The sequence below is a fragment of the Enterococcus sp. LJL90 genome (assembly GCF_056924355.1).
Map to the genome: position 1 here is coordinate 113,366 of NZ_JBXPBQ010000008.1, position 57,671 is coordinate 171,036.

The 57,671-nt window shown below is 38.8% G+C and carries 54 protein-coding genes (2 of these 54 running past the window's edge); 13 read left to right on the forward strand and 41 right to left on the reverse strand.

What is annotated here, in order from left to right; genetic code table 11:
- The 10 genes from nagA to fumC all read right to left on the reverse strand — a co-directional run.
- A protein-coding gene (nagA, locus tag AC1Z3S_RS15845) for an N-acetylglucosamine-6-phosphate deacetylase (RefSeq protein WP_461741162.1) crosses the window boundary here: on the reverse strand, positions 1–249 show its 5' end (the start). It extends 903 nt beyond the left edge of the window; the window shows 249 of its 1,152 coding nt (coding positions 1–249); its start codon is at positions 247–249; the stop codon falls past the left edge of the window.
- Between the two features lie 34 nt (positions 250–283).
- On the reverse strand, positions 284–1,006 hold the full coding sequence (locus tag AC1Z3S_RS15850; RefSeq protein ID WP_461741163.1) for a GntR family transcriptional regulator: 723 nt from the start codon (positions 1,004–1,006) through the stop codon (positions 284–286).
- A gap of 201 nt (positions 1,007–1,207) precedes the next feature.
- Positions 1,208–2,251, reverse strand: coding sequence for a PTS system mannose/fructose/sorbose family transporter subunit IID (locus tag AC1Z3S_RS15855; RefSeq protein WP_461741164.1), 1,044 nt, complete (start codon positions 2,249–2,251; stop codon positions 1,208–1,210).
- On the reverse strand, positions 2,241–3,044 hold the full coding sequence (locus tag AC1Z3S_RS15860; RefSeq protein ID WP_461736402.1) for a PTS mannose/fructose/sorbose/N-acetylgalactosamine transporter subunit IIC: 804 nt from the start codon (positions 3,042–3,044) through the stop codon (positions 2,241–2,243). Before AC1Z3S_RS15860 ends, AC1Z3S_RS15855 begins: the two co-directional genes overlap by 11 nt.
- A gap of 27 nt (positions 3,045–3,071) precedes the next feature.
- Positions 3,072–3,554, reverse strand: a complete 483-nt coding sequence (gene agaB / locus AC1Z3S_RS15865; protein WP_265458436.1) for a PTS galactosamine transporter subunit IIB — start codon at positions 3,552–3,554, stop codon at positions 3,072–3,074.
- Between the two features lie 92 nt (positions 3,555–3,646).
- Entirely contained in the window at positions 3,647–3,925 is a 279-nt protein-coding gene (gene yajC / locus AC1Z3S_RS15870) for a preprotein translocase subunit YajC (protein WP_461741165.1), read from the reverse strand.
- 2 nt (positions 3,926–3,927) lie between these two features.
- A complete protein-coding gene (locus tag AC1Z3S_RS15875; RefSeq protein ID WP_461741166.1) occupies positions 3,928–4,359 on the reverse strand; it encodes a mannose/fructose/sorbose PTS transporter subunit IIA in 432 nt (143 codons plus the stop codon).
- A 422-nt stretch (positions 4,360–4,781) separates the two neighbouring features.
- On the reverse strand, positions 4,782–6,347 hold the full coding sequence (locus AC1Z3S_RS15880; RefSeq protein ID WP_461741167.1) for a glucosyltransferase domain-containing protein: 1,566 nt from the start codon (positions 6,345–6,347) through the stop codon (positions 4,782–4,784).
- A gap of 157 nt (positions 6,348–6,504) precedes the next feature.
- Entirely contained in the window at positions 6,505–8,511 is a 2,007-nt protein-coding gene (gene metG / locus AC1Z3S_RS15885) for a methionine--tRNA ligase (protein WP_461741168.1), read from the reverse strand.
- 120 nt (positions 8,512–8,631) lie between these two features.
- Positions 8,632–9,999, reverse strand: coding sequence for a class II fumarate hydratase (gene fumC, locus AC1Z3S_RS15890; protein ID WP_461741169.1), 1,368 nt, complete (start codon positions 9,997–9,999; stop codon positions 8,632–8,634).
- A gap of 141 nt (positions 10,000–10,140) precedes the next feature.
- Here fumC and AC1Z3S_RS15895 point away from each other — a divergent pair, with 141 nt between their 5' ends.
- Positions 10,141–10,422, forward strand: coding sequence for a hypothetical protein (locus tag AC1Z3S_RS15895; protein ID WP_461741170.1), 282 nt, complete (start codon positions 10,141–10,143; stop codon positions 10,420–10,422).
- An 82-nt stretch (positions 10,423–10,504) separates the two neighbouring features.
- Here AC1Z3S_RS15895 and murB read toward each other — a convergent pair whose 3' ends face one another.
- Positions 10,505–11,416, reverse strand: coding sequence for a UDP-N-acetylmuramate dehydrogenase (murB, locus tag AC1Z3S_RS15900; RefSeq protein WP_461741171.1), 912 nt, complete (start codon positions 11,414–11,416; stop codon positions 10,505–10,507).
- 83 nt (positions 11,417–11,499) lie between these two features.
- On the reverse strand, positions 11,500–12,414 hold the full coding sequence (locus AC1Z3S_RS15905; protein WP_461741172.1) for a Gfo/Idh/MocA family protein: 915 nt from the start codon (positions 12,412–12,414) through the stop codon (positions 11,500–11,502).
- A 92-nt stretch (positions 12,415–12,506) separates the two neighbouring features.
- Between AC1Z3S_RS15905 and AC1Z3S_RS15910 the strand changes: the two genes are divergently transcribed.
- Together AC1Z3S_RS15910 and AC1Z3S_RS15915 are read left to right on the forward strand one after the other, a co-directional pair.
- The gene (locus tag AC1Z3S_RS15910; protein WP_461741173.1) at positions 12,507–13,262 is read left to right on the forward strand and encodes an exodeoxyribonuclease III; all 756 of its coding nucleotides are present in this window, start codon (positions 12,507–12,509) and stop codon (positions 13,260–13,262) included.
- Positions 13,263–13,286: 24 nt separating this feature from the next.
- The gene (locus AC1Z3S_RS15915; RefSeq protein ID WP_461741174.1) at positions 13,287–13,823 is read left to right on the forward strand and encodes a 3'-5' exonuclease; all 537 of its coding nucleotides are present in this window, start codon (positions 13,287–13,289) and stop codon (positions 13,821–13,823) included.
- 102 nt (positions 13,824–13,925) lie between these two features.
- Here the strand turns inward: AC1Z3S_RS15915 and AC1Z3S_RS15920 are convergent, their stop codons facing one another.
- The 9 genes from AC1Z3S_RS15920 to AC1Z3S_RS15960 form a co-directional block, all read right to left on the reverse strand.
- Positions 13,926–14,648 (reverse strand): hypothetical protein, encoded by a 723-nt coding sequence (locus AC1Z3S_RS15920; RefSeq protein WP_461741175.1) that lies wholly within the window; start codon positions 14,646–14,648, stop codon positions 13,926–13,928.
- 9 nt (positions 14,649–14,657) lie between these two features.
- Entirely contained in the window at positions 14,658–15,707 is a 1,050-nt protein-coding gene (locus AC1Z3S_RS15925; protein WP_461741176.1) for an acyltransferase family protein, read from the reverse strand.
- A 277-nt stretch (positions 15,708–15,984) separates the two neighbouring features.
- The gene (locus AC1Z3S_RS15930; RefSeq protein WP_265458412.1) at positions 15,985–17,637 is read right to left on the reverse strand and encodes a CHAP domain-containing protein; all 1,653 of its coding nucleotides are present in this window, start codon (positions 17,635–17,637) and stop codon (positions 15,985–15,987) included.
- A gap of 402 nt (positions 17,638–18,039) precedes the next feature.
- A complete protein-coding gene (locus AC1Z3S_RS15935) occupies positions 18,040–19,611 on the reverse strand; it encodes a DUF2142 domain-containing protein (RefSeq protein ID WP_461741177.1) in 1,572 nt (523 codons plus the stop codon).
- A 49-nt stretch (positions 19,612–19,660) separates the two neighbouring features.
- The gene (rfbD, locus tag AC1Z3S_RS15940; RefSeq protein ID WP_461741178.1) at positions 19,661–20,506 is read right to left on the reverse strand and encodes a dTDP-4-dehydrorhamnose reductase; all 846 of its coding nucleotides are present in this window, start codon (positions 20,504–20,506) and stop codon (positions 19,661–19,663) included.
- Positions 20,507–20,617: 111 nt separating this feature from the next.
- Complete coding sequence (gene rfbB / locus AC1Z3S_RS15945; RefSeq protein WP_461741179.1) at positions 20,618–21,646, reverse strand: dTDP-glucose 4,6-dehydratase; 1,029 nt, start codon at positions 21,644–21,646, stop codon at positions 20,618–20,620.
- A 19-nt stretch (positions 21,647–21,665) separates the two neighbouring features.
- On the reverse strand, positions 21,666–22,247 hold the full coding sequence (gene rfbC / locus AC1Z3S_RS15950) for a dTDP-4-dehydrorhamnose 3,5-epimerase (RefSeq protein WP_461741180.1): 582 nt from the start codon (positions 22,245–22,247) through the stop codon (positions 21,666–21,668).
- A 2-nt stretch (positions 22,248–22,249) separates the two neighbouring features.
- On the reverse strand, positions 22,250–23,119 hold the full coding sequence (gene rfbA / locus AC1Z3S_RS15955; protein ID WP_461741181.1) for a glucose-1-phosphate thymidylyltransferase RfbA: 870 nt from the start codon (positions 23,117–23,119) through the stop codon (positions 22,250–22,252).
- Positions 23,120–23,248: 129 nt separating this feature from the next.
- Positions 23,249–24,373, reverse strand: a complete 1,125-nt coding sequence (locus tag AC1Z3S_RS15960) for a glycosyltransferase family 4 protein (protein WP_461741182.1) — start codon at positions 24,371–24,373, stop codon at positions 23,249–23,251.
- Between the two features lie 174 nt (positions 24,374–24,547).
- Here AC1Z3S_RS15960 and AC1Z3S_RS15965 point away from each other — a divergent pair, with 174 nt between their 5' ends.
- From AC1Z3S_RS15965 to AC1Z3S_RS15975, 3 genes are read left to right on the forward strand one after another with little or no spacing between them, the layout of a single operon-like run.
- A complete protein-coding gene (locus AC1Z3S_RS15965; RefSeq protein ID WP_461741183.1) occupies positions 24,548–25,339 on the forward strand; it encodes a glycosyltransferase family 2 protein in 792 nt (263 codons plus the stop codon).
- A 21-nt stretch (positions 25,340–25,360) separates the two neighbouring features.
- A complete protein-coding gene (locus AC1Z3S_RS15970) occupies positions 25,361–26,188 on the forward strand; it encodes a glycosyltransferase (RefSeq protein ID WP_461741184.1) in 828 nt (275 codons plus the stop codon).
- Positions 26,185–26,919: a glycosyltransferase family 2 protein gene (locus AC1Z3S_RS15975; RefSeq protein ID WP_461741185.1), complete on the forward strand. Its 735-nt coding sequence runs from the start codon at positions 26,185–26,187 to the stop codon at positions 26,917–26,919. Before AC1Z3S_RS15970 ends, AC1Z3S_RS15975 begins: the two co-directional genes overlap by 4 nt.
- Here AC1Z3S_RS15975 and AC1Z3S_RS15980 read toward each other — a convergent pair.
- From AC1Z3S_RS15980 to map, 10 genes are all read right to left on the reverse strand, one after another.
- A complete protein-coding gene (locus AC1Z3S_RS15980) occupies positions 26,906–28,180 on the reverse strand; it encodes a lipopolysaccharide biosynthesis protein (protein WP_461741186.1) in 1,275 nt (424 codons plus the stop codon). The two genes, AC1Z3S_RS15975 and AC1Z3S_RS15980, sit on opposite strands and share 14 nt — an antisense overlap.
- Positions 28,181–28,197: 17 nt before the next feature.
- Positions 28,198–28,980: a glycosyltransferase gene (locus AC1Z3S_RS15985; RefSeq protein ID WP_461741187.1), complete on the reverse strand. Its 783-nt coding sequence runs from the start codon at positions 28,978–28,980 to the stop codon at positions 28,198–28,200.
- Entirely contained in the window at positions 28,970–29,323 is a 354-nt protein-coding gene (locus AC1Z3S_RS15990; protein WP_461741188.1) for a DUF2304 domain-containing protein, read from the reverse strand. The genes AC1Z3S_RS15985 and AC1Z3S_RS15990 overlap by 11 nt, the downstream gene beginning before the upstream one ends.
- Entirely contained in the window at positions 29,323–30,039 is a 717-nt protein-coding gene (locus AC1Z3S_RS15995) for a glycosyltransferase family 2 protein (RefSeq protein ID WP_461736381.1), read from the reverse strand. The genes AC1Z3S_RS15990 and AC1Z3S_RS15995 overlap by 1 nt, the downstream gene beginning before the upstream one ends.
- A gap of 288 nt (positions 30,040–30,327) precedes the next feature.
- Positions 30,328–31,590, reverse strand: a complete 1,263-nt coding sequence (locus AC1Z3S_RS16000) for a glycosyltransferase family 4 protein (RefSeq protein ID WP_461741189.1) — start codon at positions 31,588–31,590, stop codon at positions 30,328–30,330.
- A gap of 138 nt (positions 31,591–31,728) precedes the next feature.
- Positions 31,729–33,786, reverse strand: a complete 2,058-nt coding sequence (locus tag AC1Z3S_RS16005; RefSeq protein WP_461741190.1) for a rhamnan synthesis F family protein — start codon at positions 33,784–33,786, stop codon at positions 31,729–31,731.
- Positions 33,787–33,788: 2 nt separating this feature from the next.
- Positions 33,789–35,045, reverse strand: a complete 1,257-nt coding sequence (locus AC1Z3S_RS16010; protein WP_461741191.1) for an ABC transporter ATP-binding protein — start codon at positions 35,043–35,045, stop codon at positions 33,789–33,791.
- 1 nt (position 35,046) lies between these two features.
- Entirely contained in the window at positions 35,047–35,844 is a 798-nt protein-coding gene (locus tag AC1Z3S_RS16015) for an ABC transporter permease (RefSeq protein WP_265458385.1), read from the reverse strand.
- A 229-nt stretch (positions 35,845–36,073) separates the two neighbouring features.
- Positions 36,074–37,081: a YihY/virulence factor BrkB family protein gene (locus AC1Z3S_RS16020; protein ID WP_461741192.1), complete on the reverse strand. Its 1,008-nt coding sequence runs from the start codon at positions 37,079–37,081 to the stop codon at positions 36,074–36,076.
- A gap of 22 nt (positions 37,082–37,103) precedes the next feature.
- Positions 37,104–37,868, reverse strand: coding sequence for a type I methionyl aminopeptidase (map, locus tag AC1Z3S_RS16025; protein ID WP_461741193.1), 765 nt, complete (start codon positions 37,866–37,868; stop codon positions 37,104–37,106).
- Positions 37,869–38,243: 375 nt separating this feature from the next.
- Here map and AC1Z3S_RS16030 point away from each other — a divergent pair, with 375 nt between their 5' ends.
- The 3 genes from AC1Z3S_RS16030 (at position 38,244) to AC1Z3S_RS16040 (ending at position 41,683) form a co-directional block, all read left to right on the forward strand.
- Positions 38,244–40,103 carry an LTA synthase family protein gene (locus AC1Z3S_RS16030; RefSeq protein WP_461741194.1) on the forward strand — a complete coding sequence of 620 codons (1,860 nt, stop codon included), beginning with the start codon at positions 38,244–38,246 and terminating at the stop codon, positions 40,101–40,103.
- 19 nt (positions 40,104–40,122) lie between these two features.
- Positions 40,123–40,563: a flavodoxin gene (locus tag AC1Z3S_RS16035; RefSeq protein ID WP_461741195.1), complete on the forward strand. Its 441-nt coding sequence runs from the start codon at positions 40,123–40,125 to the stop codon at positions 40,561–40,563.
- 289 nt (positions 40,564–40,852) lie between these two features.
- Positions 40,853–41,683 (forward strand): NUDIX hydrolase, encoded by an 831-nt coding sequence (locus tag AC1Z3S_RS16040; protein ID WP_461741196.1) that lies wholly within the window; start codon positions 40,853–40,855, stop codon positions 41,681–41,683.
- 126 nt (positions 41,684–41,809) lie between these two features.
- Here AC1Z3S_RS16040 and AC1Z3S_RS16045 read toward each other — a convergent pair whose 3' ends face one another.
- Positions 41,810–42,250 (reverse strand): hypothetical protein, encoded by a 441-nt coding sequence (locus AC1Z3S_RS16045; RefSeq protein ID WP_461741197.1) that lies wholly within the window; start codon positions 42,248–42,250, stop codon positions 41,810–41,812.
- Between the two features lie 440 nt (positions 42,251–42,690).
- Here AC1Z3S_RS16045 and AC1Z3S_RS16050 point away from each other — a divergent pair, with 440 nt between their 5' ends.
- Complete coding sequence (locus AC1Z3S_RS16050; RefSeq protein WP_461741198.1) at positions 42,691–43,410, forward strand: CoA transferase subunit A; 720 nt, start codon at positions 42,691–42,693, stop codon at positions 43,408–43,410.
- A 13-nt stretch (positions 43,411–43,423) separates the two neighbouring features.
- Positions 43,424–44,074: a 3-oxoacid CoA-transferase subunit B gene (locus AC1Z3S_RS16055; RefSeq protein ID WP_461736370.1), complete on the forward strand. Its 651-nt coding sequence runs from the start codon at positions 43,424–43,426 to the stop codon at positions 44,072–44,074.
- Between the two features lie 256 nt (positions 44,075–44,330).
- Here the strand turns inward: AC1Z3S_RS16055 and AC1Z3S_RS16060 are convergent, their stop codons facing one another.
- Together AC1Z3S_RS16060 and AC1Z3S_RS16065 are read right to left on the reverse strand one after the other, a co-directional pair.
- On the reverse strand, positions 44,331–47,006 hold the full coding sequence (locus AC1Z3S_RS16060) for a calcium-translocating P-type ATPase, SERCA-type (RefSeq protein ID WP_461741199.1): 2,676 nt from the start codon (positions 47,004–47,006) through the stop codon (positions 44,331–44,333).
- A 293-nt stretch (positions 47,007–47,299) separates the two neighbouring features.
- Complete coding sequence (locus AC1Z3S_RS16065; RefSeq protein WP_461741200.1) at positions 47,300–48,244, reverse strand: SMP-30/gluconolactonase/LRE family protein; 945 nt, start codon at positions 48,242–48,244, stop codon at positions 47,300–47,302.
- Positions 48,245–48,412: 168 nt separating this feature from the next.
- On the opposite strand from AC1Z3S_RS16065, the gene AC1Z3S_RS16070 reads away from it, so the two are divergent.
- Positions 48,413–49,297 (forward strand): helix-turn-helix transcriptional regulator, encoded by an 885-nt coding sequence (locus AC1Z3S_RS16070; protein ID WP_461741201.1) that lies wholly within the window; start codon positions 48,413–48,415, stop codon positions 49,295–49,297.
- Between the two features lie 112 nt (positions 49,298–49,409).
- Here AC1Z3S_RS16070 and AC1Z3S_RS16075 read toward each other — a convergent pair whose 3' ends face one another.
- From AC1Z3S_RS16075 to AC1Z3S_RS16100, 6 genes are all read right to left on the reverse strand, one after another.
- The gene (locus AC1Z3S_RS16075) at positions 49,410–50,153 is read right to left on the reverse strand and encodes a tRNA 2-thiocytidine biosynthesis TtcA family protein (RefSeq protein WP_461741202.1); all 744 of its coding nucleotides are present in this window, start codon (positions 50,151–50,153) and stop codon (positions 49,410–49,412) included.
- Between the two features lie 157 nt (positions 50,154–50,310).
- Entirely contained in the window at positions 50,311–52,167 is a 1,857-nt protein-coding gene (locus tag AC1Z3S_RS16080) for an LTA synthase family protein (protein WP_461741203.1), read from the reverse strand.
- 401 nt (positions 52,168–52,568) lie between these two features.
- Complete coding sequence (gene nadE, locus AC1Z3S_RS16085; RefSeq protein WP_461741219.1) at positions 52,569–53,393, reverse strand: ammonia-dependent NAD(+) synthetase; 825 nt, start codon at positions 53,391–53,393, stop codon at positions 52,569–52,571.
- Between the two features lie 27 nt (positions 53,394–53,420).
- Positions 53,421–54,884, reverse strand: coding sequence for a nicotinate phosphoribosyltransferase (locus AC1Z3S_RS16090; protein WP_461741204.1), 1,464 nt, complete (start codon positions 54,882–54,884; stop codon positions 53,421–53,423).
- A gap of 338 nt (positions 54,885–55,222) precedes the next feature.
- Complete coding sequence (locus tag AC1Z3S_RS16095) at positions 55,223–55,576, reverse strand: DUF1827 family protein (protein ID WP_265458363.1); 354 nt, start codon at positions 55,574–55,576, stop codon at positions 55,223–55,225.
- Between the two features lie 27 nt (positions 55,577–55,603).
- Positions 55,604–55,960, reverse strand: a complete 357-nt coding sequence (locus tag AC1Z3S_RS16100; protein ID WP_461736362.1) for a DUF1827 family protein — start codon at positions 55,958–55,960, stop codon at positions 55,604–55,606.
- A gap of 135 nt (positions 55,961–56,095) precedes the next feature.
- Here AC1Z3S_RS16100 and AC1Z3S_RS16105 point away from each other — a divergent pair, with 135 nt between their 5' ends.
- Entirely contained in the window at positions 56,096–56,857 is a 762-nt protein-coding gene (locus AC1Z3S_RS16105) for a MerR family transcriptional regulator (protein WP_461741205.1), read from the forward strand.
- A 160-nt stretch (positions 56,858–57,017) separates the two neighbouring features.
- On the opposite strand, the gene AC1Z3S_RS16110 is transcribed toward AC1Z3S_RS16105, so the two are convergent.
- Positions 57,018–57,671, reverse strand: the 3' portion of a protein-coding gene (locus tag AC1Z3S_RS16110; protein WP_461741206.1) for a LacI family DNA-binding transcriptional regulator. 273 nt of this gene lie beyond the right edge of the window; only the last 654 of its 927 coding nucleotides appear in the window; its start codon lies off the right edge, out of view; it ends in the stop codon at positions 57,018–57,020.

Sequence of the window (57,671 nt, forward strand, 5' to 3'; positions counted from 1 at the left end):
CAGACCTTCAGACATAATTTTTATTCCTTCAAAATCATTGTCCATGACATCCTGGCCTTTAAAGCCATGAATATGAGTATCAACTAGACCAGGAGCAATCCAATTAGCTCCATAATCTCGTACCTCCCAGTCTCCTTTCGGTAGCTCAGGAAAATAAGTACCAAAACAGCCATCAACAATCTCCAAATAACCGCCAGTCACCATTCCGCCTCTTAAAAAGAATCGTTCGGCTTGAATCAGGTAATGCATATTCTCATCTTCTTTCTCTAAATTAAACCATTTCTTACTTTCTGAAACTATATTTATAGTGAAATAAATCCCCACGAGCAACACTTAACGTATACTCAATCACTTCGTTTTCATCACTGTAGGTTGTGCGCACTAAATTTAGGACTGGAGAACCCATTGAAATATTCAATAACTCAGCATCTTCTTTATTAGCAACACTGGCATAGAACTCTTCGTCAGCGAAACGAATCACTTCATGAAACTCCTCAAAAAAAATATCATACAAAGGTTTGGCCTCAATCATTGCTAAAGTCAGCTGTGCAAATTTTTTTTGCGGTAGAAAAGATAATTCCAGCATCATTGGTTCATCATCACCACAACGCAAGCGTTTAAGTCTAATTACCTCTTCGTCTTGTTTCACCCGTAAGGCATTTGCTAAAAAGTGGGTTGCAGGAACAATACTGAATTCCAGCACAATAGTTTGCGCCTTTTTTCCTGCAAGCTCCATCTGCTCAGTGAAGCTGTAGTTCTTGGATAAGTCAGTCATCTTTTGATTTCTGTCAGAGACAAAACTACCCTTGCCTTTTTTTCGATAAATATAACCTAGGCGCTCCAACTCTTTTAGTGCTAAACGAACCGTCGTGCGACTAACATGGAAGTCTACAGTTAAATCATGCTCAGAAGGCAATTGATCTCCGGGATTTAATTCTGTTGCAATTGTCATTTTAAGTTTTGCAACCAATTGAGAATAAAGTGGCTGCTTAGTCGGAATCGTCATTTGTCATCACTCTTCCTCAATGTTCAAAATAAAAAGAGACTGAGTCATAAGTTAAAACAGAGGAAATGCTCGAACGAAGGTTTTCACAGTAGCTAAAAATTTTTTCGCAATCTAAACTGCTTAAATTCTAGGAGCACTTTAAAATTAGTTCGATTATTTTTCTGTCAAAAGCTTATGTCACAGCCTCGTTTAGCCTTCAATCTATTGCGGCCAAATACCCGGCCACAATCCTAATCCTGAGCCCAGTAGACCTAAAACTAAGATTAAGGCAATACATTTTAATGGCGTCCAATTCCGTTTTGCCATTAGCAGATACAGTAAGAGGGTAATTGCTAATGGAATAATTTTCGGCAAGATACCATCTAAAATACTTTGTAAGTCAATTGTTACAGGGACAACGTCTGCTTGATTAAAAGTAACCTCATAATCACCAGAAGCCAATTCTGAAACGCCAAGCGCTTTTTCACCATCTGCAGCATCTTGTACTTCATCCGTCAGATTCCCATTGTCATCTGTTTTATAGATGTACTCATCATAGCGATGCTCTTCTCCAGCAGGAACCACTGTCGTCACAGAATGAATTTGACTCGTTTCGCCATTAGGAATTTTTACATCAATCGTCGTGCCACCAAACGTTACAGTCAAGGCACCAACAACGAAAATCCCCAAAATACTAGCAGCCCGTGTAAATTCTTTAGCATTTTCTGTCAGCATTGAAATCGCATCGGTTCCTAAACGATAGGACCAGTGCATTAAGAAGTAACGAATCGCAAATTGAGCGATGTTAAAAATCAAAAGGAAAATAAATGGCGCAGCAATACTGCCGTTAATCGCCATGTTCGAGGTAATCCCAGCAGTAATTGGTACTAAAGTAAACCAAAACAGGGCATCACCAATCCCACCTAATGGTCCCATTGCAGCAACCCGCACGGCCCGAATAGTTGGAATATCTACTTTATTTTGTTCCAGTGACAAAACAATCCCCATTACAAAAGTAACTAAGAATGGATGCGTATTAAAAAATTCCAAGTTGTGACTCATGGAAGCTGCCAAGTCATCTTTGTTTTTATGAATTTTCTTCAGACCTGGTAAAATTCCATACAGCCAGCCCCCAGACTGCATTCTTTCATAGTTAAAAGAAGCCTGCAGGAAAAGAGACCGCCATACCATTTTATTCAGAGTCTTTTTATCCAGTTGTTCGCCTGGCGTTAAGTCTTGATAATTATCTGGAATATTATATGCCATCTTCGTCACCTCCATAGGAATTAGCAGAAGCTGTTTGTTTGAATTTGGTTTGAATTTGGAAATCCCAGAAAGCTAAAGCAAAGCCGATTAACGCAAGGATAATTAAAGCAGAACCTTGTAGTGAAGAAGCAGCAGTTACAACTAGTGCTAAGGCAAAGCCCAAGAAGTAAAAGCCCCACATATCCCGAGAAATCATTACTTTAATTAAGATAGCAAAACCGACAAAGCGCATCATGCCTCCTGCAGCTGATAAACCATTCATCAACCAAGCTGGAATTGCATTCACGACTGTTTCACCAAATGTTGCGCCACCAATGAAGAACAACGTAACAACTAATCCAAAAACCGCCCCTAATAAAATCATGGCTAAGTAATTAATCCGATTGATTCCTTTGTCGTTTGCTTCATGAGCATAATTATCAGCAACAGTCATTAGCGGTGACATCAATGTAAAGATTAAAGTCACGCCATACTGACCTAATAATGAAAATGGAATAGCTGTTGCCACTGCAGCAGTTGGTTCCAATTTTAAGGTAATCGCTAAGATAGCTGCCATAATCCCACCGATAACGGCATTAGGCGGTTGAGCTCCTCCGACTGGCATATTCCCAATAGTCATTAACTGATAGGTCCCGCCAACAATTAAACCAGTTTGTAAATCTCCTAAAATAAGTCCAATAACCATACCTGTCACAATTGGCTGGTACAGTGATTCCAAAAAGCTGAACTGATCAATCGCAGCGATGAAGGTAACAATAAATACTAAAAGAATCTGTACAATGTTGTAATCCATCTTTACTCCTCCCTAAATTTTAATGAATTAACTAAATAACTTGTTTGTGTCCTCAATCGGTGTCGATGGAACACGACGTATTTCTAATTCCACACCATCAGCTTGCAGCTTTTTAAAGGCTGCTACATCTGCATCATCCACCGCAACAGTCGTTGCAACTTGCCGTTTACCTTCAGCCATATGCATGTTCCCAATATTTAGCTTTTTAATTGGCACTCCCCCTTCAACTAGTTTCAAAACATCTTCAGGATTTTCGACAATAATGAAGATTTTTTGTTTTGGTGATGCTTTGTGGATAATATCTATGGTTTTTTGAATCGTGAAATACCGAGTTTGAACGCCATTGGGTGCCGCCATATCCATCAAGCCCTGTCGCAACTTATCAACGGCCACCTTATCATTAGCAACTAAGATTAAATTGGCACCTAAAGTCCCATTCCACTGTGTTGCGACTTGTCCATGGATTAGCCGATTATCAATTCTTGTTAATAAAATATTTGGTTCAGACATAATTACTTCCCCCTACTTCCTTATAATTTTGATTGTTCCTAAAATTTTTCCACAATGATTAATAAAATAAAAAAATGATTTCAGTTTAGCAATTACTCAATTATTTCCGAAATTGCATAGCGGGAAACTTCCATGATTTCTCCCGATTTTATTTGAATATCCACCCTTTCACTATCATTAATTGCTTTGATTTTCCCATAAATTCCATTTGAAAATTTTACTTTATTGCCTACTGCCAATTTTTGATGCAACTCTTTAAAATGATTGCGCTGCGTCTTCATACCTCTAGAGCTCGCAATAAAATAAAGCAATGCAAAAACAAGCAGGAAAGCAATCATCACAATTGAAGAACCTAGAATATAATTCCACATCACTAAATTCCTTCTTCCTCTGCTTCGTTTTCTCGAATCTGTAACTGGGCATGAACCATACCTGCTTTACCAGTTTCTAATAAATTCGTCAGCAATTCTGAAAGGTTCTTTTCAAAGCTGCGCATGCCCACCCCTTCGATTAGCATTGGCAAATTCGTTCCTGCTACAACTTCAACTTTTTCTTGATCTGCTGCCGCTAGCATAGCCGCTCTAAATGGACTGCCTCCCAACAAATCACTAAAAATAATTACACCCTCTGTTTCATCTAAAAGAGATAATGTTTCCGCTTTCATTTTTTCTTCAAAAGCATCAATATTTTCCCCTTCCAGAAAAGGAATGGTCCGAAACGCTGTCTGCTCTCCAGCAATCATTTCAACAGCGCCAACTAAACCGGGTGCAAAAGAGCCATGACCTGTCACAATAAAGCCAATCATTAATCTCGCCTCCTTCTTAACTTATCGTAATAATTCTAACATGTTACTACCAGTCGCACAATAAGTTTTTCTTCGTTTTGTCTAAATTAAGTCAATAAACGATTTTAAAGATATATAAAACAAACTATTTCAATTGAAAATCTCAAAAATGATGAATTTTTTTCACGTTTTACTAGGCGGTGGCAAAATTTGAGAAATAAGGTCGAAATAAATTCTTATTAGAAAAACATATCTTAGGCAAAGATAAACTGGAAAAAGTATAAAGTTTTCATTTTTTGTATTTCAAAAAGAGTAGTCTAAAAAAAACCGTGATTCTTTCAAATCACAGTTTTAGATAATTTTATTAAGAGAAACTACTTGTGGTATGACTAGAAACAAGATAGTCTATACCCTTTTTTTAATTTTACTTTGACATTTCAAATCTATTTTACTTTGACAACAATATAATTATCGATAACTTCAGTAGCTAGGTTTGGTGACGAATCATTGAGTGAAGTTTTATTTTGCCAGATATCTAAATATTCATCTAAAGATGGAGTCTCATATTTTATACCCATGATGTTCAAAATACTAATGATATTATCATTTATATAATAAGAACCTAAATCACCAGACCAAGCAAATTGAAACATTGATACTCCAATTAACTCATTGTATACCGGTATGGTAAAGATATTTTGAGGAGAAGATGTACCGATTACAACTAGCTTATAACTCGTAGTATTTTCAAGTTGTAAATTATTAATTGCTTGATTCACTTCAAGAACCTTACGCTGGTCTTCTTGGAAAGTCATCTCCTCTGAAAACAACAAATTACTCGACGTTTTGAATTGTGAACAACCCATAAGAATAATTAACATAGTAAATAAAACTTTGAAATGCTTTTTCGTAATAAAAAGGCTAATGAAAAAGAATAAAAATGCAATGAGAAATGGGAATTGTGGAGCCATACTTCTTGGAGTTGGCAAAGTACCTGTTGCCAGAATGATTCCAAAACCCGTCACATAAATAGTCACAATACTAATAAAAGCAACTAAAATATTTTTCCCCTTTTTGAGGATAAACATGATTGCAACTGGAATTAGTAAGATGGTGCTAATCAAAACTCCATAATTGTACATTAAATATCTTGTTGAATCATTTGGCAAAAAAACGATATCCCGCATAGCTTTAAGTAATGATACCATCCCTTTTTTGAATCCAAGCGTGGGCCAAACCATCATACTAGTAGAATGATTTTTGCTCTCAATTCCTAAATAACTCAAAACTAAATTATTTGCGACAAAATAGATACCAGTACTTATAATTAAAATTAATACAAACGGTAGTACTTGAAACAACATGTTGGTAAATGTATACTCAAGCTTTTCTTTATAGCTTTTAAAACATTCTAACAATAAGATTCCAGCAACTATGCCCGCAAAGAATAGAATAAATGTTTGATATATTGCAATTGCCAAAAATAATAAAATTGCAGAAACAACATAAGAGATTACTTTTAAGCTTAACTTATTACTGGAATCTTGAATCAGTAATATAGATAGAACAACAAAGATCATCCCTAAAGCAAATTCAAAATTTTGTAGTACAAAATAGAATTGAACTACAAAAATGGAACTGGTCAAAAATAGAGCCGGGATGATGAAGAAGTGGTACTTAAATTTTTGACTATCAATAATTTTTGAAAACAAGTAGCAAATGAGTAATGAACTAAAAGCAAACAACATGAAAGCTAAAATATTTAGTAAATAAATATTTGTGTAGGAACCCCATAAAATTTTTTTTAAAAATACTTCTCCAAAACGGCCAATAGCATACCAATGATCTAGATAGCCTTCATAGTTATTGATATAATTAATACTATCCATGCCATAAGCATAACTTGCTATTTTGATTCCGTATAATACAAATGTCAGAACAAATGTAAACACCGTTAATCCAATATTTTTCTTAGCAAAATCACCAAAGTCCTTGAATCCAGTTAGCATAATTTCCTCCAATATTTTCTACCTTAAGTACCAAACAATATCTCTTCAACAAAATATCCGAGATGATAGCTGACACTACTATAAGCAATAATAGCTTCTAGTAAATCCTATATCACTCGGATATTTTCAAGAAAAAACAGTTAAGCTTTATTTCAATCTAAGCCACAATCGACCCATTTGCCATGCCTTTAGGTGCTTGAATGACCGTTAGATTGCCTTGGTCATCTTCAGCGGATAAAATCATTCCTTGGCTAATTTGGCCCCGCATTTTGCGAGGTTTAAGATTAGCGACGATGACGACTTTTTTGCCGATTAAATCAGTTGGATCGTCGTAGAACTCGGCGATACCGGAAAGGATTTGGCGATGTTGAGAGTCGCCGGCGTCTAAACGAAACTGTAGAAGTTTGTCGGCACCTTTCACTCGTTGGCAGTCGATGACTTCGGCAACTTTCAGCTCAATTTTGTCAAAGTCTTCATATTTGATCTCAGACTTGCTTAAGTTTAGCTCGGTTTCTTCGGGGTCCCATTTCATTTCTTCAGCGGGAACGCTCGCCCCTTCGGCCATTTTATTTTGAATGTATTCGACCTCTACCTCGACTTCTAAACGTGGGAAGATTGGTGTCCCTTTGCTGACCACTTTAGTGTCGGCAGGAAATTCTCCAAAATGCAGGCCTTGTAAATTCATATTGCTTTCATCAAGACCTAGTTGTTCAAAGATTTGTTTTGGTGCTTCCGTCATAATCGGTTGCAGTAAAATTGCCACAATTCGCAAACTTTCAGCTAAGTGAACCATGACAGAATCAAGTTCTGCCCGTTTTTCTTCATCTTTGGCTAAAATCCACGGCTCAGTTTCATCAATATATTTATTAGCACGGGAAATCAAGCTCCAAATTTCAGCTAGAGCTGTATTGAATTCCATTTTTTCCATCGCCGAATGATAATTCCCAATCACTTTGGCAGCAGTCGTCGACAACTCGCTGTCAAAAGGCGTTACTAATGAGGCATATTTAGGCACAATGCCCTCGCAGTATTTATTAATCATAGCAATCGTTCGATTTAACAAATTACCTAAATCGTTGGCTAAATCAAAATTAACCCGTGAGACAAAATCTTCTGGTGTGAAGACACCGTCACTGCCAAATGGTACAGCCCGCAATAAATAATAACGTAAAGCATCTAAGCCATAACGCTCCACCAACATTTCCGGATAAACGACATTGCCCTTTGATTTCGACATTTTACCGTCTTTCATCAAGAGCCAACCGTGACCGTAAATTTTCTTTGGCAACGGCAAATCTAACGCCATTAACATAATCGGCCAATAAATCGTGTGGAAACGAACAATTTCTTTACCGACCATGTGAACATCAGCTGGCCAATATTTTTTAAACAGACTATCGTCATCTGAACCATAACCTAAAGCCGTAATATAATTGGATAGCGCATCAATCCACACATAGACAACGTGTTTTGGATCACTCTTCACCGGAATGCCCCAAGTGTGGGTTGTCCGCGAAACTGCTAAATCTTCTAAACCTGGGCGGATAAAATTATTCAGCATTTCATTTTTCCGTGACTCTGGTTGGATGAAATCAGGATGTGCGTCATAGTATTCAACTAAACGATCCGCATATTTACTCATTCTAAAGAAATAAGATTCTTCCTTGACTAATTCAACTTCATGTCCGCTAGGCGCTTTTCCGCCAATCACTTTATTATCGGCATCCCGATAGACTTCAGCTAACTGGGTTTCAGTGAAAAATTCTTCATCGGAAACAGAGTACCAGCCTTCGTATTCTCCTAGATAAATGTCACCATTTTTTAATAGGCGGTCAAAAATCATTTGAACGGCTTCCTTGTGATAGCCATCCGTAGTGCGGATAAATTTGTCATAGGAAATGTCCAGAACATTCCATAATTTTTTAATGTCTGTTGCCATCTTGTCAACATATTCTTGGGGATGAACACCTAATTCAGCAGATTTTTTTTCAATTTTTTGACCGTGCTCATCAACACCGGTTAAATAAAAGACATCAAAGCCCATCAAACGTTTATAACGAGCAACTGCATCACAGGCAATTGTTGTATAGGAATTGCCAATATGCAGTTTTCCACTTGGGTAATAGATTGGCGTGGTGATATAAAAAGTTCCTTTTTCAGCCATCTAAACGTAGCCTCCTCTTTCAACTTTAAGCAAAATGTTTCCCAAACAGTATAACATAAATCATAATGAATTTTTAAAAAAAGCTGTTTACTGGAAAAAATACTAGCCTCTCTAATTCTTTTATTCTCCTACCATCTTTTCTGGTCGGACCCAAGCGTCATAATCGGTTGCACTTACATAGCCTAAAGCCAGTGCAGCCTCTTTAAGAGTTGTACCTTCAGCAAATGCTTTCTTGGCAATTTCAGCCCCTTTGTCATACCCGATATGAGAATTTAAAGCCGTGACAAGCATTAATGATTGTTCTAATAATTCCGTCATTTTTGCTTGGTTGACTTTTAACCCAATTAGGCAGTGATCAACAAAAGAATATAGAGCATCTGTTAATAGCTCGACGCTTTCTAAAAAATTATAGATAATCACTGGCATGAAGACATTTAATTCAAAATTCCCCTGAGAAGCCGCAATCCCGATGGCAGTATCATTGCCCATCACTTGAACACAGACCATCGTCAAAGCCTCAGCTTGTGTGGGATTAATTTTCCCAGGCATAATCGAGCTGCCGGGTTCATTGGCCGGAATCGAAATCTCACCTAAGCCGCTGCGGGGGCCGCTAGCCAGCCAGCGAATATCATTGGCCATTTTCATTCCATTAGCGGCTAATGCTTTTAAAGCGCCGCTGGCAAAGACGAAGGCATCTTTACTAGCTAATGCGTGAAATTTGTTGGGATTGGTAACAAAATTTTGCTGGGTTGCTTGATTTAAACTATCAATGAAAGCCGCAGTATATTCAGCTGTTGCATTGAGGCCGGTTCCGACAGCTGTGCCGCCGATTGCTAGTTGGCGTAATTCACTTAGACTTTGTTCCAGCATTTTTTGATTGTGTTCTAAGCCGGCCCGCCAGCCGCTGACCTCTTGAGCAAAAGTAATTGGCGTTGCATCCTGCAGGTGGGTGCGACCAATTTTAATCACCTTCTGATTTTCTCTTTCAATTAATTTTAATTGTGACACCGTTTTTTCAATTACTGGTAATAATTTTTGAGTTATTTCCGTGACTGCTGCAATGTGCATGGCTGTTGGGAAAACGTCGTTTGAGCTTTGCGACATATTGACATCATCATTGGGATGAATGGTCAGCTCTGGTGTAGAAGCTAGGTGAGCTAAGACTTCATTGACGTTCATGTTTGTCTGAGTGCCGCTACCAGTTTGCCAAACCACTAAAGGAAACTGTCTAAAATCAGGCTTGTCCAGCATCTGTTGCGCTGCCTGTTGTAAAGCTTGATTTTTTTCATCAGATAATTTCCCGGTTGAAAAATTGGCTTGAGCGGCTACTTTTTTGACTAACAGGAGACTTAATAAGAGCCCTTGAGGCATTTTTTGTCCGCCTATTTTAAAATTATTTAAACTGCGTTGGGTTTGCGCCCCCCACATGGCGGCTTTTGGTACTTCAACTGAACCTAAAGAATCTTTTTCAATTCGATACTCCGTCACAACTTCTCCTCCTTATAATAAAAAACTAAATCGTTGTCCTTATCATACGCTAAGAAAATCCAAGAATAAATAGCGAAAGGATGCAGCAACTGATTTTTTTCTGCTATAATAAAATGAATTTTTAGAAAGTTGGTTATCTAAATGAAAAAAATAGCAACATGGACAGCCCTCCTCACCATCGTCTTTTCTTTGGCAAATTTTATTCTAGCTCTCCGCTATTTGCCCCTCTATGCTTATTTCAACACAAATAATCAATTAGGCGGCTTTTTAATCGCCGTCCAATTTTTCAGAGTCTTGATTTATATCTTAACAATTATTGGCGGCTACTGGGCCCTGCGCCAACAAAAAACGCGGGCCATGCTCTTTTATGTTGCTTTCTTTTTATTTAATCTACTCTTGCCCTTTTTATTTTCAATTAACTAAAGGATGAGAGGGCCAGTCGATGTTTAAAGGGACAAAAATCCAAAATTGTTTGGATTTTTGTCCCCTTTTCTTATAAATAAAATCAGCTATCAGAAACCTCTTCCCCAATAATCCGCACTTCGGTCTCCAAGTTGACAGCAAATTTTTCTTTAATCACTGCTTGGATGTGGGCAATTAATTCTACATAGTCTGTGGCTGTGGCATTATCGATATTTACGATAAAACCGGCATGTTTTTCAGAAATTTGAGCGCCACCCCATTTTAACCCTTGTAAGCCGGCGTCTTGAATTAACTTGCCGGTAAAATGTCCTTGTGGTCTTTTAAAAACAGAACCACAGGAAGGATATTCCAAAGGCTGTTTTAATTGCCGTAATTCGGTTAATTCATCCATGCGTTGTTTAATTACTGCAAAATCGCCTTTTTCTAAGGCGAAACGAGCGGTTAAAATAATGCCGTCTGTTTCTTGCATCACGCTATGACGATAAGTAAACTGCATCTCTGCGGCAGTCAACGTCTTTAAGCTGCCGTCTGCCAATAAAATATCGACTGAATCAAAACAGTCTTTAATTTCACCATCGTAGGCTCCCGCATTCATAAATACAGCGCCACCGATGCTGCCGGGAATTCCGCAGGCAAACTCCATGCCAGTCAGGGAGTGTTCTAACGCTGCATAAGTGGTGTCAATTAATTTGGCACCCGCTTCAGCGCTAATAATGTTACCTGACACGGTTATTTGTTTCATTTCAGACAACATGATGACCAACCCACGAATGCCGCCGTCACGAACAATTAAGTTACTGGCATTGCCTAGCACCAGCCACGGCAACTGAGCATTTCGACAAAAAGCCATTAATTCTTCTACTTCAGAAGTATTTTTGGGGAAAGCTAGTAAATCAGCTGGCCCACCCGTTTTTGTGAACGTATAATTTTTTAAAGGTTCATTGATTAATACTGTAATATGATTTAACTCTTTAGGTAAAATGATTGTTTCCACGATTTTATTCCTCTCTTTAAAAACATCCTTCTTATTTTAGCATGTTCCAAAAGAGTTTTCTAGCCAGTCTAGAAAGCCTTAAGCTATAGTAAATGTCTTTGGTGCTGAGCGATAATTTCTCCGCAGATTTCATGGGTTAACAATACCTTTTCTTGGCGTAAAAAGCTGTCATCACCTAAGTCAACTGCACTGATGAAGCTCGTCACCATTTGTTCAAAGCCCCGTTTAAATAAAGTCGTGTCCCAATTGCCAAAGGATTTTTGACTCCGTTTTTCTCCTTCGATCATCGTTAAGTTGGTTAAATCATCTAGAATAAAGGTTTTTTCTGGGCTAGTCACCTGAAAAATTTCAGTATTGGCGCCACTACGGTAATCCATCGTGACAAAAGCTGTACTCGTTGGGGTTGATAAGGTGGCCGTCACAAATTCTAATTGGCCGGCTTTCTCCATCACACGACTGTCAATCAGCTGAATCGGTCCATCTAACAGATAGACTGCCGTATCAATCACATGTGAAAACAAATCATAAATAGCAAAAGTAACTGTTCCTTGATTATTTTCACGATTTTTCTGTACTTGAATAATGCGTTTTTCCGGCAAATTTTTTAATTGATCCACCATTGGAGCAAAACGACGGTTAAAAGCGGTCATGAAAATTAGATTTTTTTCTGCAGCTAATTCCTGCAGCTCTTTCACCTCATGAACCCGCTCAGAAATTGGTTTATCCATAAAAACATGAACACCATTTGTCAAACAAGCTTTTGCTACTTCATAATGCACTTTAGTGGCCACATGAATAAAACACGCATCAATCTTCGCTGCCAGCAAATCATCAATCGTCGCAACCATTTTGGTAAAACCATATTTCTCTTGAATTTCTTGGCGGGTTTCTGGATTGCGGGTCGCAAAGATAAACTCCCCCAAATTTCTATTTTGACTGTAGGTCGGCAGATACGCTTTTTGAGCAATACCCCCTAGACCAATAACTCCAAATTTCATTTTATTGTCCTCCTGAATTTAGTTACTTTCATCTTACTATAAATTCCGCTAAAATAAAGAGAGAAAAGTTTTTAAGAAGGGATGTAGCAGCAATGAAATTTATTTCGTGGAATGTCAACGGTCTGCGGGCTGTGGTTAAAAAAAATTTTATGGAAGTCTTTGAGGAGTTGGACGCCGACTTTTTTTGTCTTCAAGAAACCAAACTTCAAGAAGGACAAATTGACTTAAATTTGCCAGGCTATACACAGTACTGGAATTATGCGGTGAAGAAGGGCTATTCTGGTACGGCGATTTTTGCCAAGGAGCCAGCTTTGAGTGTTCGCTATGGCATGGGCTTTGAGGAACACGATCAAGAGGGCCGGCTAATCACTTTAGAATATGCAGATTTTTATTTGATTACTTGTTATACTCCGAATTCTCAAAACGAATTACGCCGGTTAGACTACCGAATGACTTGGGAAGATGCCTTTAGAGAGTATTTAAATAAATTAAAAGCTGACAAGCCAGTGATTTTATGTGGCGATTTAAATGTCGCCCATGAAAATATTGATTTAAAAAATTGGAAAACCAATCAAAAAAATGCCGGCTTTACACCGCAGGAGCGGGAAAAATTCAGCGAGTTATTAGCGACTGGCTTTACTGATACCTTCCGCTATTTTTATCCGGACTTAGAAGGTGCTTATTCTTGGTGGAGCTACCGCTTCAATGCTCGCCAAAACAATGCAGGGTGGCGGATTGATTATTTTGTGGTCTCTGATGACTTGCAAAGTAAGCTAACAGAGGCTAAAATTCATAGTGAAATCTTTGGCAGCGACCACTGTCCTGTGGAAGTCGACCTTACGTTTTAGTTTTAAAAGAAAGAAGGAATCCTTTTGAATTTTATTGCAATGGATTTCGAGACGGCTAATTACCAAAGCCACAGCGCTTGTTCCTTAGCCTTAGTAATGGTTCAAAACAGTCAGATTGTCGGTCAGTATTACTCACTGATTAAACCTGAAACAGAATTTTTCTACCGTAATATTCAAATTCACGGCATTCATCCAGAAGATGTTCGTGAAGCACCAATGTTTCCTGAAGTTTGGCAGACGATTCAGCAATATTTTCAAAGGGACCGACTAATTGTCGCCCATAATGCCGGCTTTGATACAAAAGTTTTAGCGGGCTGCTTAGATTATTATCAGCTGACTCGCCCTGAATATCTTTCTTTATGCACAGTCAGAACTAGTCGCAAACTGTTTCCGGAAATGAAAAATCACCGCTTAAACACAGTTTGCCAAGAATTAGGTATTACTTTAGAAAACCATCATGACGCCTTAGAGGATAGCCGAGCCTGTGCAAATATTTTACTTTACCAAGAAGATCATTTCGGCGTGGCACCTCTTAAGAAATTAGTGCGTTTGGAGCAGTAAAAATTAAAAAGTTGTGCTTGTGTCATTGACAAACTAAGCACAACTTTTTTTATCTACTAGCGCTTTAAAACGAATTGCCACCATAATTTTTAGCAGTTTTCCTCATTCAAAAACTACTTCCCCGTTATCTTGATAAACCTTAGCAAAATTTTCTGCTGACTCATTTGTTAAGCGATACATCACGTAATAAAAATTTCGTTGATCATTTTGTATGCCAAAATCGTAGAAAGTATACGTTGAATCATCCTCAGATAAATCTAGGACATTTTTTATCGCAAAGACTGCCTCATCAAAATTGTTAACTTCTTGATTACTATTTTCAGAACTGTCTGTGATAACTTGCGTCTCAGCAGTGGTTTTTTCTGCAGCAGAGATTTCTTCAGCAGCTTCTCTACCTCGAGGATAATCAAGATTACTTAATCCAACTGATATTTCAAGTTCCTCAGCCTCAGCCTTTCTGGCTAAAATTAGACCAGTTGGCTCCCCAGTTTCCAACTCCAACTCCAGTGCATAACCATCATCATAATATTGTTGTAGTTCTTGGCGAAACTCGTTGCTAATCACTGATTCCATTGCGAGGACTGTTTGATAATTTCCCTCTGCCTCTACAACATCATTAGCTTCATTGAGGTACAGCCAAGTTGAACGGCTGTCGTCATAGTTATAAGTCAAAAGACCCTCCGTTTGAGAAGACTGTGAATCTGTCGAAGTTTGAGCTTGTAGCTGAGCACTCTCGGCAGTATTCGCTTCCCACGTATCGTTATTTTCCTGACATCCGGCCAACAGGAGCAGAGCCGTGATGGACATTCCTAAATATTTTTTCATAGTCAACTCCTAAACTTTTTTTCGCCCGATTATGTTGAAAAACCTTTTTGCACAATATTGTCTTACTGATTCAAAGACTGTACACAAGACAAACAAACCAATCGCCAAAACAATGATTATGGGAACAATCACAACAGAAGTATCCTGTAGGAATTGAGCTAAATAGACCATAATTCGATCGCCAATCACCCGATTATCGTGGAGCAGATAAACGCCAAACATGCTGTTGCCAAGAATTAATAAGGTCTTTTGAATAAAACTATTTTTGATCTGCACTCTTGCTAGAAGTAAAAATGCAAAAAAGCCAATTAGAACCATCATTAAGCTATTATCATAAGCAATAATCAGTGGAGAATTAATTATTCGCATAAGTAATCCTGCTTCAGTCGGAGGAAACAGGTCTGTTATATAAATAAAAAGAACCGTCAGACCTATAGATCCAATTAACCCGAAACAAATTTGTCTAGTTTTAAGTTTAAGAGGGAAACGTTTCAAATAGGCTCCCAGTGTATATCCCATTAAAAGATTTCCTAGACCTCCCAGCGGAGCATAGTCTGTCGTCAATAAGAAAAAAATTGAAAGAATAAACAGAAGTTTTACTAATAGTTTCTCAAAATCTTTTTTTTCTAGAGTAATCAAAACTTGATTTATATAAGGAATAAAAAAATACAATACTATATAACTATTGACAAACCAATACCCACTAAATGGATAATAGGAATTCCAAAGAACCTCCCAAAAAGTTGATAAGTCAAGGGCATCCATTTTCCAGAGACCCCTGACTGAAAGTATAAATCCTAACGACAGATAAAATAGAGTCGGCCAGATAATCGAACCTAGTCTTTTTAATTGCGGCTGTTTTTCGATTAGAAAGTAACCGGAAACCATTGTGTACAAAATTACCCCGACTTTTCCAAAAATTGATAAGGCTTGGGGATAAAAAAGCTCTATATTAAAGCTATAAATTCCCATATTCTCACCATAATGACCATGAACAGTTACATGATGCAGAACTATCATAAACATACCCACAATTCGAATCAGCTCAAATTGATACATTCTTTTATTCACAATTACACAACCTCATAAATAAAGACTGCGCACAAAAAATTACAGACTAAAAGAAATCCCTCCGAAGCCATGCCATTAGTCTTTTGGACAGATGAAATTTCGGACTTTATGTGTTGGTCTCCGTGGTCCAAACGGTCCTCATCACAAATTCACAAAATTATTAGCACCTGCTGTATATCGGCCGTAAATTATAACTCTTTTTTAACTAATGGCACTGCCTCTGAAAATCTTCCCTGTAAATCTATGACTGCAGTCTTGATAATTTTTAATAATTAGGTCTTACATAATAGACAACTTGACTCTTAGGACGATTTACTCGCGTCACCATGTCGCCCCAATTTCCAGTTATCACTCCAACAGTGCTACCGTTTCCTACTGTCTCGACTATTTCTGCATGGGTGATGTAGCCATGTCCTGCCCAGTCAACAAATGCAATATCTCCTGGTTGTGGGTTGGCTACTACTTGGCCTCTCGCTTGATGGTAGGCAAAGATAATACGTGGATTCCACTCATATTGTCCACCGTAGAAGAGACTACCTAAGCCGGCTTTTTCAAAAGCATATTCAATGAATAAAGAACACCAGCCGTTATGCGGCTTATTATACTTAGAGGTAAATACATTATTTTGACTGTATTTATAACTCGATACATAGCTACGAGCTACGTTTAAAAGTTTATTCCGATTAATTTCGGAATAATTAATAAAATCTTCCGCCGTACAATATGATTTACTTTCGGGAATATACACTGATTTTTTTTTGACTAATCGAATTTCAATGGCTTCCATTTGTTTAGCAGCACCGATACTGCCGATTATGCCATTGTTTTTGGTCCAGCCTAACCAACCTTTGTCTTGAACATGACCCCGATAATAAATATCAAAATATTGCGCTAACTCGCCGGTTAGTTTAATTTTTAGAGCTTCCATCCGTAATCTTTGACCAGTGGTTCCAGCCACCTGATCAACGCCAACATAACTTTGCCAGCCAAGTTCTTGAACATGGGCTGAGACTTGAACAGCACCAGTTAAATTCGGGTTAGCTACATTCACTTTAATTGCTTCAAGCCGCCGAGCTTGGCCAACTGTTCCGGCAGCTCCACCATTTCCAACTGGATTTTGCCATCCGTAGTCAGCACCATGAACCTGATAGGAAATCGTTGAATTTGCAAACTCGACAAATGGTCGAGTCGTTGGCTGATTAAAGACTTCGCCTTTTTTGACTAATTGAATCTCAATTGCCTCAGCTTCTAATGCAAAACCGCTTGTGCCAGCTCCTTTGTTATCAATACCGCCTTTGGCCCAATCGAGCCAGCCAAAATTCGATGAGTGAACTCGATAATAAACATCATACTCCTCAGCAATCTCACCTACTAAGCGAATTTGCACTGCTTCAATTGGCACGTTCTTCCCAACAGTTCCACTTAATTCAGAATCACTAACCCAATTGGTCCAACCAATATTTTTTAAGTGGGTTCGATATTCAATTTGGACGCCGGTATATGGTGAATTTTCCAAACCAATTCTAAGAGCCTCCATTTGTAGCACTTGGCCGGTTGTTCCAGCAAGCTGACCGTCAAAAACCGGTGCCTGCCAGCCGATATTTTCTACGTGGGCCTGATAAGTTATCTGAGGTTCAGCAATAAACTCTTCTGCCTGTGAAGCTTCTTGGATTTCCTCACTGCTATTGATTGTTGTCGAGCTATCTACTGTGGCTTCTTCGATAGTGCTACTATTTTCACTTAAATTGCTGCTAGAGTCCTCCGTTGAAGCTTCACTAGTTTCTGTCAGCAATTGTTCACTTGACGCTGTCGTTGCTGTTGTTGCAGTAATTTCACTTGCTTGGGCTCCTTCAGCTAAGCCTAAAATCAAAACCCCAGTCAAGCAGACTACACCTGCTTGGTAAATCGACTTTTTCATTCCTCATCCTCCCCAAATATTCTTATTTCATTATTAAATGCTCCAATATTACTCCACATGTGCAACAAATAATAATTACTTTCCCCAAAGTTAAACCAACTTGACTATCTAAAAAAACTACCCCAAGAAAAAAATTCAGATACTCAAAAATAAAAAAATTATTAACAACATAAGTATAGCATAATGGTATTTTTTTTTAAGACTGATTGCAAATTAAATATATCAATAAAAAAAATCGCATTTTTTAAATCAACAGCTCATCGAAAAAATGTAATTCCCCAGATCCTTGAACCTTCTCAATCCATTGATACTTACTTAAGATACTTGAACAAAAAAGCTTTCTATTATTTTTCAAATTAATTTGAAATAATAGAAAGCAGTTTGGTTTTTGCTGATTAAATCTTATAGGAACCCATACATGCCCATACAAGTATTAAAAAAAGTAATTAGAAGAATAATCTTTACAATCATCGTATACCGAACTTCAGTATTCAATCCAGATACTGATATTCCTAATTGTTCTGTCATTTTGTTCATTAAAGGACCCAACAGTAATGGTAAGAAACCAAATAGAAAATAAAAATACCTTCCCTGAACACCACTAACATAAAGATCTCCTAATTCGAACACTCGTATATCGCCACTAATCGCAAAAATAGAAGCTAGTCCTATTATCAGTATTGTAATTGAAGTGACTATATACATGTTTTTTGAAAGCGAAATTTTTAAATTGTAACTTATCATAATGAATAGCAATAAAAATATCCCTACATTGATAATCCAGAGAGTCTGTGATGGCATATTATAGGGCTGAGGTTTCCCAATCCAACCAATGATACTCAAAAATAATTCTGAAATACCTCGAAGAATTACTCCAATTGTATAAGCTGGATGAGAAACAAAATAGGCTATCCTTGAAAACAATGACTGATCATTACCTAACGCTACCTTAGCCGAGCTCTCCCCTAATAAACGGAAAAATATTCCTTGTACCAACCAAGCTCCACCAATAATTGAGTAAAAAATTGTAATAAAGAAAGCTTTTAGACGATTTAACTGCTTAGAATAATAACTTTTTGGTAAAAACAACAAAAGAAATATTAGTAAAAATACTGGCACTTTATTTGTGACAAAGCCGACACAAACTAAGCCATAAAGCCATGCTGATTTTGGTGTAAGTTTTTTTTCATGCAGAATATTAGTAAACAAGCTCACTGCTAATAAAGCTAAACCATAATATAGCGAATCATAATTAAAGCCAGCCGTAATCCATAATGCATATGGCAAAGTAGCCATAACTAATAATTGTAGCTTAAATACTTTTGAAATTTTGATTGCTAAATAAGCGAGCAATGCAAAAGAAAGCAAATTAAAAAAACGTCCCATATAGTAAGAAAAAGCAACTTTATTACTCAATAAGCGCCCGACAGCAATTCCTAAACCACTAGCATAATAAGACGGGCTAATAAGATTTCCTTTAGTAAGCAAATCTTCTTGATAATTTGACGGCTGGTGTTCCAAAGACATAAACGCTTCATAATAAAGATTGGTATTTGTAGGCTCTCCGGTTTCTGGTCGACTAGGAAACCCAGAAATTGTTAAAAAATCAGGTGAGATTTCTAAAAAGTCCATCTCTGTACTTTGAATTCTAAATTTACCATCAGCTAGCTGCATTGCATTATAATAATGGTGGTTTTCATCAAGATCTTGACGAACTGGTGTGATTAAAGAATCACATAACCCAAATAGTACAATAATCAGAAAACCATTCCTCGCAATTTTTTTTGGATCTTTAACTCGAATCAAAAATAGCGCAACTACAAAAACAGCTCCAACAATCAACATGTATAATTTTGGCCATAAAGCTCCACGATATTGAATCGCAAACTGACAAGTAAGTAAAATGATAATACCCCAAACAAGAATTGTTTTATTTTGCATAAACTCTGCAAAAGAATTTTTTATAAATTTCATAAATCCCCCAAAAATATCTTCCTAATTTATTTAATGTATTTCTCTACTACTATTTCCCCTTCTCCAACTCCAAAAACTGAGCCAAAGCTTCCTGCCAAGTAGGAATTTTAAAGCCTAATGCCTCGGCTTTACTTAAATCCATCACAGAATATTGCGGGCGTTTTGCTTTTTGCGGATATTCTTCTGAAGTTACTGGTAAAACTTTAACATTGGTATCCTTCAAAATTTCTGTGGCAAAGTCAAACCATGAGCAGCTGTTTTCATTAGATAAATGATAGATGCCAAAGGGTGCCGCCTCTGCATTTAAAAAGCTAATGAATTCGGCTAAAGTTCTGGTCCAAGTTGGACGGCCGTACTGGTCATTGACTACCGTCAAAGTATCTCTAGTTTCAGCTAACTTTTGCATGGTATAAACAAAATTATGCCCATAAATTCCAAAGACCCAAGAGGTACGGACAATATAATAATTCTCCAAAATTTCTTGAACTGCTTGCTCGCCTAATAATTTAGTGCGGCCGTATTCGCTTTGAGGATTGGTGGCGTCATCTTCTTGATACATGCCGCCTTTTTTTGTGCCATCAAAGACATAATCTGTGGAAATGTACACGAGAGTTGCGCCCACAGCTTTGGCCGCTTCAGCAACATTTTTAGTTCCTGTTACATTGATTAGCTCATCTAGTTCTTTACCTTCATCTTCAGCCTTATCAACGGCTGTATAAGCTGCACAATGATAAATTAAACTTGGCTTCACTTCTTTTACTTTTGCCATCGTCGCTTGCGCATCAGTAATATCCATTTCTGCCGCATCTGTTGAAATATAATCTAACTTTTGTTCATCCAATAAATGGCGCAATTCTGTTCCTAATTGGCCGTTGCCGCCTGTAATTAAAATCATCTAATCTGCTCCTTTTTTCTGATGTAAAAAGAGACTGAAACAAAAGTCGCCAGCAATGAAAGCTTCATTGGGGTTGTTGACTAGTGCCACAGCCTCTTTCAATTGTAAAAATTATTGTCCGTTTTTCGCATAATTCGCTTCGACAGCAGCTTTTTCAGCTTCCCACCATTGACGATTGTCGGTGTACCATTGAATTGTATTGGCTAAACCATCACGGAAGTTGGTAAATTCCGGGGTCCAGCCTAATTCATCTCTTAATTTTGTTGAATCAATTGCATAGCGCAAATCGTGGCCGGCACGATCTTTGACATGATCGTAGGCATCTTTAGATTGGCCCATTAATTCTAAAATTAATTCCAGAACTTCTTTATTATTTTCTTCGCCATCGGCACCAATTAAATACGTTTCACCGATTTTACCCTTTGTTAAAATCCTCCAGACAGCTGAAGAATGGTCATTGGTATGAATCCAATCCCGCACATTTTTACCATCGCCATAAAGTTTTGGTTTAATCCCTGAAAGAACATTGGTAATTTGGCGGGGAATAAATTTTTCAATATGTTGATAAGGTCCATAATTGTTCGAGCAATTTGAAATGGTTGCCGCCAAGCCAAATGAGCGAACCCAAGCCTTTACTAATAAATCCGAACCCGCCTTCGTTGAAGAATACGGACTAGATGGATTATAAGGCGTTTCTGCAGTAAATTTTTCACCGGGACCATCACCATGACCTGGCAAATCTTCTCTTAGCGGTAAATCGCCGTATACTTCGTCAGTTGAAACATGGTGATAACGGACTTGATGTTTGCGGCAAGCTTCGATTAAAGTGTAGGTACCGATAATATTGGTTTGGACAAAAGGAAATGGATCTTTCAATGAGTTATCATTGTGGGATTCAGCAGCATAATGCACAACTGCATCAGCTTTTGCAACTAGTTGGTCAACTAAAGGCGCATCGGCAATGTCGCCGACAACTAACTCAACCCGGTCTTCAGGTAAGCCAGCAATATTTTCTTTGTTGCCAGCATAGGTTAGTTTGTCTAAAACTGTAACGTGGACTTCTGGATGATGATTGACTACATAATGGACAAAATTTGACCCGATAAAGCCGGCTCCGCCCGTGACAATAATATTTTTCATAAATTAAAATTCTCCTTGCTTAAATTTCGCCATAAACAAAATCATTTTCAGCTTGAAAAGCTTTTAAAGTTGGATGATGCTTGTCTTTTTCAGAGGTGATGGCCTTTTCTAAATCCATCGGCCAGTCAATGCCTAGTTCTGGGTCGTCAAAAGCAATCCCGCCATCCGCTTGGGCATTATAATAATTGTCACACTTATACATGAAATTCACGTTCGGTGTTAATGTCATAAAGCCATGGGCAAAGCCACGGGGTACTAATAATTGCCGATGGTTACTCTCAGAAAGAATATAGCCTTCCCATTTTCCATAAGTCGGACTACCTTTTCGAATATCCACAATGACATCTAGCACGGCGCCAGTGACAACTCGAATTAATTTAGTTTGGCTAGCCTGACCTTTTTGAAAATGCAGGCCCCGTACAACTCCTGCCTCTGAAGACAGCGAATGATTATCTTGAACAAACTTTGTCGTGATACCAGCATTCGTAAAGTCCTCTTCAGAATAGCTTTCAGTAAAAAAGCCACGATGATCACCGAAAACTGCTGGTTCAATGATTAAGACGTCTGTCAAATTAGTTTTCGTTACGTTTAATTTCCCCATGATTACTCCTCATTTGCCAAACGCAAAAGGTATTGACCATATGCGTTTTTCTTTAAAGGCTGTGCTAGTTCAACCATTTGCTCTTTAGTGATATAACCCATGCGATAAGCAATTTCTTCTAAACAGGCAACTTTTAAATTTTGGCGTTTTTCAATCGTTTCAATAAAAGTTGAAGCTTCTAATAACGATTCGTGGGTCCCAGTATCCAGCCACGCAAAGCCGCGGCCCATTAATTCAACCGACAGTTTTCCACGATTTAAATATTCTTTATTAACATCGGTAATTTCTAATTCCCCTCGAGGAGAAGGTTTGATGTTTTTAGCGATTTCAACGACGTCATTATCATAGAAATACAGTCCAGTGACTGCATAATTTGATTTGGGATTTTCTGGTTTTTCTTCAATCGATAACGCCTGCATATTTGCATCAAATTCAACGACTCCAAAGCGTTCCGGATCGTTGACATGATAACCAAAAACCGTAGCGCCTTGTTCTTTTTGGGCTGCCCGCTGCAACATTTTAGACAAGCCGCCGCCGTAATAAATATTATCACCTAGAATTAAGCAGACACTGTCGTCGCCAATAAACTCTTCTCCGATAATAAACGCCTGCGCCAAGCCATCAGGACTTGCTTGAACAGCATACTCAATATTCATGCCTAGTTCATGGCCATCGCCAAAAAGCCGTTCAAATCTTGGCGTATCATCCGGCGTTGAAATAATCAACACATCCCGAATTCCGGCCAACATCAAAACGGACATTGGATAATAAATCATTGGTTTGTCATAGACTGGCATCAATTGCTTTGATGTAGCCTTCGTCAACGGATATAAACGCGTACCAGAACCGCCTGCTAAAATAATTCCCTTCATCGTTTCCTTAACCTCAATTCATCTATTTTTTTAACATAATTTCTGCTCTCAACAGTTTAAGATTATATCATAGCCTTTTCCATAAACAAAGCTATGTCAATAGAAATTAACATAGCTTTAAAGGCTTGATTACTTTTTTGAAAACCATTTTTCTTTTAACTGAGTTCGATAGTCCTTATCACCGAAGAATTTAAACAAGCACATCAACGGCTGGCGATTTGGTCCCATTAAGCCAATCAATTCAACAAACAGCTCTAAACCGATAGCGACGGCCGCAACCAATAAAAGCACCGCCCAAATTGAAGTATTGTAGCTGAGAATTAAAGCGATAAAGGAAAAAATCAGTGCCAAGGCGTAAATAGTCAGCACAGCACCTTTATGGCTGAATCCCAGCGACAATAAACGATGATGCAGGTGCATTTTATCCGCTGATAAAATTTTTTGTTTGTTAATATGCCGGCGGATGATCGCAAAAACAGTATCGGTGACTGGCACTCCCATAATAACCATCGGCGTAACCAAACTGATTAAAGTGGCATTTTTCAAATTCTGCAGGGATAAGACTGAAATCATAAATCCGAGAAATAACGCCCCGGTATCGCCGAGATAAATCCGGGCCGGGTGAAAATTATACGGGAAAAATCCAGCAATCGAAGCTACCAAAACAAAAATTGTAATTGGGACAAAAATCTGCGGCTCCGTTAAAAAGAAGTACCCGATAATGCCTATCGTCGTCAAAGCAATAATCGAAACACCAGAAGCCAACCCATCCAAACCATCAATTAAATTCAGAGAATTGGTAATCGCCAAAATCCAAATAATGGTTAGCGGAAAGGAAATCCAGCTTAAATCAATGAAACCAATCATCGGCAAACTCAAGCTATCAAACCGAACATCGCCGATAAAATAAACAATACAAGCTCCAATCACGACGCCAATTGTTTTAGGCAGTGGCTTCAATTCAAAAATATCATCAATAATTCCCGTAATCACAATCGCTAAACCGCCAAGCAGCAGCGGAAAGATAAAGCTGCGGGGAATCAAATCTTGAAATAAAAAAATCGTGGAAAAGGCAAAGGCCAAAAAAATCGCTAAGCCGCCCATTGTAGGCATCACTTTAGTATTTATTCGTCGCGGGCCGGGATTATCCACAGCCCCCACTTGAAAGGACAATAACTTTACCAAGGGGGTCAAAATAATGCCGATAAACATCGTGACAATTAAACGAACGATCACTGTAAACATAATGTGCATGTCCGACTCTCTTTTCTATAAAAAATCATTTTAAGCATAACATTTGCGTCTTATTTTCTCAAGGTTGGCTAAGATTTTTTAATGAATCCGTTGGAAAATACGTCACAGATTGCTTTTTTTTCTTAAATTGAGTAGTATTATCATGACTTTCATAATTTCATGAAAAGGAGCAGGATGCGTATTAAAAGAATCGCTTTAAGCGTAGTCACTTATAATAGTAGTGACGCCTTTAAAACTATCGATAACTTAATAACAGAAATACTGCCGAACTTTTCAGCAGAACTGTTTATTTTTGACAATAATTCAACACCTGACTATCAAGAGAAGCTGCAAGCCTATGCTTCAGAGCAAGTCACCATTACCTTTTATCCAGAAAATAAAGGTTTTGGCTTTGGCCACAATCACAACGCTCGCTTAACTGACAGTGAATATCTGGTCATTTGCAATCCAGATATTTTAATTGACCAACATAGTTTAAAAGCTTTGTATGATTATATGGAGGAAAATGCTCAGGCTGCGTTAAGTGCGCCAAAAGTTTTATATCCTGACGGCACCACTCAATATTTAATGCGCCAAAAACTCGATGTCTTTGACTATATGCTGCGTTTCATTCCTTTTCAGTTTGTTAAGGATATTTTTCAAAAACGCTTAGCTTTTTTTGAAACCCGTGAACAAACTGACCGCACTGAGATTCAGCCGATTCCGTTTGTCTCTGGTTGTTTTATGTTTTATCGCAAAAAAGATTTTGATCAAATTGCTGGCTTTGATGAACGCTTTTTTATGTACTTTGAAGACAATGACATCTGCCAAAAAACGCGACAAAGTGGCAAAGAAATTATGTATGTCCCGCAAGCTTCTGTTATTCATTTTTACGGTCGGGACTCCCACCGCAGCCGCAAAGTCTTTATGATTTTTATGCGCTCGATGGTCAGCTATTTTAATAAATGGGGCTGGCGTTTTTTTTAGATCCAGCCTTGAAAGGTGCTTATGAATAAAATTACTGCAGTGGTGGTTTTGTACCAAGAAAAAATTACTGACTTGCCTAGTTTGCCGGTCTTAGAAAAACTCACCTCTCAAAAAAATTTCCAACTTATTTTTTATGATAATAGCCCGCAGTCTCAAGAAAATCCACTTACTGCTGGTCAAGTGCTTTATCACCATGACCAACGAAATTTAGGTCTGGCTACAGCATACAATTACGCATGGCATCAGGCCCAGCAATTCGGTGCTGACGCTTTACTCCTGCTAGATGATGATACTGCTCTTACTGAGAATTATTTAAATACAATTGCATCCATTGCAATTGAAGCTACCACCGGTGCCATTGTGCCGCAAATTTTTGCAGGCGGCCAGCAGATTTCACCAGTTTTTGCTGATGTTTATATTAATCGTGACAGCCAATTTCCATCGCCCGGCAGTTGTCAGCGACATGTGATGGCCATCAATTCTGGTAGCTTGATACCGTTAGCCCTCCTTGAAAACATCGGCGGTTTTAATGAAGCCTTTCCGCTGGATTTTCTCGATCACTGGCTCTTTTGGAAAATCTTTCAGCAAGGTTATACAGTTGAAATTCTAGACTCACAATTACAACATCAACTCTCAGTTTTAGATTATAGCCAGGTCTCAAATCAGCGCTATCAAAGCATCTTAACTGCTGAAGCAAATTATTATCTGCAGTACCAACAAGAATTGGTGCCAAATCATAAAAAGCAATTACTCAAACGACTTGTCAAACAATTTGTCAAAGTTAAAAATCGTAAAATTTGGCGCCAAACACTGGCTGCCTATAAAAACTTAACTGGAGGATCGACATGATTTCCGTTTGCATGGCTACTTACAATGGCGCCAAAGTTATTGAAAAACAATTAGTTTCGATTTTAAAACAACTCTCCAGTGTTGATGAGATCATCATTGTCGACGATGCCTCCACTGATGAGACTAGAGGGCTAATCAAAAAAATCGCTGAGCCGTATCCAGCTCAGTTAATTCTGCTAGAAAATCCGCAAAACTTAGGCCCCATTCGCTCCTTTGAAAAGGCGCTGCAGGCCTCAAGTGGTGACTACATTTTCTTTACCGATCAAGACGACGAATGGTTTTTAGATAAAGTTGCTACGGTGAGGGCAGTCATCACTCGTGAAAAAAGCGACCTTGTTGTCCATGATGGCGTGGTGATTGATGGGCAAGGAGCAATCGTTGACCCTTCGTGGAATCACTACAATCACAATGATGTTCATCAAGGTGTCCTTGGCAATCTTAAAAAAAATGGTTATACAGGGGCGATGATGACGATTTCCCGCCGGTTGGCAAATGCTAGCCTGCCCTTCCCGAGTAAACTTGAAATGCACGACCAGTGGTTTTTTTTAATCGCAAAAAAACTCGGTTACTCGATTTCAATCATTGAAAAGCCACTGATGAATTATGTTAGACACGGCGGCAATGTGACGGGAATGCGCAAACGAACCGGTTGGGAGCGATTGAGGGGGCGGTTGCGCACGAGTAAAAATATTTTAACTTATAAAAAAAACAACCGGCCTACAAAATCGTAGACTGGTTGTTTTTTTCTTGACGATAAATTTTTGTGACTGAAATTACTAAAAGAAGCACTAGGCTAATGACAGAGGCTAAATATAGTAACGAAGCTCCTAAGAGTTGGAAATGGAGTACTAAATAATTCCCACCCAAGGTCGCTAAAATTGCGACTAGACTGTAGATGAATAATAACAACCTTTGACTATTAAACACTGTCAATAGATATACTAAAAGATAAGTCAGGCTGTTAACACCACCAGCTACTAATAGAATCGCAAACTCAAGCCGATAACCAGAGATATCCACTCCGTAAATAATCGAGAGAACAGGAACTCCTATTAACAATCCGCCGATTACTACCACAACCGTCAAACCAAAAACTAGCAATACGATTTTTTTTACAATTTGCATAAATTCTTGATACCGTCGATCGTGCCATGCTTTTGAAATGTGAGTATACATGGGCACAAAAACGAAGGAAGTAAAAAGCGCAATAATTGCTGAAGGCATGAACAAAATATTATAGACAGTTTGAAAGTCTTCGTTTAGCAAAACTTCAATTGCATTTTTAGGGGTATTCATAATAAAGTTCGTTAAAAAAGCACTTAGAAAAATAGGAAAGGAATACACTAGCAATTGCGAGATTCTTTTAGGTGAGACTCGTTTTGTAGCCGTTTTGTCCAGACGGCGGACAAACTGGTAATCAAACAGAAAAACCCAACATAGTGAAACAAAAATTGCTCCAATCAATGACAATTGTAAATTTTCAGTCACTAAAAGCAAAATCAAAAACAAGCAGTCATAACTGAAAACTCTACCCAGATAAGATTTTCCAGAAATGTCTAAACGGTTTTGCTTCTGTAAAAAACCAGCAAAAACATCTGCAAAAGTCTCACAAATCATCAAAGCTGTCAGCAAAAAAGCAATGGTCATCTTGTATTGGTCAAACCCTAAAAGACTGCCATAAATAAATGTTCCGATTAGCATGGCACTAATCGTAACTGCCTTAGATTTAAAATAATAGCTGAAAGAAAAATTATCATGGATGTCTGCAACTTGATAATTACGGCTGCCGAAATACCCGATTGTTAGCATCAACTGGCACACCGCCCAGCCAATTGAAAAGACTCCTGCTTCAAAAGTCCCTAGAAAACGTGTGACAAATAACAGCAGAAAGACTGAAGAAGCAGCATAAACACTACTGCCGATACTGTACCAGAGGGTTTCGGTTTTTGGACTGACTTGCCGCTTCAAGATTTTTTGATAAAAATTCTCCATCATTCTTCCTTATTTCTCTAATTTGTATTTTGACTCTTGACATAATAGCGCATTAAAAAGTTCGCAATCGGCTGTGGCCAAAACAAACGATACATAAATAAATCTTCTTTTGTGCGGGAATTGTCGCTGATTGAAGCTGTCGTCTCTGACTCATCATGAATGCGATGGAACATCAGCTTTTGATTGATAAAGGCAAAGCCACCTGTTCTATTCGCAATTTGATACCAAGCGTACCAATCCAACGAGACCCGCATCTCCTCATCAAAACGAAAATCATTTAAAGCTTTTAGATTATACGAAACAGCTGGACAAGAAATGGGGTTACCAAATGCCAACACTCTTTTTCGCCAAAATTTTGACTTAGGAAATATCGCCATTGTCTTTAGCATCAGGCTTTTAATTTTTAAATTCGTATTAGCAGGGATTTTTTGGCCGTCTTTCCATTCATAGTAATCTGGATAAGCAATCAAGGTATCTGCCTTTTCCTTAAACTGTTGCATAATTTCTTCAGAGTAAGTCGCTTCATAGAAGTCATCTTGGTGGGCAATTGTTGCATATTGAGTCGTAACAAAGGACAATGCATTGTTCCAATCTTTACCAATTGAACCTCCCGTCTTGGTGAACAACTCTAGCTGATATTTCTCAGCAAGGCGCTGAATAAAATCATTCGGTGTAGAGGTATAAATAATAATCTTAGAGGTTGTCTTTTGATTAAGCAAAGACTGTAGGCAATCCTCTAAATAAGTGCTTTCCTTATAGGCACAAACCACAAACGTATGGTTAGTAAAACTAGTCGTCATCTTTAGCAGACTCCTTATTTTTTGATTTCAAAAGGGATAGTTCTTGGATGATAATATTAATCTGGTCCTTTTGTTTGGATAATTGCAAAGATTGCATAAAGACAATCAGCAATAAGAAAATGACCGCTAAAAATAATAGGAAATTGGAGGTTAGCTGAAAGCCAAACAGTTCGCTCAACCAAGTTGGAATTGGTGTAAAGACAGAAAATATCAGTAGAATAATCCCGACCGTCAGCCAAATTCCAGCATTCTCCAAAGAAAATTTATTTTTGTTGATACTTCTGATAATGAAATATAAAAAGAATAAGGCTACTAAAATCATCACAATTGAAAAAATATCCATCAGTCATTCTCCTTCATCAAGCCTGCCACTAAAATGGCGGTGCAGACCTCCGCCATATAGCGAATGGACTTAATCGGCGTAATCGAAGACTCTCCACCTTGGCGTTCAAACATATTAACCGGCTGTTCTTGTACGCGCATTTTGCGCTTCAACATATGCACAATTGATTCTGGCTCCGGATATTTAACAGGGTACCTGCGGGCAAAAGCTTGAATGACTTTACGACTAGCCGCCCGATACCCCGACGTCGTGTCATAGATTTTCTTACCAGTCACGAGCTTGATAAAAAAGGAAATCACATTGATACCAAAGCGTCGCATAAAAGAAGTTTGAAATTCAGAACGATTGGCCCCAACAAAGCGCGAGCCCACCGTTAAATCAGCTTCTCCCTTGACAATTGGTTCAATTAAAACTGCTAAAGAGAGAATATCGTGTTGCCCATCACCGTCAAACTGAACGGCGATGTCAAAATTATTTTCTAAAGCATATTTATAACCTGTTTGCACTGCCCCGCCAATTCCTAAATTCATCACAAGATTTACATGATGCAACTGATTGGTTTCTAAAATTTCCTGTGTCCGATCTTTTGATCCATCATTAATTACTACATAATCAAGTTCAAAATCAATTGTCCGCTGATATTCCTGAATACTTTGGACTGTCTGCAAAATACTGTCCTCTTCATTGTATGCGGGAATCACTAATAAAGTTTTCATTGTTCCTCCAATTTTAGCCCTTAAAAAGCCCCTTCGGATAAATTTACTAATGCTTATTGTAACTGAAAGCGTAAGATTTTAAAAGACAAGCTCCAGAAAAAAGAGTTAACCTAAAGAAAAATAAAAACTCCACTTTAGCTTCTTAAAAAAGTTTTGCTGATTTTTCTCCACTACAAGATGATGAAGACCACAAAAAAAGAGTCAGCTGGAATCAATTGGACTAAATGCATCTCGACATCTAGCACAACAAACCTGCTCACTCAAATTTTATTATGTATCTTATTGGAACTAAACCCGGTCAAAGTAGCGGTTAATCCGATTGACTACTTTGTTTTTAAACCGACGAATTTTCAATTCTAACCGGGCCAAACGTGATTTCTTCTCGTTGGTTGCCAAAACATATTCAAGGTGCCTCAAAGGACTGATACTAGTCGTTTCGTAGCTATCAATATCCTGTAAGAGCTCATTATAAACCGTCGCAATTTGATAATAATCCTTTGCCGTTGGTTTAAAAGCTGTTGCAGCTTCCTTTGCTGCCTGGAAATTCTCAAGCAACTCAACAATTTTCTCTGTCAGATTGGCAACATCGCCACTTTGATAAAGTTTTCCAAAATTAAAAATATTGTAGGCCGAAAGGTGTCCGGGATTATCTGATAAAATAACTGGAACGCCATTGAGCAGTGCTTCCACATAGACTAAACCGAATGTTTCCATCGCTGAAGGAAAAACACAGATATCTTGATCCGTCACTTCAGACCATGGATTTTCCAAGTTTCCCTTAAAGGTAACCCCTTTGACTTGATGCTCTTTGATATAATTTTTACACAATTTGATGTAATCATCATCCCATGCACCAATTAAGACTAGTTCAAGATCAATTGTAGATAATTGTTCAAAAGCCTTGATTAGCTCCAATTGATTTTTTCTTTTTGTGAGACGACCGACTGAAACAATCCGCCGTTTTTTTCCGGCTTTTAATTCTTGAGCATGTATTTCTGTATAAGGGGAAAATTCTTTCACTAACCGGGGGCTGAATAGTTCATTCAGCCGTTGATTTAGCTCACCACTAACGCTGTATAGTTCATTTGAATAAGCCGAAATGAAGTCAATTTTCTCCTTGTAATAACCAAACTCACCCTCTGGAAATTCATGAATCATCCAAAAATGTGGTACACCAGTAATTGCTGCGGCTACAGCCCCTTGAAACATATTTACGGTATTGGTAATCACCACGTCAATCTGGTTTTTCTCAATATATTCTTGGATGACTTTGATATTTTCCCGATGAAACATCGCCCGTTCTTCTAGTGTTCCCGGATAACCGCTGGGGGCTTCTTCCCACCACCATTTCAAAATTGGGATGAAGTTTGTTTCAATTCCTGCCTCACGACTCCGGTCAAAATAAACAATTTGGCTTTCATGGCGTGCTTGAGGAGCAACATTAAAGACTTGATGCCCACTGGCCACCAAATATTTCATCAAATTAAAATTAGAAATTTCAGCGCCATTGTCCATGGTGCCAGATGGGGAAATAAATAAGATTTTACGCATTAGGTCTTCCTCGTCTTCCATTTCAGTAACAAAAAATCTTGTTCAGATTTAAAAGGTTTTTCTCTAACTAAAGTTGGTTAGATGCTTGGTTGATAATTAAAATCGCTGGTATTTAGTTGGCTACCGCTATCCGCGATTTTAAACATGCGATTTTTTTAAATACTCCACCAATCCATCCACTTTATTTTCAGTCACACAATTTCCCAAAACATATTGATACGCTTGTTCGGCAATAGTTTGACGTCGTTCCTGATCAATCACAAGGGCTTCCAGTTTTTCAAACCAATCATGGTCATTGACTAAAATGCCAGTTTTCCCTTCTTGAATCATTTCCCGAAATGCTCCGATATCACTAGCAACAGTCGGCACTTTAACTAAAGCTGCCTCAAGCCATTTAATTTCTGATTTCGCTTCATTAAAAATTGAGGTTACCAATGGCGCCAAATTAATATCGACTTGGCTTAAAAGCGCTGGTAATTGCCGCCAATCGACAAAATCATGGGTGACAATTTGCTCTTTAAAGCTCGCGATATCCTTTGGCACATCCAAATGACCTACTAGATGCAGCTCCAGATAGGGATATTTTTTTAGTAAATCAATGATAGCCGGCTTAATCAATTCAAAATTTTCGTTATGGGTAATCGAACCGGAGAAATAGCCGATTGCGACTTTCTCAGTTGACTGACCGTACTCTCGCAGATGCTCTTGACTGATTGCGACTAATTCATCATTGGCTAAATTTCGATTTAGCAAAACTAATGACTTATAATGATACAACTCTTCCTGCAATTTTCCCGTCGAGGTAATAGACCCATCGCAGAGCATCAACATTTTTTGATAGTTATTAACGGAAGCGTCATAATTTTCTTTTTCAATTTTACTTAATCCTTGGGTATAGCTCAACATATCCGTATATTTGGTATCGATAACTAAATCATCAATATCATAAAGCACTGGTTTATCAAATTGATTAGCCAATTGAATTAACTGCTCCAAAAGTGGTGTATAGCTGGCACGATATATAATAATGTGACTAGCATCCTGTGCACCCTTTAACTGCAGCTCAGACAAATTCACTTTGCGGACGGCTAAACCAGTAGAGCGTAGCTGTTCAACTTTATTTTCCACGCGATATTTTGTTAGCTGGGGGATTACATTTTCAACGCCGTCAATAATTAGTACGTAATTTTCCCGATGCCGGTCGTGCATTTGCTGCATAATTGTTTCAATTATTTCTGGAGGATAATCCGTCGTCTTTAGAAAATTTAACAAGGCTGGCACTTCTGTTTCTCTTTGCAAGCCTTGCCAGACAAATTGCTGATTGTCATAATTAGAAAAAGCCGAGTATTTAATCAAAGGCACGCCCTCTTGAAGCATCGTTAAAGGGTGAATGTACATCGCAGAATCTTGATTATTTAAAGTAACTGCCGAATGCAGATAGCCTAAATCCGCAAAGTGTTTGGTAAAAACTGTTTCATGACGACCGATTGCTTGAAAACGAGTATTAGTTTCGCCAAGGTTTCGCCAATAATCAAAAAAACTATCCGTTAAAAAAAGCGACTTTTCTATCACTAAAAAATAAGATTGCAGGTGGACAGGGATGTACCCGTATGGATTAAATCCAGTAATATCCCCTTGTTCTTCACCATAAGATATTCCCCAAAAATCAACTCTCTTAGCCGCCATCTTTTGAAAAACTGCCGCCAAATCGCCGATTGGTCCAACATTAGTATCATTAACCAGTAAGAGCTCATCATAATCCGCCAAGCCCTTTTTTCCTAAGTAGTCAACGCCAAACTTAAAAGCTGCTGTATCATAGCCACTATTTTCTCGAAAAACGACTTCGCCGATTTTTGCTAACCGTTTTTCATCAGACTCCGGCAAACTGCCATTCACCACAATCAAAACTCTGGGGGACAATTTCGCCAGAGCTTTAAGAAAAACAATTTTGTATTCCTGTAGACGTGCTTGATTTTCAAAAATCACATAAATCAAAACCCGGCTGGGATTTTCGTAATTGTTTAATTCCCGCTGCTTTTTTAAAGCCCGTTGGCGCATCTTTGCTTGTGGATTAGGTAGTCGACTAATACCGCTTTTCAATTTTTGTTTGATTCGAGAACCTGCAACTCTGATTAAACGAGGCTCCTTAATCATCCGCACACTGTAATAGTGAATTTTTTTTAATTTGTCCTTCATACCTATTCTGCTCCTGTTTCAATGACCCACTGACCATTTCGTTTTAAAATTCCACTGCTGGAAATTCTTTCGCTTTTAGTCATCTCGGTCTTTGGAGAAATAATAATCACCGGTGAATTTTCACTATCGGAAAACGCAAAAGGCTCGTCCTTGTCATTTCTAATGGACACATTCAATTTGAGTTTGCACTGGTTTATTTCGTCTAGCTGACAAGTATAGCGGTATGTTTTAAGGCCCTTCCCGCTCGTCATTTGATCAAAAGAATTATCATTATACATCCAACTATTGCGGTCAATGTCTTCGATGGAAAAAGCAATATAAGTTTGCATATCTTCTAAAACATTGTAGCTGATTTCAAAACTAATTTCACGATTATCCCCTTCAAGCAGCTGAGGAGATAATAGTTTTACTTTAAAATCTTTAATATGCTGAACTTCTTCTACCACTTCAGCTTCTTTTAAATCTGCTTCGGCTTGATTGCTACCTTCAATAACTGTTGCTGAACCGCTTTGATTTACATTGTCCAAAGAATATTGATTGGCAACATCATCCGGGGTGCCAATTACTTTGATTTCGCCACGATCAATTAAAACCGCTCGATTACAATATTTTCTAACGGCATTCATATCGTGGGTCACTAAAATAATTGTCTTTTTAGCTTCTTTTGCCTCAGTGAAATAATCATTACATTTTCTTTGAAAGGCTTCGTCCCCAACGGCTAAAACTTCATCCAACACTAGAATATCACTCTTAGCTTGAATTGCGACTGAAAAGGCTAGCCGCACCTGCATCCCGCTGGAATAATTTTTCAACTTTTGATTCATAAATTCATGCAGCTCTGCAAAGTTTACAATGTCGTCATACATCTCATCCACTTCTTTATCAGAAAAACCTAACATTGCGCCATTCAAGTAGACATTTTCTTTTCCAGTTAATTCTGGATTAAAGCCTACTCCCAGTTCAATAAAGGAAACCAGTTTCCCATCAATTTCAACAGTACCTTGCTCTGGTACGTATATTTGAGAAATTATTTTCAATAAGGTTGATTTACCACTTCCGTTACGACCAACAATTCCAAAAAAGTCGCCTTTTTCTACACCAAAAGAAAGTCCTCTTAAGACGTGCTGTTCTTGATAACCCTTGATGCCTTTAAAATAATTCACCAAGGTTCTTTTTAAACTAGTAGTACTCTCAGTCGGCAAACGGAACGTTTTATATATATTATCTATTTTAACTGCGTACTCTTTTTTCTCTTCCATATTAAATAATCTCCGCAAATTTCTTAGAATTTTTAATGAAGATGCGATAACCGATAATTAAAATTAAAAATGGTAAAACATACGGAATCGCAATGAGCCAATTCGTATTAATCATCTGCCAAACCGGTGTGTAGGCTTCACCGATGGTCAAATACCGCAAATCTTGAATCAGCTGGGCCATCGGGCTAAGCATTAATAATTTGGCAATTGTCGGACTGTAATCCACCACTAGAGAAATCGGATAAATAATTGGCGTTAAATACATTCCAGCCTGCAAAACAATTTCCCAAATCGGACCAATATCTCTAAATCGGACATAGATTGTTGCCAAAATAAAGGAAACCCCTAAAGAGAGAGCATAAAGTTCCACTAACAATAATGGTGCCAACCAGAAATAAGCGCTTATCGTCACACCATTAATTAAGCCAAACAAAAATACAATGACTAAACTAATTAACAAATTAATCAAAGCATTCAGAGAAATCGATATCACAATAATTGAGGAAGGAAAACTTAATTTTCTTAACAAATCCCCACGGGTTACAATGGAAGACATCCCTAAGTTTGTCGTTTCATTAAAGAAGCTCCAAATCACTGTCCCTAACAACAAAGCAACTGCGAAATTGGGAATTCCTTGTCCGAATTTTAAAAATCGGACAAAAACGATATATTGAACTGTAAACAGCATTAATGGTTTTAAAATTGACCAAACATAGCCCATTAAACTCCCTTGATAGCGCAGTTTAAAATCAGTCTTTACTAATTCCTTTAGCAAAATTAGATTTTTCTTTTCAAACATATTTTTCTCCTTATAACTTTTGGAATATTTTCATTTCATATTATTATAGTAGCTGATATTTTACACTTAAAAAAGTATACTCGACATCGGCCCCTTTCTCAACAAAAATCTGCAGTCTCCACTATAGCAAGCAGAAGTAAAGAAAAGCTTAATAAAAAGCATCTTAAAATCTAAAATTTGATTTTAAGATGCTTTTTTATTTAAAGATAGAATACTGTCAAATCTTTACTCACTTGTCAGATTCCTTCTGATTGCCAAAGCCGGTCATTTCTTCTTCAGCTTTTTGCCCTGCGGCTGTTGATGATCTCCCCTTATTTTCTTCTTCAAAATCATCTTGCTCATCAGCCCCAGTCAATTTTTTCACCTGATCGACAAGTCCTTTACGCTCCTCTACCTCGTGGCCCGTTGTATACTCAGCCACGACTGCATTGATAATACCACCTAAGATAATAATCATCGCTGCAATATTCAACCAAATCATCAAGACAATGAAACTACCGATAACTTGGTAGCTGCTGACCCGAGAAGCAAAAAAACGAGCATAAAGTCCAAAAACTTGTGACAAGAGCATCCAGCCGACAGTTGCAAAAATTGCCCCCGGTAAAACTGAACGCAAGGATACTTTTGCATTGGGAACCACAAGATAAATCAGCCCCATTATAACTAGTAAGCCGATAGCCGTCACCGGCCAACGCAAGGTTTGAAAAGTTGAGAGCCATTCAGTCGGAAATTGTAAAATCGGCTGTAAATATTCTGTAATAATGCGGCCTAAACCAAATACCAACGTCGACAGTGCCAGTGCCACCATAAAAAGAATAATCACCAACAAAGATACGATACGGACGATGATAAAGTTTCCGCGCTTTTCAACACCATAGGCTTTATTCATGGCAATCTGCAGTGCGTTAATACTTTGGCTGGCCGACCATAAGGCCGCCAATGCCGAAATAGACAATAATCCTCCAGATCCTTGTGTTAACAAATCTTCAATGGCATCCCCCAGAAAAGAAAAAATTTGACTGGGAATCACTTCTTTTAAATAGGTTAAAACAACTTCAGCATCCAAATTTAAAAAAGGCAAAATATTACCAATCGCAATCAGCAATGGAAAAAGCGAGAGCAGCAGGTAATATGCCACAACCACCGAGCTATTTGTCAGCTCGGCTTCGGCCATTCGTGATTGAACAACACGAATAAATTGGGAAACCTGTAGTCGCTGTTGCAGTCGTTTAAACACTGTACCCGCTCCCTTAAAAACTTTAGTAAGTTCCTTCTTCCCCTTGTGAGGTTAAAATTCTTGGACCCTCCTTAGTTATTGCAAACGTATGCTCATATTGACAGCTTAATCCGCCATCCAAAGTATAGGCAGTCCAACCATTAGGATCCATTTTCATTCGCCAAGTCCCTGTATTTACCATGGGCTCAACAGTAATCACCATACCTTCTTTCAGACGAAGGCCTTTACCTTTTTCTCCATAATGGGGAATTGACGGACTCTCATGAATGGTCGGCCCAATGCCGTGGCCGACAAAATCCCGTACCACTGAGAACCCTTCACCTTCAACATATGTTTGAATTGCATGACCAATGTCGCCAATGCGATTACCAATTTGCGCTTGTTCAATACCAATATACAAAGCTTTTTTGGTAACTGCCATCAAACGGTCTAATTCTGGTGTCGACTCGCCGACCACATATGACCAGCAGGAATCTGACATAGCACCTTTTAAGTCAATACACATATCAACCTTAATTAAATCACCGCTTTTTAAGGGCTCTTTCCGTGGAAAGCCGTGGCAAATTTCATCATTGATGCTGATACAAGTTGCATACTCGTATCCTTCAAAACCAATTTGGGCTGCAACACCACCATGACTTTCAATAAAGTTGCGAACAAAAACTTCAATGTCCCAGCTGCTAATTCCCGGTTTAATAAAGTCCCGCAAATGGCGATGAACATCAGCTAATAATTCTCCAGACTCATCCATAGCATCAATTTCACGGGTGGATTTTAATGTAATCATTTCAATTATCTCCTCAATCTTTCACTTCTTTAGACCTGAGGCTGAGACATTAGTTAGAACAAAGTCAAACTTTACGAACGACAGCTAGTGAAAACCACTAGAAATTGTTAATTTGCGATTCGTACCTACTGGACAGCAAGGGCAAGTATAACATAGTTCGAAATTTCTTCTGTAAAAAGACTAATCTCACAGGCTCAAGGAAGAATCCCTATTCCAAAGAGTTTTCTGAACCTAGTTTAACGAATCTTTTAAAAAAAGTAAAACACTCCCACCTAAAGAAGTTATAAGATGGTTAAACTTAGTTTGTCGACCCTTTAATCCCATCGTTTTTTGTGCTATATTCTTAAATAGTTACAATTACAAGGAGTAGGTGTCATGGGAGTTACAGTTTTATTTTTTTCAGTTTTATTTTTCGGATTATTTTATTATAAGGAAAGAAAGTTACGTTTATTTTCCTTTGTGTTAGTTACATTAAATAGTTTTTTATTTGGTTTAGTACTTTACAGCAACTTTTTTACCCCGTTAGACTTTGCCTCTACAAATGAGATATTTTTTTTTCCTAACACCGATATGCTAGTCGTTGCCTTAACCGTAACATCGCTTTGTCTAATCCCGATTATTTGCGATTATTTATTTGAAACAGCACCTAACATCAGGATTGTTCATCGTTATCAAGAAAGTTCCACTTGGTTAGCTATCACTTTGCGCATTTTATTGTATCTCGCAGCCTTTATCTTGATTTTTGCTGGCTTTCTATTTTTAAATTCTTGCTATTGGGCTTTGAATTATTTTGGTGAATTAGATATTAATCAAATCGTTTACACTTTAAGCCAGCCTCTGGAGGGTAGCTCCTCAGTTCAGATGGAAAGTTTTGTTTTTGGGCCTTTGCTGTCTAGCGCTTTAATTAGTAGCTTGGTGTGGTGTGGACTGTATTTCTTAATTAGGTATAAAATAACTTCTCCTGGCAAAGCTCAAGAAAGTTCCCGTTCTTTCCTTCGTTTCTTAGCAATTCCCATTGCTTTAATCTTAACCGTTGGAAATCTTTTTTTAGGGATTTCAGCATTTGGCTTTGAAAACGTTAAAAGTGCTTTTTTTGATAAGACAAAGCTTTTTGAAAGTTATTACGTCGAGCCTCAAACTGTTGCTATCGAGTTCCCTGCAGAGAAAAGGAATCTGATCTACATTTATGTGGAATCGTTAGAGACTACTTTTACCTCGTCAGAGCTTGGCGGTGCGCAGTCTGAGAACTTGCTCCCTGGCTTAACTAATTTAGCTTTAGAAAATACTAATTTTTCAAATACAGAGCTCTTAGGCGGGGCCTTGACTCTGCCAGGAACCAACTTTACTGCTGGCGGACTCGTTTCACAAACCTCTGGCACGCCCGTAATTACTTCCATTAATGAAAACGAGTACGGCGATGAAACTAAGAGTTATTTGCCCGGTGCGTACTCACTCGGGCAAGTTTTAGAAGAGAACGGTTATCAAAACTACTTTATGTTAGGTTCAGATATCGCCTTTTCGGGAAGAGATAAATATTTCTCTCAGCATGGTGATTATGAGTTTTTTGATTATTATTATGCCAAAGAGCAACAATGGATCCCTGAAGATTATAGTGTTTGGTGGGGATATGAAGATGAAAAATTACTTGAATTTGCTAAAAACGAACTGGACCAAATTGCCAGCTTAGGTACACCTTTTAATTTTACAATGCTAACAGCGGACACGCACTTTCCCGACGGTTTATTGACAGAAAATACTCCACAACTTTTTGACTCGCAATATGCAAATGTGATCCATTGGAGTGACGCTATGCTGACTGAATTTATTCAATATATCCAGCAGCAGCCTTATTACGAGAACACCACAATTATTATCACTGGTGACCATTTAAGTATGGACACAGGCTTCTTTGAAGATTTAGATGCTGATTATACTCGGACTGTCTTTAATACGATTATTAATCCAGCTACCACAATTGCTACAGAAGATACAAAAAATCGGCAGTTTTCAAGTTTAGATATGTATCCAACTACTTTAGCTGCCCTTGGAGCGACTATTGAGGGTGACCGTTTGGGCCTAGGCACCAACTTGTTTTCTAGCAAAGAAACGCTTGTGGAGGAGCTTGGATATGATACAATGTACAGTGAACTGCAAATGCGGTCATCTTATTACACTAAAAAATTGATGGGTAATACAGATGTAGGCGTGAGTATCAGTCAAGCAAGTACCGAGTAATAACATAGGAGTGAACAGATTGGCGTTAGCAAAAATTGTTTATGCGAGCTTAACAGGTAATACAGAAGAGGTTGCCGATATTGTCGCAGAAGCTTTAGAAAACTTAGATTTGGAAGTTGAGTTAAACGAATGCACACAGGTTGATGCTTCAGATTTTGAAGACGCAGATTTGTGTATCGTTGCCACTTATACTTATGGCGATGGTGATTTACCGGATGAAATTGTTGATTTTTATGAGGATTTATTGGAATTGGATTTATCCGGGAAAATTTTCGGCGTCTGTGGCTCTGGTGATACTTTTTATGATGATTTTGGCAAGTCGATTGACGACTTTGAAGCTGCCTTTCTTAAAATCGGCGCAACAAAAGGCGCCGATGCGGTGAAAGTTGATTTAGCTGCTGAGGAAGAAGATATCCAAAAATTGGAAGCTTTTGCGAAAAAATTAGCTGAGGCGCTATAAAATCTCTAAAAAAATGATAGCTATACCTGGTTCACGTTCACTATCATTTTAGAGGTTGATATCACTGCGTATTAAAAGGTTTAGGGAATTTTTTTCCTTAAACCTTTTTCTTTTTTTCAAAAAAGGGGCTGTCGAAAATAAGGCAGCGTTTCAAAACTGAGATCAACTTTCATAAAAACATTCACCCACTGGTAAAAGCAACGTGTTACTTTTCTCAACTTTGCAGTTTTCTTTTTTCAAGAAAGTGATACAATAAAGTATAAAATACTTTTATTAAGGAGGCAGCTGAATGGACTTTCCTTCTAAAGCAGCTGAAAAAAAATATTTTGAGCAAACGGCCAGTTTTGAAGAATTTATTGCCTGGTATCAGCAACAGGAACATCCCACTTATGAAAAGCCTTCTTTGACAGTTGATATTGTATTGGTTTGCTACAATAAAATTGCTGATGAGATAAAGTTGTTACTCATTCAAAGAAAAAGTCATCCTTATCGCAATTCTTGGGCCCTTCCCGGTGGCTTTGTCAATCCAGATGAATCAGCGGAAGCCAGTGTGTTGCGGGAAACTTTTGAGGAAACCGGCGTCAGTATTACTGATGAGAATATTGAACAGCTTCATACCTTTTCAACACCTGGACGTGATCCCCGTGGTTGGGTCGTAACAGTTAGTTATCTAGCATTTATTGGCGAGGAAGCCTTGGTTGCTGGTGATGATGCAAAAGAGGTTGGCTGGTTCACGTTGAAGCATCAAGGCCAGCAGTTATTTTTGACTAAAGATGAGATTGAAATTGTTTTAGATATTCCTTCGGGAAAATCGGTTGGTAAAAATACTTTAGCCTTTGACCACAATCAGCTGATTTTAAAGGCCTATCAGCGAATTATTAATAAAATGGATCATGAACCGCAAGTGCTTTTAGTTTTAGGCGATAGCTTCACGATTACTGAGGCCCGTAAAGTTTTTGCCAATTTCTTAGGGGTCGATTATAAGTCGATTGACCATTCTAACTTTAAAAAAGCAATGTTAGGCTATTTTGAGGAAATCGGCGAGCGCCCTGTTGGCATTGGTCGCCCTTCAAAAATATATCGATTGAAGGCTGAGGTCATTACTGACAGTTCTCGTTAATATTCAGCTTGGATAGCTCTATGGTAACTGCACTTAGAAAAACTCAAGGTTGCAAAAAAATTTTCCCAAAACAAAAACCATATGTCGAAACAATTCCTGTTTTATTGTTTCGACATATGGTTTTATTTATTTTTTCGGGCAGAATTTTTTACTGCAGTTTTGCAATAGTTTTAAAGAGTCTAGATTGTCATCATCTTTGACAATTCTAAAATAGAAGGTCTCATCGTTTGCCAAAAAACTCAGCCAATACTCTTCGGGTGTATCTTCCAGAGAAACCTGCTGTAAATCCTGCCAAAAGAAATGGGTGATAAATTTTCGTTTATCAAAGGCTCCCAAACCCAATAAAGAATGATTTCGTTTCACAATCAACCGCTTTTTACCAAAAGCTAATAAGTATTCTTCTTCCTTCAACGCGGTCCATGCCAGATTAGCCGAACCCTGCCAATGATTTTTCGAATTAAAATTCAACTGCCGCCGAGCGATAAGATAATTATTCTTGGGAGCTAGACCAACGTAATAAACAAACGAATGCAACTCTCGCGTTGATAACTGCTGAATCTTTTCCATACTCAACCTCCTCGTCCTGGTTAAATCTCAACTGCTTTTGCCTTATAATAAAACTCTGCGCAACACACAACTACTCACTTCATCCTATAAAATAAAAAAATATTCAGAAAATATTTCACCGTCATCTTGATACTCTTAATATTACCTCAAGTCTTGCTTTTTGAATATCAGCCCTGAGACCTATTTTTAAAATAAATCACTATCAGCTTTGAAAACTACTTGTTTATCAGTCTTTAATTCGAATTTCTGAAAATGCTTCCTCAAAAAATTTTTAGAAAAAAATATGCCAACTATTTGAAAAGAGTCAGTATTTCACAGAACTGCTTTATGCTATAATTAAATTGAAAGCGTTTTCTTTTTGTTGTTCTGCAATTTTTCAAAACGATTCCGAGCCTTGTTGTTGAGTCAAATGAGTTTCATTTACTAAAAGGAGGAGTTCTATGAATAAGGTAATCACCTTGGAGCAAGTAACTGAACAGCTGCATGACGGCATGTCGATTATGATTGGTGGATTTTTAGGAATTGGTGCTCCGTTGCGATGTATTGAAAAAATTGTTGCATCTGGTGTCAAGGATTTGACGATTATTTCGATAGTCTCATCAAATCCTCCAGGAGGCTTTGATATTGCTCCGCTATTTAAAAACAAACAGGTAAAAAAATATATTACCTCTCATATCGGAACAACCGAAGAAGTGCAGGAAGCGATTAAGAACAATGAAATTGAGGTAGAGCTTTTCCCAATGGGGACTTGGACAGAAAAAATTCGTTGCGGCGGATATGGCCTCGGTGGGGCTTTGACTCCTGTTGGCATCGGAACAAAAATGGAAGAAGGCAAACAGATTATTGAAGTCGAAGGCAAAAAATATATTCTTGAAGTGCCTTTGCGGGCTGACTTGGCCATTATTAAAGGCTACCGAGGAGATACATTAGGCAACATTGAATATCGAGGAGCTTCGATTAACAGTAATCCCATTATAGCAGCCGCAGCTGATTTCACAATTGCCGAAGTCAATGAGATTGTTGCAGTAGGCGACTTAGAACCGATTCGAGTTGGTACACCAAGCGCTTTTGTAAAAGCTGTTGTTCAAGGAAATACTCTTGATGAACAGGAAGAAGTAATGGAACAGCGCTGGATTGAAACCAATCGTTTTGCTAAATAAAGGAGGGATAAAGATGAATGATCGAGATAAAATGTCAAAGAGAGCCGGTTTAGAATTAATTGGTGCTTCCGTTGTAAACTTAGGCTTTGGGATGCCTGTCAATGTCGCCAACTTTATTCCTGACGGTGTGGAGGTGCAGCTGGAAACAGAAAATAGTGCGTTGGGTATGGGGCCGACACCGAAACTTGGTGAGCAAAATTCTGATAATGCCAATGCTGCTGGCTTTCCTATTACTCTTTTACCCGGGGCTTCGATTTTTGATGTCGGGGTTTCCTTTGGCATCATCCGTGGCGGCCACGTTGATGTGGCCATCTTGGGGGCCTTAGAGGTCGATCAAGAAGGCAGTATCGCCAACTGGTCAATGCCGAGCCGTTCACCGGGAATGGGCGGTGCTATGGATTTAGTAGCGGGCGCTAAAAAAATTGTCATCATGCTGACTCATACAAATAAAGCCGGCCAATCAAAAATTTTGAAAAAATGTACCTTACCTTTAACCGGCTACGGCGTTGTCGATATGATTATCACTGAAAAAGCTGTCTTTAAAATGGTGGAGGGGCAATTAGTTTTGAGTGAAAAAGACCCTGCGTTATCAGTGGAAGATGTCAGAGCAATCACTGAGGCGGAATTTGAAGTAGCGGCAGATTTAAGGGATTATCAGATTTAACAGAAAGCTTTCACTCAGTAGAGCTGCGAAATTTCTTTAAATTTGATTATGTCATGATATCACTGCAGACATAAGAAATTGCGAAAAATTTATTATAGACATCAGCCTGACTAATCAAACAGTCAGGCTGTTTTTATTTTTTTAAAATAAAAAAACTTGCCTCAATCAGCCTAGTAGCCAGAGTCAGCAATGATGCTGACTCTAGACGACCTTCTGATAATCGAAGACAAGTTTTATTTATTAAAATTAAAAAATGTTACTCTTTGCCCATCGCCCGTTGGATAGCTTTCACAATTTCCACGATTGGAATAATTGCAAATGAGGCCCCTAAGACGATTGCCCATTGATACATATCCAGATGTGCCACCCGGAAAATATCATTTAAGCCTGGTACGACAATAATCACCATCATTAATGCAAATGATAATAGAATCGCCCAGTTAAAGGTTTTATTGCGGAACGGTCCGACTTTGAACAGTGACTGGTGGATGGATTTTACGTTAAAGGCATGGAACAATTGCATTAAGCCCAACGTTGCAAATGCCATCGTCAATGCATCACTGTGGATTGCATCGTAACCAGTGTGAACTGGCCATTGAATTGCTGCCCAGTAAACGAAAAGAACCGTCGCACCTTCTAAGATACCTTGGTAGATAATACTGCTAAGAACACCGCCAGAGAAGAGATTGGAATTACGGCCCCGTGGTTTGTGGCTCATCAAATCTTTTTCAGCCGGTTCCATTCCTAAAGCAATCGCTGGGAATGTATCAGTTACTAAGTTAATCCATAATAAATGAATTGGCAATAACGTATCCCAACCAAGTAAAGTTGCGATAAATAAAGTTAAGACTTCCCCTAAGTTGGCAGCCAATAAATATTGAACAGTTTTTTGAATATTGGAGAAGACTTTACGGCCTTCTTCCACGGCAACGACGATAGTCGCAAAGTTATCGTCGGCTAAGACCATATCAGAAGCACCTTTAGAAACTTCCGTTCCGGTAATCCCCATGCCGATACCGATATCTGCTTGCTTCAATGAAGGCGCATCATTCACCCCGTCACCGGTCATCGCAACTACTTTACCTTCAGTCTGCCACGCTTTAACAATCCGAACTTTATGCTCTGGTGAAACCCGAGCATAAACGGAGTATTCATGAACCCGCTTAGCAAATTCTTCATCTGACATTTCATTTAATTCAGCACCTGTTAAAACAGCATCATCATCACCGGCTTTAATAATTCCTAAACGCGCGGCAATCGCTTCGGCTGTATCACGGTGGTCACCGGTAATCATAATTGGACGAATACCAGCTTTTTTAGCCATCCGCACAGCTTCAGCAGCTTCTTTACGTTCTGGGTCAATCATGCCGACTAAGCCAGCAAAAATTAAATTATTTTCTAAGTCTTCTGTCGTTAATTCTGCTGGGATTGCATCAAGATATTTGTAAGCCATTCCCAACACCCGCAAAGCTTGTCGAGCCATGTCGGTATTATTTTCTAAAATAATATTTTTTTCTTCGGCTGTCATCGGTTTTACTTCACCGTTTAATAACACTTCGGTTGTCCGTTGTAATAAGACATCCGGCGCACCTTTAACAGCCACTAAGAATTTACCATTGGCTAATTGATGAATGGTGCTCATCAATTTCCGATCAGAATCAAATGGCAATTCTGCGACCCGTGGTTCAGCAGCAACTTTTTCCGTTACGTTAAAGCCATGATCTAACCCGTATTGCACCAAAGCCGTTTCGGTTGGATCGCCAATCAAAGAGCCGTCTTGGGCAAATTTAGTATCATTGGCATAGGTCATCACTTTTAATGCTAGATTGTCATGACTAACATCATCGCCAGCCGGTACTTGGGTATTGTCAAAAAAGATTTTTTCAACGGTCATTTGGTTCAATGTCAACGTACCAGTTTTATCAGAGGCAATAATATCTGTTGAACCTAATGTTTCAACAGCTGGTAATTTTCGAATAACGGCATTTCGTTTGGCCATTACTTGAGTACCTAGAGCTAAAATAATTGTTACAATCGCTGGCAGCCCTTCCGGAATGGCTGCAACGGCTAAGGAAACAGAAGTTAACAGCATATCAATTGGGTCAGTTCCGTTAATCACGATTCCTACAACAAACATGATGACAGCTATCACAATAATTGCGATGGTTAAGAATTTACCTAAGTCATTTAAATTGGTTTTCAACGGTGTTTCTGTTTCATCCGCTTGAGCTAACATGTTGGCGATTTTACCAACTTCGGTATTCATCCCAGTGTTTACAACAACCCCGGTACCACGACCGTAAGTCACGTTAGAGTTTGAATAAGCCATGTTGATTCGGTCACCGATACCAATATCAGTGCCTTCTAAAACAACGATTTCTTTTTCAACTGGCACTGATTCACCAGTTAAAGCTGCCTCTTCAATTTTTAATGAATTAGAGCTGATTAAACGCATATCTGCTGGGACAACATCCCCAGCTTCCAGCAAGACGATGTCCCCTGGGACTAATTCATTACTTTTAATTGACAAAGTGTGGCCATCTCGTAAAACATTCGCATTGGGCGTTGACATTTCTTTCAAAGCTTCAATCGCTTGTTCGGCTTTGGATTCTTGGAAGACACCCATCACAGCATTGATTACAACTACTAGAAGAATGATGATAGAATCAACAAGCTCGTGGGAGACGACTGCTGAAATAATTGCTGCTGCAATCAATACAATAATCATCATATCTTTGAACTGTTCTAAAAATTTCATGAAGAGACTTTTTTTCTTGCCCTCTTCCAGCTCATTGAGACCATATTCTTGAATTCTCTTTTGGGCTTCACTAGCACTTAACCCTTCGGCAGACGACTGAACTTCCTGCAGGACCTCAGCCTCTGTTTGCGCATAAAAGGGAGCTTGAACCTGCGCCTTTTTTTCTTCTGACATTTTCATCCTCCTAATTTTTAAATATGTGCTGCGGGATTTCAGAGTAAAAAAAATAGACTCACGTACACTCAAAAAGCGTACATAAGTCTCACTATTTAAGACAGCGCCAGAAAATTTCTTCCGGTGTTGGTGACGCTGTCACAGCAAACTCTTTGCTGCTAGTTACTCCCTCATGTAAATACCACAGGCGATATTTAATTACAAAATCAATTATAACTGTTGCAAGAGGGGACTGCAATCTTTTTAAGGAATTTTTTCAGGTAAAGGTTTTCACTCTGTTAGAAATAAAAAAATTATTGAAATTGGAAATTTTTATGACCGACTGCAAAACTCTTAGCATGATACAACCAAGAACCGCCATCACCGCTGCCGTCATTTGAGCAGATGACCAGCTGCTTTTGCTCTGGATAAACGGCAACACTTGTCGAACGCAGCATCTGCCGCTGGATTCTTTCCGGCAGGAAAATCTGTTCAATCGGTAGGCCTTCTGGATTAAAGACCAGCACACGCCCTTGCATATACATGGCAACGTATAAGTTTCCCAGAGCATCGATACAAATTGAATCTGGTCCTTCCAAGCCGCTAAAGTGATAAGGCACGGCACTGCCGTATGCCGGGATTGTGACATGATCCTCCGCTAGACTCCAAAAATGCAAACGATTGTTGCTCATCTCTGTTGTCCACAAGCCATCATTGGTTGGATTTAAAGCCACACCATTGGGTACGGCCATATTGCCCATCACTTGGGTAATTTTTTGATAATCGGCAGACACATAATAGACTCCGCCAATCGGGTTGCAGGAATACCCTTTAAAATCGGTAAAATAAAAACCGCCTGCTTCATCAAAAATCAAATCATCAATCACAAAACCAAAGGAGGCATTAACAATTGTTTCTAGCCCGCTACCATCTGGCTGCATAGCAAGGACGCTGCCGGTACTCTCCATATCGCCTAGACAGCAAATAAATAAGCGTCCGTCCCGATGAATTTTCAAAGCTGCTGGATTTTGACTTTCCAACAGCGCAATTTGTGTCAGCTGCATTTCAGGCAGCTGCAAACAATAAATCCCGCCACCAAAAACATCGACAAAATATAAATCCCCCTTACGATCAAAACAGAGTCCCTCCAGCTGCATTTGCTGGTCTGATACTTTAAACCACGGCTCAGCCACTTGATAAGGGATGGTTAATTCATGATTTGGTAGTAAGCCTGGTTGTAAAAATTTATCGCTCCGCATAAAATTCCTCCTTTACTAAAGAAAACGATTTCATTGAAATCATAGCATTTTTTTCAACGAAAGAAAAATTTTCTTTTTTTAGCTCGTCATTTTTTCAAAATTGAGCAAGATATATCAAAAAAAGTTTTTTTAATCCTGCTATACTTTGATTACAGGAGGAAGCAGCCTATGCATACCGCTGAAATTCAACAAGCGATTACTTTCATTGAAGCTAATTTGACTGAAAACTTATCTTTGGCGTCAGTCGCCGACACTGTCGGACTGTCGAAATTTTATTTTCACCGCCTGTTTAAAAAAGAAGTTGGCATCCCCCTTTATACCTACATCAAGGAAAGACGGTTAACGCTGGCCAGCAAACTATTGACCCAAAGCCAAATCAGCATTTTAGAGATTGCCTTAGTCGCCCAATTTGACTCGCAAGAAGCTTTTAGTCGAGCCTTTAAGCAAAAATTTCATCTGCCACCTAAGCTTTATCGAAAGACTTTAACAAATTTAATTTCTCAGGAGGAAAAAAATATGACAACAACTACTGAAATTTCTGGCTGGCTATTTTCCGGCAGTGCCAGTGAAAAATATCAACTAGAACTCGACCAGCAAACCTTTCATTCTGGAACCCAAGCTGCCCTGCTGAAAAGCACCGCTGACACTTTTGAACAACCGGACTTTGCCACAATTTTACAGCAGTTTACACCGGAAAATTATCTTGGTAAACGGGTAAAATTTTCGGCCTTTATTAAAGCCGATGAAGTCGTTGGCTGGGCTGGTTTATGGATGCGGATGGATGGTGGCTTCACCGATACAATTTTAAAATTTGATAATATGCAAAACCGGCCTATTCAAGGCACTCGTGATTGGAACTACTATTTTACTGTTTTAGATGTCCCTGTGGAAACCACCATCATCAATATCGGCATTCTTTTACAGGGTGCAGGAAAAATTTGGGTGGATAGCGCCAAGTTTGAAGTGGTCGACCACACTGTGCCCACCACCGATTGGAAGGAAGAAGAAATCTATCAAGCTGGGCCAACGAATTTAGACTTTGAAAAAAACTGACAGCGCAAAAAAAACCCTGATTGGTGACTGTGCCAATCAGGGTATTTATCTGTTTATCAACTCAACGTCAAATATTTTTTTATTAATTTAAAAATTAGCAGTCCATACCAACCTATTTATCCGCACTCCAAAAATCAGCGGCCGTACCCTGCTCCATGCCCATCACAAATTTTTCGCGAATATCTCCATAAGTCTCTGAAAGCTGGGTCACCAAATGTTTCATTTCTTCTCGTTTGGTTTTTTTATCCACCGGGCAAGGATTAAAAATCACCGGCAGCTCTTCTCTTTTCACAAAGCGTTTGATTTCCGTCTCCTCTAGATAAAGCAGCGGGCGAATTAAAGTGACGCCGGTTCTTGTCAGATAGCTTTTAGGTTCAAAGCTATTCATTTTCCCATGGAGTAAAAAATTCATGAAATAAGTTTCAATGGCATCATCCAAATGATGCCCCAACGCAACCTTCTGGCAGCCTAATTCTTTTGCCCGGTTATATAAATAGCCGCGGCGCAATTTAGCACACAAGGAGCAAGGCGATTTTTCTTCGCGGATATCAAACACGACTTGGGCAATATTAGTATCCACAACATCTAATTGATAACCTAAGGATGCCACAAAATTTTCTAGAGGTGTTATATCCATTTCAAAGCCCATCGCTAAACTGATTGGCACAATTTCAAAATCAAATCCTAGCCGCTGCTGCCGGCGAATCATATCTAAAAAATAGAGCAAACTGGTACTGTCTTTCCCACCGCTCATGCCAATCGCTACTCGGTCCCCCGGTTGAATCATTCCATGATTTAAAATCGCTCGGCGAATTGGATTGTAAAATCGCTGATTATCTTTTTTGACAAACGTCATTTTCTCACCTCAATAAGTTCTTTTCATTTATTATTGCTGAGGAATTTTCAGAAGTCTAGGGAAATTAAAAAAATCTCAGCTAATCAAAAAACTGCTAGCAACAAGTAAGATTCCTTCTTGCTGCTAGCAGTTCGTCAAAAATTTCAGATACGCTTTCTTACTCGTCTTGATAAAAGCCCATGTCAAGACTGTATTGCTCGCCACTGACAATGTCGTATTGAATCATTTGGTACTCCTCGTAAATTTCCTCCTGCGGGCTGGAGAGCTGGGCTGTTTCAAACCACTGATTGCCTTGGTAGTACAAGCCCTTTTCAAAGGCTGGTAAGAAATCCTCAACAGCTAACAGCATCTCATAAAAACCAGTCGTTGATTGATTGCTTTGACTCAATAAATTAGGCGCGAAGTAAAACGGACTAGTAATGGTATCATGGGTCTCCTGCTGCGTTAACTCGCCGGCAGAATCATAAATTAGAAATTGCGTCTCATGCAGTGTCGCCCCAGCATTTTCCTCTTGAATCTCATCGGAATAAATTCCTGGTAAATGATCGCCCCAGAACACAACTAGCGTCCGTCGATCTAATTGATTCAACTCAGTCAAAAATTCCTGCAACGCTTCAGAGCTATAAGCAATATCCTGCAGATAATTATTTAACGAAGCGCTGTTGTCATTGCCGGTGGCGGAATAATTCAAAGTCGAATATTTGCCAGAATACGGCATGTGGGTCTGCATAGTGACGAGATGGACAAACTGTGGCGTCTCATCGGTGCTCAACAGGTCCATAATTTCTGAATAAGCCGCAGCGTCAGAAATATAAGGATTATTTTCAATCGTATCGGTATGGGTCATCGTGTCTTCATATAAAAAGTCATCAAAGCCTAGTTTTTCATAGACATCTTGCCGCTTATACATTGAAGTATTGTAAGGATGAATGGCCGTCGTTTGATAGCCTCGGCCACTTAATAGCGAAACCATCGACGGTAGCTGGTCGAGATTAGAGACTAACATCGTATACGGTGTGGTCATTTGAACATTCATCAAGCCCATCGACAAACTGGTTAGAGCTTCAAATTCAATGTTGGCAGTCCCGCCGCCGTAATTTTGTGACAGCATTTTTCCGCTGTAGGTTTCATCAGCAACCGCATAATAATCTGCCAAAGGATCCCCTTCAACGGTAATGCCGCTTAAATTGGCTGGGTCTGAAAAGCTTTCACTCATCACATAAATGATATTCGGCTCTTCATCGGTTGCCGTTTGATTGTTTTCCGTTGCTTGACTTTGGTATTTATCGACAATTTCTTGGACGGCTTCTTTAGAATAGCCGGCTGGCTCATCCATCGCATCAACGTTTAAATTATATAAAAAGCCGCCGACAAAGCCGACATTATAATAATTCATCTGCTGGCTGTAGGGAATCCATAGAGCCGTCTTATTATAGGCTTGACGCAATAGATTGTCTTCATTATTAAAATCACTGAAATAAACTAATAAACCACTGGAAAGAACCAAACCCACTACCCGCAGAATCTGCAGCTTGCGGTTCATCTTAAAGCTGCGGTAAATTTGATGGATAAAGACCGCCAAAATTAAAACGGCTAAAATCATCAAGAAGACAAATGGACCGGTGCCGACCATTTCCCGTAATAGTCCGAATTCGACAATCATTTTTAAATCATCGGGATAAATCGGCTCCTCCCGATAGAGCATTTTCAAATAATCGGCATAGCCTAAAACGCCAATCACAAACGTATAAAAAATGGCGCCAATAGTGACTGAGCCGGCAATCGACATGATAAAGACTAATAGCGTGCCTAAAACCAGACTGCCTAAGAAAAATTTTTCCACATGCCACGAAAAAGCAAATTTGAATGCTAGGCTTGTATCATAATCATTTTGACTCCACTGCAGATAAAGATTGCTGATAATCACTAAGATAAACAATAAAACGACCGTCAAAACTAGCTTGACGATTGGCTGTTTCAAAAACTGTTTGATTTTTTTTCCTACTGCTTTCACTAGGGCCTCTTTCCTCAGAGCCGGCACTTTAAAAATGTCCATCTGCAAATGCTTTCCAGCGCAAAAGACTGGGGCAATTGTTTAATTTTGCCCCAGAATATTCTGTTGACTCGATTGCGACTGTGACATTAGTCTTTTTAACAGATGAAAGCTCGAACTATCTTATAGTTACTCTTGCGGTCCAGTAGGCCCGAATCGCAAATTAACCATATCATCTAGTGGTTCTCACTAGCTATCCCTCGTAAAAATCGGCTCTCTTCTAACTAATGTCACGGCCTCAAAAAATCCGCTGTATTCGTTAATAGTCACACTTGCTTTATGTTTCGCTACCAGACTCGACATTTAACTCTATGTACCAGGACACCTTAACTCAAGTACGAGTCAACATGTCCTGCATCGATTTATTTCCAAAAATCATCGAAAATTGTAATAGGTAGATGACGTTTGTGGAGTGTCTTTTGCCACCAGCCTTCAATTGTCGCTTGAGCTTTGGCTGAGACAGCCTTGCCTTCTGTGTAATCATCAATCTCATCATAGGTGACACCTAAAGCCGCTTCATCGGCCAAGAGTGGCTGGCCGTCTTCTAAATCAGCTGTCGGCGTTTTCGTGTAGATTTCCGGTGCTGCGCCCAATTCTTTTAAGAGCATTTTTCCCTGCCGTTTGTTCAAACGAAACAGCGGTAAAATATCTGCCCCGCCATCGCCAAATTTTGTAAAGAAACCGGTGATGTTTTCAGCGGCGTGGTCGGTTCCTAAAACCGCACCGTTTTTTTCGCCGGCAATCCCATATTGAGTAATCATCCGTTGACGGGCTTTGATATTGCCCTTATTAAAATCGCTAATCGTTACACCAGCTTCATTTAAAGCTGCGACTTGTGCATCAACAGCTGGCTTAATGTTGACCCGCAGTGTCACATCCGCTTGAATAAAATCAATGGCCCGCATCGCATCCGCTTCATCCGCTTGCTCACCATAAGGCAAACGCACAGCGATAAATTGATAGCTGTCGTCGCCAGTTTCTGCGCGCATTTCAGTCATCGCCAGTTGCGCCAGCTTACCGGCCAAAGAAGAATCTTGGCCACCGCTAATGCCTAAGACGAAAGTTTTTAAAAATGGGTATTTTTTTAAGTAGGCTTTTAAAAAATCGACGCTTTTACGAATTTCCTCTTGGGGATTAATAGTCGGCTGAACCCCTAATTCAGCAATAATTTCTGTTTGTAATGTCATCATGAAACTCCCTTCATTTTGCAATTCTCAATTGAGATTTTGGACTTCTTTGCGCACTTTTTCAATCAAGCGCATTTTGTGATTCCAACAGTCAGTTGATAAATCGACTGGGTATTTTTGCGGATTGAGATCACGTTTGTACTCATCCCACAAGGAATCTTTGACCTGATTAGAATACTCTTTGATTTCATCCAAGCTCGGCAACTGATAGACCCGGTTGCCATCAACAAAAATTTCCTCCATTAACGGTCGGGCTTCAAAATCGCGAACCGTTTTATTAATAAAAGTATGGACAGGATGGAACATAAAGATTTCCTCTTCTAAACGGGGATCTTCCTCCCACAGCGTTACATAATCTCCTTGACTCTTGCCATCAGCCCGGCTAGTAATCCGCCAAACTTGTTTTTTACCGGGAGTACTAACTTTTTCTGCATTTGAAGATAATTTGATGGTATCCTTCATCTTTCCTTGTTCATCTTCAATTGAAACTAATTTGAAGACCGCACCTAAAGCTGGTTGATCGTAAGCCGTAATCAGCTTGGTACCGACACCCCAGACGTCAATCTTAGCCTTTTGCATCTTCAAATTTAAAATTGTTTCCTCATCTAAATCGTTTGAGGCATAAACTTTAGCTTCGGTGTAGCCGGCATCGTCCAATTGTTCCCGAACTTTTTTAGAAATATAAGCCATATCGCCACTATCAATCCTCACCCCTAAGAAATTGATCTGGTCGCCAAGCTCACGGGCCACTCGAATGGCGTTAGGCACACCCGAGCGCAAAGTATCATAAGTGTCCACCAAAAAGACACAGTCCTTGTGGGTTTTGCCATAAGCCATAAAAGCATCGTAATCATTGCCATAGGATTGGACTAACGAATGGGCATGGGTACCGCTAGCTGGAATGCCGAAAATTTTTCCCGCTCGGACATTAGAGGTCGCATCGGCACCGCCGATATAAGCTGCGCGAGTCCCCCAGATAGCCGCATCTAATTCTTGAGCACGACGCGTTCCAAATTCCAATAAGGGTTCATCGCCGACGACTGATTTAATTCTAGCCGCCTTAGTCGCAATCAGCGTTTGAAAATTAATAATATTTAACAGCGCTGTTTCCACAAGCTGGCAATGTGCCAAAGGACCTTCCACTTGAACAATTGGTTCATTGTTAAAGACGATGTCCCCTTCTAAAGCCGAACGAACGGTACATTTAAATTTAAAATTTTTCAAATAAGTTAAAAACTCTTCTGAATAGCCGCTGACCTCCCGTAAATAATCGAGGTCACTCTCAGAAAAAGTTAGATTTTCTAAATAATTGACCAAGCGTTCTAAACCGGCAAAAATCGCATAACCATTGCGAAAAGGCATATCCCGAAAATAACATTCAAATACTGCATGCAAGTCTGCTCGCCCTAAATCAAAGTAGGTTTGCATCATATTGATCTGATACAAATCCGTATGCAAGGTCAAACTGTCATCTGCATAGTTTTTATTCATCCTGAAACTCCCCTGTCATTTATTTAACTGCTATTATAACAAAAAACTTTTAAACAGTAGCCAATAACGCAAAACTTCTTGCAGAAATCTCTTAAAACTGCTGAAAATTTCACTAAAAAATGAAAAGAGTCTGCTGTACCAACTACTATCCAATTAGCAAAACCAAAACAAGCTTCAAAGAACTGCTGAATTAGCTTGATTTAGCATTAAATGCTAAATTTATCAAACTTCTCAGCAAAATTTTTTCTAAATCTGAGTCCCACAATTATTAGATGACCCAGAAGCGCCTTATTTTGATAATTTCTTTAGATAGCACTGATACTACAGGCTCTCTGTCTTTAGTCTTGTGTCACGGCTTTTTGGATAACAACGAAATCCTTAGCTGTAAATTCCAAGCCCTGTGCGGCCATTTTTTCTAATACGCCGTCCAGGTAAATGCAATCGCCGCCCTTTACTCCTGCTAATAATTTATCACAAACAAAATCAATTTCGGTCTGCTCAATTTTCCGGCTTTTATTAAAAAGCACGAGGACAATCGAATCAAAGGTGTCTACCTTCAAGATAGTCGTCCGATCCAAAGTATAAATTTCATAGGATTTAATCCGCACATTGTCGAATAAATAAGAACAAATAATGGGATAGACACGTCTCAAGGACACGCTGGTGTTTAACTGGCTTTTGATTAATTTCATAAACTAAATCCTCTCTTTACAGTTGCCTTAATCTTCTGGTACCGGCATTTCAATTACCACAATATCCTTGCGGGGCTGCGTAAATTTAAAGCCGGCTTGAGTCATCTTTTCCTTGACCCCCACAGTAACTTTGACCTGCTCTCTAGTCGCATGTAAGAGCCGATGAATCGTAAAGTCGACCTCTTGTTTGGTGATTTTCTTCTTGGTATTAATCATAACAATCCGAATGACATCATACAAATCCGCATAAATAATTTGATTGCGGTCCAATGAGTACATTTTGTAAAATTTAATTGCCCGTGAATCAAAGATATACTTGGTAATATTGGGATAGGTATTTTCCAAATTTAAATTGGAATTAATCGGTGTTTCAATTAATTTCATACTCTCAATCCTCCAGTTATGAATAATTTATTATACATCAACTTTCAAAAAAAATTGACCATAACCCCTTGACCTTTACCTAACGTCAAGGTTTAAACTAAGGTTAACCAGAAAAATTGCGAGGAGACTTAAAAAATGGAATACACGGTGCAAAGACTAGCAAAATTATCTGGGATCAGCTCCCGCACGCTGCGCTATTATGACCAAATTGCTCTTTTAAAGCCAGCTCGCCTTAATTCGGCGGGTTATCGCATCTACGGTAAAAATGAAGTCAACCGCCTGCAGCAGATTCTTTTTTATCGGCAATTAGAATTTTCTCTAGAGGAGATTCAAAAAATTCTCGATCAAACGGATTTTGATTATCAACAGGCGTTGCAACAGCATTATCAGCAACTATTAGCCAAAAGAGAGCAAATTGATTTATTATTGCAGACCGTCAGTGAAACATTAGCTTATTATAAAGGAGAAAAAGACATGCCAGATTCAGAAAAATTCGCCGCTTTCAAAGCCGCCAAACTAGCGGAAAATCAAAGAAAATATGGTGCAGAACTAAAAGCAAAATATCCAGTCGAGCAATTGACTAGTACCAATCAAAAATGGCAGGAATTGACAGAAAGTCAATTTGATGAGCTGCAGGCAGCTGAAAATACGCTGATTGAAACCCTCAATCAATTATTGGAAACAGCGACGCCTGCGATTCCTAGCCCACTGGCTGAAGCGGCCTTTACCGCCCATAAAAAATGGCTAACATTAGCAGCCCCGTTTTATTCAGGAGAGTATCATAAAAATTTAGCCTTGATGTATGTTGAGGACCCCCGCTTTGCCAAGTATTACAATGAAAAAACTGAGCAGGATTCGGTTGCTTTACTTAAACAAATTATTGATTATTATGCGTAAAGTTACTCCATAAAAAATGGTTAATGAAAACATTTTAAAAACACAAAAAAGACTGGAGCAGTCAGCTGTCAGCAAAAGATTTTGCCGCCCTATTTTCACTAACATCGTCGAAAATAAGGCGGCTCTATCTACTATATGACAGACTGGCTGCTTCAGTCTTTTATTGATTACTCCTCATGATAAATTCATAGGGCATTGAATAAATGCCCTTTTTAGCTTGGATTGCCAGTTCAAAGGCTGTGCTGCCACATTCAATTAAATGATGATCAATCGTTGAAATGTGCAGGACATCGCTGATAAAAAGATTTTCCCGGCCAATTAGTAATTCCATTTCCGGCATGAGCATCCGAATCCCCGCAGCTACCAAGTCGCCGTTGGTAAAGATTCCATCCACTTGCCGTTCTTTAAAAAACGGCACTGCTTCTTTGCCGTCCTCAATAGTTAAACTGTTCCAAAAAATATTCTCTTCGCTAAAATCCTCAAAAATTTCATGACATAATTGCACCGTAATTTTTGAATTATAACTCAAGGTGCGACTACGACCAAGAGTCACCCCAGGATTACGCACTCCTTGAGCTTTCAAATAATTAAGGGCCTCCGTTAGAGAATCAATGCGATTGATAAACGTACAGCCGTCGGATAATTCGGGAATATCCTCACAAAAAACAATCCGGCCATAATCCAAATAGGGAAAGATATCGACTAAATTATTGGCCCGTGAAGTTAGAATTAAACCGTCAAAACTTTTAGCTGCTAACTGCTGCAGGTATTTTTTCTCCGTTTCCGGGTCATACTTTGTCGGCAGCAGGGTAAT

Bases quoted from the DNA above. Each gene is read 5' to 3' on its own strand.
- AC1Z3S_RS15875 (WP_461741166.1), bottom strand. From the start codon at position 4,359: ATGATTGGCTTTATTGTGACAGGTCATGGCTCTTTTGCACCCGGTTTA.
- AC1Z3S_RS16000 (WP_461741189.1), bottom strand. From the start codon at position 31,590: ATGCGTAAAATCTTATTTATTTCCCCATCTGGCACCATGGACAATGGC.
- AC1Z3S_RS16075 (WP_461741202.1), bottom strand. From the start codon at position 50,153: ATGACGTTTGTCAAAAAAGATAATCAGCGATTTTACAATCCAATTCGC.
- yajC (WP_461741165.1), bottom strand. From the start codon at position 3,925: ATGTGGAATTATATTCTAGGTTCTTCAATTGTGATGATTGCTTTCCTG.
- AC1Z3S_RS15860 (WP_461736402.1), bottom strand. From the start codon at position 3,044: ATGGATTACAACATTGTACAGATTCTTTTAGTATTTATTGTTACCTTC.
- AC1Z3S_RS15925 (WP_461741176.1), bottom strand. From the start codon at position 15,707: ATGTATCAATTTGAGCTGATTCGAATTGTGGGTATGTTTATGATAGTT.
- AC1Z3S_RS16045 (WP_461741197.1), bottom strand. From the start codon at position 42,250: ATGGAAAAGATTCAGCAGTTATCAACGCGAGAGTTGCATTCGTTTGTT.
- AC1Z3S_RS16040 (WP_461741196.1), top strand. From the start codon at position 40,853: ATGGACTTTCCTTCTAAAGCAGCTGAAAAAAAATATTTTGAGCAAACG.
- AC1Z3S_RS16090 (WP_461741204.1), bottom strand. From the start codon at position 54,884: ATGAATAAAAACTATGCAGATGACAGTTTGACCTTGCATACGGATTTG.
- AC1Z3S_RS15930 (WP_265458412.1), bottom strand. From the start codon at position 17,637: ATGAAAAAGTCGATTTACCAAGCAGGTGTAGTCTGCTTGACTGGGGTT.
- AC1Z3S_RS16100 (WP_461736362.1), bottom strand. From the start codon at position 55,960: ATGAAATTAATTGAAACACCGATTAATTCCAATTTAAATTTGGAAAAT.
- agaB (WP_265458436.1), bottom strand. From the start codon at position 3,554: ATGTCTGAACCAAATATTTTATTAACAAGAATTGATAATCGGCTAATC.
- AC1Z3S_RS15895 (WP_461741170.1), top strand. From the start codon at position 10,141: ATGAAAAAAATAGCAACATGGACAGCCCTCCTCACCATCGTCTTTTCT.
- AC1Z3S_RS15985 (WP_461741187.1), bottom strand. From the start codon at position 28,980: ATGACGACTAGTTTTACTAACCATACGTTTGTGGTTTGTGCCTATAAG.
- AC1Z3S_RS16010 (WP_461741191.1), bottom strand. From the start codon at position 35,045: ATGGAAGAGAAAAAAGAGTACGCAGTTAAAATAGATAATATATATAAA.
- AC1Z3S_RS16050 (WP_461741198.1), top strand. From the start codon at position 42,691: ATGAATAAGGTAATCACCTTGGAGCAAGTAACTGAACAGCTGCATGAC.
- AC1Z3S_RS16055 (WP_461736370.1), top strand. From the start codon at position 43,424: ATGAATGATCGAGATAAAATGTCAAAGAGAGCCGGTTTAGAATTAATT.
- AC1Z3S_RS15920 (WP_461741175.1), bottom strand. From the start codon at position 14,648: ATGAAAAAATATTTAGGAATGTCCATCACGGCTCTGCTCCTGTTGGCC.
- AC1Z3S_RS15975 (WP_461741185.1), top strand. From the start codon at position 26,185: ATGATTTCCGTTTGCATGGCTACTTACAATGGCGCCAAAGTTATTGAA.
- AC1Z3S_RS15980 (WP_461741186.1), bottom strand. From the start codon at position 28,180: ATGGAGAATTTTTATCAAAAAATCTTGAAGCGGCAAGTCAGTCCAAAA.
- AC1Z3S_RS15995 (WP_461736381.1), bottom strand. From the start codon at position 30,039: ATGAAAACTTTATTAGTGATTCCCGCATACAATGAAGAGGACAGTATT.
- nadE (WP_461741219.1), bottom strand. From the start codon at position 53,393: ATGACATTACAAACAGAAATTATTGCTGAATTAGGGGTTCAGCCGACT.
- AC1Z3S_RS15960 (WP_461741182.1), bottom strand. From the start codon at position 24,373: ATGCACATTATGTTTACAGTGATCGTTCGTTTAATTGTCACGATGTTT.
- rfbD (WP_461741178.1), bottom strand. From the start codon at position 20,506: ATGATTTTAATTACAGGCGGCAACGGCCAATTAGGAACAGAATTGCGC.
- map (WP_461741193.1), bottom strand. From the start codon at position 37,868: ATGATTACATTAAAATCCACCCGTGAAATTGATGCTATGGATGAGTCT.
- AC1Z3S_RS16015 (WP_265458385.1), bottom strand. From the start codon at position 35,844: ATGTTTGAAAAGAAAAATCTAATTTTGCTAAAGGAATTAGTAAAGACT.
- AC1Z3S_RS15990 (WP_461741188.1), bottom strand. From the start codon at position 29,323: ATGGATATTTTTTCAATTGTGATGATTTTAGTAGCCTTATTCTTTTTA.
- rfbA (WP_461741181.1), bottom strand. From the start codon at position 23,119: ATGAAGGGAATTATTTTAGCAGGCGGTTCTGGTACGCGTTTATATCCG.
- AC1Z3S_RS16030 (WP_461741194.1), top strand. From the start codon at position 38,244: ATGGGAGTTACAGTTTTATTTTTTTCAGTTTTATTTTTCGGATTATTT.
- AC1Z3S_RS15910 (WP_461741173.1), top strand. From the start codon at position 12,507: ATGAAATTTATTTCGTGGAATGTCAACGGTCTGCGGGCTGTGGTTAAA.
- AC1Z3S_RS16065 (WP_461741200.1), bottom strand. From the start codon at position 48,244: ATGCGGAGCGATAAATTTTTACAACCAGGCTTACTACCAAATCATGAA.
- AC1Z3S_RS16005 (WP_461741190.1), bottom strand. From the start codon at position 33,786: ATGAAGGACAAATTAAAAAAAATTCACTATTACAGTGTGCGGATGATT.
- AC1Z3S_RS15935 (WP_461741177.1), bottom strand. From the start codon at position 19,611: ATGAAATTTATAAAAAATTCTTTTGCAGAGTTTATGCAAAATAAAACA.
- metG (WP_461741168.1), bottom strand. From the start codon at position 8,511: ATGGCTGAAAAAGGAACTTTTTATATCACCACGCCAATCTATTACCCA.
- AC1Z3S_RS16060 (WP_461741199.1), bottom strand. From the start codon at position 47,006: ATGTCAGAAGAAAAAAAGGCGCAGGTTCAAGCTCCCTTTTATGCGCAA.
- AC1Z3S_RS15970 (WP_461741184.1), top strand. From the start codon at position 25,361: ATGAATAAAATTACTGCAGTGGTGGTTTTGTACCAAGAAAAAATTACT.
- AC1Z3S_RS16105 (WP_461741205.1), top strand. From the start codon at position 56,096: ATGGAATACACGGTGCAAAGACTAGCAAAATTATCTGGGATCAGCTCC.
- AC1Z3S_RS15880 (WP_461741167.1), bottom strand. From the start codon at position 6,347: ATGCTAACTGGATTCAAGGACTTTGGTGATTTTGCTAAGAAAAATATT.
- rfbB (WP_461741179.1), bottom strand. From the start codon at position 21,646: ATGAAAAATATTATTGTCACGGGCGGAGCCGGCTTTATCGGGTCAAAT.
- AC1Z3S_RS16095 (WP_265458363.1), bottom strand. From the start codon at position 55,576: ATGAAATTAATCAAAAGCCAGTTAAACACCAGCGTGTCCTTGAGACGT.
- AC1Z3S_RS15905 (WP_461741172.1), bottom strand. From the start codon at position 12,414: ATGAAATTTGGAGTTATTGGTCTAGGGGGTATTGCTCAAAAAGCGTAT.
- AC1Z3S_RS15850 (WP_461741163.1), bottom strand. From the start codon at position 1,006: ATGACGATTCCGACTAAGCAGCCACTTTATTCTCAATTGGTTGCAAAA.
- AC1Z3S_RS16070 (WP_461741201.1), top strand. From the start codon at position 48,413: ATGCATACCGCTGAAATTCAACAAGCGATTACTTTCATTGAAGCTAAT.
- rfbC (WP_461741180.1), bottom strand. From the start codon at position 22,247: ATGGGGAAATTAAACGTAACGAAAACTAATTTGACAGACGTCTTAATC.
- AC1Z3S_RS15855 (WP_461741164.1), bottom strand. From the start codon at position 2,251: ATGGCATATAATATTCCAGATAATTATCAAGACTTAACGCCAGGCGAA.
- AC1Z3S_RS15965 (WP_461741183.1), top strand. From the start codon at position 24,548: ATGCGTATTAAAAGAATCGCTTTAAGCGTAGTCACTTATAATAGTAGT.